Source organism: Actinomadura nitritigenes (assembly GCF_017573545.1).
In the GTDB taxonomy this organism is placed as follows: Bacteria; Actinomycetota; Actinomycetes; order Streptosporangiales; family Streptosporangiaceae; genus Spirillospora; species Spirillospora nitritigenes.
Genome location: NZ_JAGEOK010000057.1, coordinates 1 through 40,533, shown reverse-complemented (window position 1 = coordinate 40,533; position 40,533 = coordinate 1). Strand labels below are relative to the sequence as shown.

35 protein-coding genes and 4 pseudogenes are annotated in these 40,533 nt (G+C 69.8%); 16 read left to right on the top strand and 23 right to left on the bottom strand.

Annotated elements, in window-relative coordinates; translation table 11 throughout:
- A pseudogene (locus tag J4557_RS46615) lies at nucleotides 1-117 on the top strand (IS5/IS1182 family transposase); the annotation flags it as partial.
- An 84-nt stretch (nucleotides 118-201) separates the two neighbouring features.
- Nucleotides 202-417 carry a hypothetical protein gene (locus J4557_RS46610; RefSeq protein ID WP_208273959.1) on the top strand — a complete coding sequence of 72 codons (216 nt, stop codon included), beginning with the start codon at nucleotides 202-204 and terminating at the stop codon, nucleotides 415-417.
- Nucleotides 418-443: 26 nt separating this feature from the next.
- On the opposite strand, the gene J4557_RS46605 is transcribed toward J4557_RS46610, so the two are convergent.
- The 3 genes and pseudogenes from J4557_RS46605 to J4557_RS52420 form a co-directional block, all read right to left on the bottom strand.
- The gene (locus J4557_RS46605) at nucleotides 444-1,466 is read right to left on the bottom strand and encodes a helix-turn-helix domain-containing protein (RefSeq protein WP_208273957.1); all 1,023 of its coding nucleotides are present in this window, start codon (nucleotides 1,464-1,466) and stop codon (nucleotides 444-446) included.
- A gap of 985 nt (nucleotides 1,467-2,451) precedes the next feature.
- The gene (locus tag J4557_RS46600; protein ID WP_307800602.1) at nucleotides 2,452-3,474 is read right to left on the bottom strand and encodes an alpha/beta fold hydrolase; all 1,023 of its coding nucleotides are present in this window, start codon (nucleotides 3,472-3,474) and stop codon (nucleotides 2,452-2,454) included.
- Between the two features lie 567 nt (nucleotides 3,475-4,041).
- A pseudogene (locus J4557_RS52420) lies at nucleotides 4,042-4,230 on the bottom strand (hypothetical protein); the annotation flags it as partial.
- 127 nt (nucleotides 4,231-4,357) lie between these two features.
- Between J4557_RS52420 and J4557_RS46590 the strand changes: the two are divergent.
- Complete coding sequence (locus J4557_RS46590; RefSeq protein WP_208273953.1) at nucleotides 4,358-5,524, top strand: sensor histidine kinase; 1,167 nt, start codon at nucleotides 4,358-4,360, stop codon at nucleotides 5,522-5,524.
- A gap of 521 nt (nucleotides 5,525-6,045) precedes the next feature.
- Here J4557_RS46590 and J4557_RS46585 read toward each other — a convergent pair.
- Nucleotides 6,046-6,783, bottom strand: coding sequence for a TetR/AcrR family transcriptional regulator (locus tag J4557_RS46585; protein WP_208273951.1), 738 nt, complete (start codon nucleotides 6,781-6,783; stop codon nucleotides 6,046-6,048).
- Between the two features lie 132 nt (nucleotides 6,784-6,915).
- Here J4557_RS46585 and J4557_RS46580 point away from each other — a divergent pair, with 132 nt between their 5' ends.
- The 4 genes from J4557_RS46580 to J4557_RS46565 are packed head-to-tail and all read left to right on the top strand — an operon-like array spanning nucleotide 6,916 to nucleotide 12,380.
- Nucleotides 6,916-8,040 carry a VOC family protein gene (locus tag J4557_RS46580; protein WP_208273949.1) on the top strand — a complete coding sequence of 375 codons (1,125 nt, stop codon included), beginning with the start codon at nucleotides 6,916-6,918 and terminating at the stop codon, nucleotides 8,038-8,040.
- On the top strand, nucleotides 8,037-9,593 hold the full coding sequence (gene mhpA, locus J4557_RS46575) for a bifunctional 3-(3-hydroxy-phenyl)propionate/3-hydroxycinnamic acid hydroxylase MhpA (protein ID WP_208273946.1): 1,557 nt from the start codon (nucleotides 8,037-8,039) through the stop codon (nucleotides 9,591-9,593). Before J4557_RS46580 ends, mhpA begins: the two co-directional genes overlap by 4 nt.
- A gap of 28 nt (nucleotides 9,594-9,621) precedes the next feature.
- On the top strand, nucleotides 9,622-10,464 hold the full coding sequence (locus tag J4557_RS46570) for a fumarylacetoacetate hydrolase family protein (RefSeq protein WP_208273944.1): 843 nt from the start codon (nucleotides 9,622-9,624) through the stop codon (nucleotides 10,462-10,464).
- Nucleotides 10,465-10,493: 29 nt separating this feature from the next.
- Nucleotides 10,494-12,380, top strand: a complete 1,887-nt coding sequence (locus J4557_RS46565; protein WP_208273942.1) for an acyl-CoA synthetase — start codon at nucleotides 10,494-10,496, stop codon at nucleotides 12,378-12,380.
- A gap of 48 nt (nucleotides 12,381-12,428) precedes the next feature.
- On the opposite strand, the gene J4557_RS46560 is transcribed toward J4557_RS46565, so the two are convergent.
- Nucleotides 12,429-13,859, bottom strand: a complete 1,431-nt coding sequence (locus tag J4557_RS46560) for a S41 family peptidase (RefSeq protein WP_208273940.1) — start codon at nucleotides 13,857-13,859, stop codon at nucleotides 12,429-12,431.
- Between the two features lie 390 nt (nucleotides 13,860-14,249).
- The gene (locus J4557_RS46555; RefSeq protein ID WP_243777439.1) at nucleotides 14,250-15,593 is read right to left on the bottom strand and encodes a PP2C family protein-serine/threonine phosphatase; all 1,344 of its coding nucleotides are present in this window, start codon (nucleotides 15,591-15,593) and stop codon (nucleotides 14,250-14,252) included.
- A gap of 74 nt (nucleotides 15,594-15,667) precedes the next feature.
- Between J4557_RS46555 and J4557_RS46550 the strand changes: the two genes are divergently transcribed.
- Nucleotides 15,668-15,931 carry a hypothetical protein gene (locus J4557_RS46550; protein WP_208273938.1) on the top strand — a complete coding sequence of 88 codons (264 nt, stop codon included), beginning with the start codon at nucleotides 15,668-15,670 and terminating at the stop codon, nucleotides 15,929-15,931.
- Between the two features lie 80 nt (nucleotides 15,932-16,011).
- On the opposite strand, the gene J4557_RS46545 is transcribed toward J4557_RS46550, so the two are convergent.
- From J4557_RS46545 to J4557_RS46535, 3 genes are read right to left on the bottom strand one after another with little or no spacing between them, the layout of a single operon-like run.
- Nucleotides 16,012-16,851, bottom strand: coding sequence for a pyridoxamine 5'-phosphate oxidase family protein (locus tag J4557_RS46545; protein ID WP_208273936.1), 840 nt, complete (start codon nucleotides 16,849-16,851; stop codon nucleotides 16,012-16,014).
- Entirely contained in the window at nucleotides 16,835-17,557 is a 723-nt protein-coding gene (locus tag J4557_RS46540) for an IS3 family transposase (RefSeq protein ID WP_208273934.1), read from the bottom strand. Before J4557_RS46540 ends, J4557_RS46545 begins: the two co-directional genes overlap by 17 nt.
- A gap of 8 nt (nucleotides 17,558-17,565) precedes the next feature.
- The gene (locus tag J4557_RS46535; RefSeq protein WP_208273932.1) at nucleotides 17,566-18,735 is read right to left on the bottom strand and encodes an FAD-dependent monooxygenase; all 1,170 of its coding nucleotides are present in this window, start codon (nucleotides 18,733-18,735) and stop codon (nucleotides 17,566-17,568) included.
- A 70-nt stretch (nucleotides 18,736-18,805) separates the two neighbouring features.
- On the opposite strand from J4557_RS46535, the gene J4557_RS46530 reads away from it, so the two are divergent.
- Nucleotides 18,806-19,369: a TetR/AcrR family transcriptional regulator gene (locus tag J4557_RS46530; protein WP_208273930.1), complete on the top strand. Its 564-nt coding sequence runs from the start codon at nucleotides 18,806-18,808 to the stop codon at nucleotides 19,367-19,369.
- Between the two features lie 538 nt (nucleotides 19,370-19,907).
- Here J4557_RS46530 and J4557_RS46525 read toward each other — a convergent pair.
- A complete protein-coding gene (locus J4557_RS46525; RefSeq protein ID WP_208273928.1) occupies nucleotides 19,908-20,072 on the bottom strand; it encodes a hypothetical protein in 165 nt (54 codons plus the stop codon).
- A gap of 446 nt (nucleotides 20,073-20,518) precedes the next feature.
- Here J4557_RS46525 and J4557_RS46520 point away from each other — a divergent pair, with 446 nt between their 5' ends.
- Nucleotides 20,519-22,048, top strand: a complete 1,530-nt coding sequence (locus tag J4557_RS46520; protein WP_208273926.1) for a serine/threonine-protein kinase — start codon at nucleotides 20,519-20,521, stop codon at nucleotides 22,046-22,048.
- Nucleotides 22,049-22,577: 529 nt separating this feature from the next.
- Here the strand turns inward: J4557_RS46520 and J4557_RS50505 are convergent.
- Both J4557_RS50505 and J4557_RS46510 read right to left on the bottom strand, forming a co-directional pair.
- Nucleotides 22,578-22,688: an alcohol dehydrogenase catalytic domain-containing protein gene (locus J4557_RS50505; RefSeq protein ID WP_243777438.1), complete on the bottom strand. Its 111-nt coding sequence runs from the start codon at nucleotides 22,686-22,688 to the stop codon at nucleotides 22,578-22,580.
- 176 nt (nucleotides 22,689-22,864) lie between these two features.
- Nucleotides 22,865-23,332 (bottom strand): MarR family winged helix-turn-helix transcriptional regulator, encoded by a 468-nt coding sequence (locus J4557_RS46510; protein ID WP_208273923.1) that lies wholly within the window; start codon nucleotides 23,330-23,332, stop codon nucleotides 22,865-22,867.
- A gap of 159 nt (nucleotides 23,333-23,491) precedes the next feature.
- On the opposite strand from J4557_RS46510, the gene J4557_RS46505 reads away from it, so the two are divergent.
- The gene (locus tag J4557_RS46505; protein WP_208273920.1) at nucleotides 23,492-24,706 is read left to right on the top strand and encodes an MFS transporter; all 1,215 of its coding nucleotides are present in this window, start codon (nucleotides 23,492-23,494) and stop codon (nucleotides 24,704-24,706) included.
- A gap of 645 nt (nucleotides 24,707-25,351) precedes the next feature.
- On the opposite strand, the gene J4557_RS46500 is transcribed toward J4557_RS46505, so the two are convergent.
- From J4557_RS46500 to J4557_RS52050, 3 genes are all read right to left on the bottom strand, one after another.
- Nucleotides 25,352-26,638, bottom strand: a complete 1,287-nt coding sequence (locus J4557_RS46500; protein WP_208273913.1) for a DUF2716 domain-containing protein — start codon at nucleotides 26,636-26,638, stop codon at nucleotides 25,352-25,354.
- A 225-nt stretch (nucleotides 26,639-26,863) separates the two neighbouring features.
- A complete protein-coding gene (locus J4557_RS46495) occupies nucleotides 26,864-27,055 on the bottom strand; it encodes a hypothetical protein (protein WP_208273911.1) in 192 nt (63 codons plus the stop codon).
- Nucleotides 27,056-27,106: 51 nt separating this feature from the next.
- Nucleotides 27,107-27,424, bottom strand: a complete 318-nt coding sequence (locus J4557_RS52050) for a recombinase family protein (RefSeq protein WP_307800601.1) — start codon at nucleotides 27,422-27,424, stop codon at nucleotides 27,107-27,109.
- 288 nt (nucleotides 27,425-27,712) lie between these two features.
- Between J4557_RS52050 and J4557_RS46485 the strand changes: the two genes are divergently transcribed.
- The gene (locus tag J4557_RS46485) at nucleotides 27,713-28,522 is read left to right on the top strand and encodes a transposase family protein (protein ID WP_208273961.1); all 810 of its coding nucleotides are present in this window, start codon (nucleotides 27,713-27,715) and stop codon (nucleotides 28,520-28,522) included.
- A 90-nt stretch (nucleotides 28,523-28,612) separates the two neighbouring features.
- Here J4557_RS46485 and J4557_RS46480 read toward each other — a convergent pair whose 3' ends face one another.
- Nucleotides 28,613-29,509 carry an SDR family oxidoreductase gene (locus tag J4557_RS46480; RefSeq protein WP_208273907.1) on the bottom strand — a complete coding sequence of 299 codons (897 nt, stop codon included), beginning with the start codon at nucleotides 29,507-29,509 and terminating at the stop codon, nucleotides 28,613-28,615.
- Between the two features lie 143 nt (nucleotides 29,510-29,652).
- Here J4557_RS46480 and J4557_RS46475 point away from each other — a divergent pair, with 143 nt between their 5' ends.
- On the top strand, nucleotides 29,653-30,228 hold the full coding sequence (locus J4557_RS46475) for a TetR/AcrR family transcriptional regulator (protein WP_208273905.1): 576 nt from the start codon (nucleotides 29,653-29,655) through the stop codon (nucleotides 30,226-30,228).
- 263 nt (nucleotides 30,229-30,491) lie between these two features.
- On the opposite strand, the gene J4557_RS46470 is transcribed toward J4557_RS46475, so the two are convergent.
- The 4 genes and pseudogenes from J4557_RS46470 to J4557_RS46455 form a co-directional block, all read right to left on the bottom strand.
- The gene (locus J4557_RS46470) at nucleotides 30,492-31,748 is read right to left on the bottom strand and encodes a cation:proton antiporter domain-containing protein (RefSeq protein ID WP_208273903.1); all 1,257 of its coding nucleotides are present in this window, start codon (nucleotides 31,746-31,748) and stop codon (nucleotides 30,492-30,494) included.
- A 353-nt stretch (nucleotides 31,749-32,101) separates the two neighbouring features.
- Nucleotides 32,102-32,316: pseudogene (locus J4557_RS46465) on the bottom strand (IS5/IS1182 family transposase); the annotation flags it as partial.
- Between the two features lie 285 nt (nucleotides 32,317-32,601).
- Nucleotides 32,602-32,775 (bottom strand): annotated as a pseudogene (locus J4557_RS52415) (DUF4158 domain-containing protein); the annotation flags it as partial.
- 572 nt (nucleotides 32,776-33,347) lie between these two features.
- On the bottom strand, nucleotides 33,348-33,815 hold the full coding sequence (locus J4557_RS46455) for a MarR family winged helix-turn-helix transcriptional regulator (RefSeq protein ID WP_208273899.1): 468 nt from the start codon (nucleotides 33,813-33,815) through the stop codon (nucleotides 33,348-33,350).
- 109 nt (nucleotides 33,816-33,924) lie between these two features.
- On the opposite strand from J4557_RS46455, the gene J4557_RS46450 reads away from it, so the two are divergent.
- Nucleotides 33,925-35,082 carry a GDSL-type esterase/lipase family protein gene (locus J4557_RS46450; RefSeq protein ID WP_208273898.1) on the top strand — a complete coding sequence of 386 codons (1,158 nt, stop codon included), beginning with the start codon at nucleotides 33,925-33,927 and terminating at the stop codon, nucleotides 35,080-35,082.
- A 359-nt stretch (nucleotides 35,083-35,441) separates the two neighbouring features.
- On the opposite strand, the gene J4557_RS46445 is transcribed toward J4557_RS46450, so the two are convergent.
- The gene (locus J4557_RS46445; RefSeq protein ID WP_208273897.1) at nucleotides 35,442-36,731 is read right to left on the bottom strand and encodes an FAD-dependent monooxygenase; all 1,290 of its coding nucleotides are present in this window, start codon (nucleotides 36,729-36,731) and stop codon (nucleotides 35,442-35,444) included.
- A 181-nt stretch (nucleotides 36,732-36,912) separates the two neighbouring features.
- Entirely contained in the window at nucleotides 36,913-37,095 is a 183-nt protein-coding gene (locus J4557_RS46440; protein ID WP_208273895.1) for a type 1 glutamine amidotransferase family protein, read from the bottom strand.
- Nucleotides 37,096-37,209: 114 nt separating this feature from the next.
- On the opposite strand from J4557_RS46440, the gene J4557_RS46435 reads away from it, so the two are divergent.
- On the top strand, nucleotides 37,210-37,923 hold the full coding sequence (locus tag J4557_RS46435; protein ID WP_208273894.1) for a class I SAM-dependent methyltransferase: 714 nt from the start codon (nucleotides 37,210-37,212) through the stop codon (nucleotides 37,921-37,923).
- Nucleotides 37,924-38,145: 222 nt separating this feature from the next.
- Here the strand turns inward: J4557_RS46435 and J4557_RS46430 are convergent, their stop codons facing one another.
- Nucleotides 38,146-39,099 carry an alpha/beta hydrolase gene (locus J4557_RS46430; RefSeq protein ID WP_208273893.1) on the bottom strand — a complete coding sequence of 318 codons (954 nt, stop codon included), beginning with the start codon at nucleotides 39,097-39,099 and terminating at the stop codon, nucleotides 38,146-38,148.
- A 574-nt stretch (nucleotides 39,100-39,673) separates the two neighbouring features.
- Between J4557_RS46430 and J4557_RS46425 the strand changes: the two genes are divergently transcribed.
- Entirely contained in the window at nucleotides 39,674-40,336 is a 663-nt protein-coding gene (locus J4557_RS46425) for a TetR/AcrR family transcriptional regulator (RefSeq protein WP_208273892.1), read from the top strand.
- Nucleotides 40,337-40,533: the final 197 nt, after the last annotated feature.

The following is a 40,533-nucleotide window of genomic DNA, read 5'->3' as shown; positions in this document are numbered from 1 at the left end:
AACGCCCAGCTCAAGTCATGGCGAATCCTGCGGAAGCTGCGCTGCTGCCCCCACCGCGCCGGCCGCCTCGCCAAAGCCATCCACACCCTGCAACTCCGCGAGACCGCATCACACTGAAAAAGGCTCACTGCACTCTGGGGGCATCGCGTCCTTAAGGACGCCATCGATATCGATTTTCCGAGGCAATTCTTCACTCCCCCCTTGGAGGATATGATGACCTCTCATTCATGGTCGGGAATCCGCGAGGGTCTGGACATGCAGTTTCTTGCTTGGACCATCATCTGGATGACGACGGGCTTCATCGGCAGCGGTCTTCCCGGCGAGGACGAATCCCGTCTCCGCCTGGATCAACCTGCCGTTGCCCGGTACTTTCGCACCCAACTGCACGAGTTGCTCGATGCCCGTATTCACGCCTGAAACTCGCCGTGACGTCCGAAGGTGTTTCACAGTGTTCCGTCGCATCGAGGGACGCGCGAGCCACTGGTCTCCGACCCTGCCGTGTCGCGCCACTCGCGCGGTGAGAGGCCGTACGCGGCCCGGAAGACGCGGCCGAAGCTGGACGGGTCTCGGAACCCCCAGCGCTGCGCCACCGACGCGATCCTCACCAGGCGCGCCCCAGGCCGACCGAGCTCGTTGCGGACTGCTTCCAAACGCTGGGTGCGGATCCAGTCGGCGAGTGAGATGTCGCCCTCGGCCAGGACGTTGTAGAGGTGGCGTGTGGAGATGTGGTGCGCGACGGCGATCTGCGTCGCGTTGAGTTCCGGGTCGCCCAGGTTGGCTCTCGCGTATTCCAGGATCCGCAGCCGCAGTGTGGCCCGCATCGATTCCTTGGTGATGGCGGATGCTCCGACCTGGGTGGCGATCAGGGCGCGGATCAGTTCGATGCCCGGTTGACCGACTGCCTCGGATCCGGGCTGGGAGAAGAAGCCCGGACGCGAGACGATGTGCTGGAAGTAGGTCGAGGCCAAGCCGGCCAATGGAAGTCCCGGGGTCAGCCTGACGGCCCGCACCTGTCGGAGCAGGTCGCGCGGCAGCGCCAGGTTCTCCATCGGAATCCGGATCCTGTATTGCCTGACTCCCTTGAGATCGGCCAGCAGGAACGGGGCGGTCGAGTCGTAGAGAACGAGCTCGCCAGGCCGCAGCACGGTTTCCTTGCCGTCCTGAACGACCAGACTGGATCCGGTCATCTGCAGCCCGAGAAAGACACTGGGTATCAGGTCGTCGCGGGCCAGACGCGCGGTGCGCTCCACTGCGGTCGTACTTGATCGAATCGAGGTGAACCGTAGCGGCCCGGCGTCGGTGACGGCTGCGCGGAACACGGCACCCGAGGGCGGAATGGTGAGTGTCACCGGGACGATCTCGGTGGTGACGATCTCGCGCAACGCCTCAGCGCGATCGGCGGGGGCAATCGGACGGGAATCAAAGGTACGCGTCACGGCGTGGACACCTCCGACATCGGCCAGCATGCTCCGTCCACGCAGGGCGTGCTGCGGCCACAGTACTCCCCGAGGCACTCGGTGCGGGAGTGGTACAGCCACTCTTCGCTGCCCGGACGGCACCGATCGGCGGTGGTGCTCAGGGTATGCACGGTCGTCTACAGCCTGTGCAAGACCTCCTGTGCGGTACTTCCGATCACTCCACAGGACCTTGGTTTCGGACCGGGGTGGTCGTCAGTCACGGATGGCCGCTGAACGCGGACATCTGGAACTTCCAACTCAAGCTCGTCACTGACCACGGCTACCGGGGTACCGCGCACGGCCGCCGCGGTGCGAGCGGTCCAGCCAGACCTGGGCCGGCAACGACATGGACCACCTATGCCGACGATCTCGCCGCTCTGAATCGAGCACCTCGACCGCACCGACGCAGATCCTCACCGGTCACTCCACCGGTGGCGGCGAGGTCGACCGTCATCCCGGCCGACACGGCACCCCCCGCGTCTCCAGAGCGGTGCTGCGAGGAGCGGTTACAGCGCACCTGCTCGCCACCGCTCGCAGGCGTTCGTGATGCGTTCTGGGCCATGTGCATGACCGTTGGGCTCGTCAACGCGTGTGACGCGTCAAAGCCCTCTCCGAGAGGACGCCCTCAAGGTTCACGCCGGCGCCCTGCACGGGCTCGTCGGACGCTTCGGGCAGGACTTCAACGCAGAACTTCTCGCCTTCATCGAGAACTGACTCACCGAGTGGGCGGACACACGACGGTGAGCGTGACCCAGATCGCGGTACTGGTGGCGAACAGGGCGAGGATGGACGTGGCCGCGGCGTGGTGCGCGTCGGCTCCGACGATCGTCCTCGTGTCCGCCGCGCCGTTGGGACAGGGCGGGACGGCTGTCGGCGGCTCGGTTGCGGATGGGTGCAAGCTCGGCTGGTTACCGTCTACCTCGGATCGACGCCGGAGACTCCCCTCGCGGTCGCTCTGCGCCGGGCGACTGGGTCACCCGGCGCAGAGGTGCGGTCAGCTGTGAACTGCCGCGCGCCGGATGAGGCCGGTGACGGCACTCGGGTTCGACACCATCGACAGGTGCGGGGCCTTGACCTTGACCACGTGGGCGCCCGCCCGGGCGGCCATGATCTCCTGCTCGGCCGGCGGGATCACCCGGTCTCCCGTGCCGATGAGGCTCCAGGACGGGATCGTCTGCCAGGCCGGCACGCCGGGCGACGCTTCGGTGAGCACGCTGTACGCGAGCGGCCGCTGGCCTGCGGCGAGCACCGCCGCCTTCCTGGTGGGCACACCACCGGCGAAGTAGCCCGGGAACAGTGACGGCTTGACGTAGAGATCGACGGCGGCCACCTTGCCGTCAGCGTCCTGTAGCGGGACGGTGTTGAACACCGTCGAGGGGTCGGCGACGGCCAGGACCGATCCGGGCTTGGCCGTGGTCAGTCCTAGGACCGTGTCGTTGCGCTGCGGGATGAAGGCATCGATGTAGACGAGCTCCTTGACGTTGGGGTTGCCGGTGGCCGCGTTTGTGATGACCATGCCGCCGTAGGAGTGCCCGACCAGCACGATCGGCCCGGGGATGGTCGCGAGGTAGTCCTTGACGGACCGGGAGTCATCGGCCACACCGCGCAGCGGATTCGGCGCGACGTCGACGGTGAACCCCTTCGCCTGGAGCTTCTGGGTGACCGCCGCCCAGCTGGAGCCGTCCGCCCAGGCACCGTGGACGAGCACGATCGTGGGCTTGAGCGCGGTGGGCCGGTGTGACGGCTGGGCGCTGCTGGCCGCGCCGGCGAGCGTGAGGACAAGTGCGCCGGCCGCGGTCGCTACGGCGACCGCCCAACTCGATTTGGCAATCTTCGACATGACATTCCTTCGTTCGGAGTCGATCCGCGCAGCGGGACCGCCGGCGGCCTCGATCTGGGAGGTGCGAGACCTGGATGCGGGCGGGCTACTTTGGGCCCCTGTAGAGCGGTGATCTGCGGGTTGGATGGTGGTACCGAGATCGACGTTAAGGCGCTGCAAGGCGACCAGAGCCGCCACAGAGGAAGTCCTGCACAAGCTGCAGATACGCGTGCACAATCTGAGCAGTACCGGCTCGGACAAGGCCGGCCCGGAGCCCGTGCGATGCGCAGGTGGCTGTGTGATCGACGACCCCAACGCCGTGATCGACCGGGTCTTCGACCACGCCCAGGCACGCGACCCCGTTCAGGCCCGGCCCTGTCGTGCTGGTCGACGGCGCCCACCACCGGATCGACCTCATCCACCCCCAGGCCACCCGCAGCTCGCTCGGACGACGATGGTCACGGGGGCTTGGTGAGCGGCGGCCTTCCGCAGGGTGCGCCAGCCCTTGAGTGCGGCGGCGGCCTGCTCGCCGGGCGCGCAAACCCTGGCGTGGCGCCGGTTGAACAGCTTTCAGCGCTTGCTGAGCCGGTGACGCCTTCGGCGCTTGCCGGGCGCCCCGATCGGGCCGCCACGCCGACGTGAACAACAGCGATCTTCGGCTGCACAATGCCGGGACGTACGGCTCGGCGGCTGACGAACCCGGGCGTGCTCGGTCGCCTCGAACGTCTGGCGTGCTTCCTGGATCGCTTCTGCTGTGCTCTTTCCGGCCAGGAGTTGGCGGAGGACGTAGGGGATGCCGCCGTTTCGGCAGTAGTCGACTTCTCGTGGGGTGTCCAACCGGGTTCTGGCAAGGAACATCGTGCCGTTCGCCGTGACCGTGGCGGTCGGTAGGACGGCGCGGACGCCCAAGAGGGAGGGTCCTTTGGCGGCCCAGTCGCGGGAGGATCCGGTGCCACGGTCGCTTCAGCGCGATCGGGAAGGCAGCGGGCCGTCGACCACATTCGTGGCATGCGGTGGTGGCCCGGGGGATTACGCCCAAAGGCCAATGCCGCAGGTCGTGGCCGCTGGCTACGATCGGCGCATGCCAGCAACGTCGCGTCCACGGACGCCGCAACGTCACGTTGCGGTCATCGGAGAGGGCCCGGCGTGGCTTGCTGCCACCGCCTTCCCGGTGCTCTTGGCCGTCGCCCTGCTCAATGGCGGAGGCCCGGATGGTCTGAGCCTCCTCATTCCCGCCATCCTGTTTCTGCTCCCGGCCAGCCTGCTGCCGCACCGGCCGCTGGCAGGCACGGCGTTCATGCTCACCGCCTGGCTCACCGCCTGGGCGGTCGAGGACAACGCACCGTTCTCATGGCAGTTGGGCTATCTGATGATGCTGGCGAACGCTCTGGCGATCGGCTTCATCACCGCCACCCGTCCCCGGCGCACCTCGATCGTGGCGGTCGTCATGACGCTCTGCGCGCAGTTGCTGGTCGTGGCCTTCTACTTGAACGAATCGCCCGCCCTGGTGCGGACGGTGATGTTCACGGTGCTGATCGCCGGGGCGGCATGGATGGCGGGCAACACAGTCCATGAACGCCGCGCGCACGCCGAGGCCATAGAAGAACAGAGGACCGCCCGAGCCGTCACGGCAGAGCGGCTCCGGATCGCCCGCGAACTGCACGACATGGTCGCGCACAGCATCGGCATCATCGCCATCCAGGCCGGCGTCGGCGGCCGCGTCATCGACAGCCAGCCGGCGGAGGCCCGCAACGCGCTGTCGGCCATCGAGGCCACCAGCCGGGACACCCTGGCGGGCCTGCGGCGGATGCTCGGCACGCTGCGCCGTACCGACCCCGAGGCGGCTCCGCTTGATCCGGCGCCGGGCCTGGCCGACCTTGAACACCTGGCCACGACGACCGCACACGCCGGTGTACGCGTCGACCTGCAGTGGACAGGACACCGGCGTCCGCTGCCCGCGGAGTTCGAACTATCGGCGTTCCGCATCGTCCAGGAAGCGATCACCAACGTAGTGCGGCACGCCGGCACCGACCACTGCCGCGTCACCATCGACCATCGCGACGACGAAGTAGCGATCGAAGTCATCGACGACGGGCGCGGCCGGCAAGCGGAAGGAACCGGGTACGGAATCGCCGGAATGCGCGAACGGGTCGCAATCCTGCACGGCCGCTTCAGCGCGGGACCTCGTCCCGAGGGCGGCTTCCGCGTGACGGCGCGACTCCCGCTGCCAGAACAGGTGCCCGCATAGGAGGCAGCACCCAAAGCACGTCAGAAGTGAGGCAAAGGTCGCTGCCGTCCCAGGAACCGACTCCAAAGGCGGTGCCACAATAAGCATCCGCCCGCCTGACGCCGGCGGCGACGATCTGCCACCGGTACGGGTCGTCCTACGCCTCAGAACGGTCGAGCCCAAGAGAATTGGTTTCCACCAGTCGCGCTTGCCCTCGCGGTAGGTGCCGCTGGCGGCCTTGACGACCGGGCCCTCGATGCTCTGGGCAGGCAGGACCTTGAACCACAGCCGGTCCTCGCCGACGTCGCGCGGCTGCAGGCACAGTACGACGCGGGACGTGCCCGGCAGCCCGGGCGGCTACCTGGACGAGCCCAAGAGGGAAGGGTTCCGCGCGATCGCGCGCGTTGACGAGCACGGTGGCGTGCATCTTTGGTCACGTCGGCAGCGGCGCCTCAACGGAACGAGCAATCCCGGTCCTTGAGCACACGGATGAATCGGCCGATGCGCGATGGGCCGAGCCGGGGACGCCGTCGGCCGCAAGGTCATCGGTTGTCGTCCTTCTCGGTCCTGCCGGTGCCGGCAGGCGGTGCTTCGGGGACGGGCCGGGCGTTCCTCTTGGCGACCGCGGTCGTCGTGGCGGGGTGGACGAGGGCCGGCAGCGGGCGGTGGCCGATGTCGGCGGCTTCGGCGGGCGGGACCCCGAACGTGCGGAGCAGGTCTTCGGTGATCTGGTCGACGGTCTCGGCGTCGTCGCGGTCGGGGTGGTCGTGGAGGAAGTGGGCGAGGGAGACCGCGGTGCCCCCGACGACGACCATGGTCAGGTCGAGGTCCCGGACGGCGGGGAAGCGGCCGGCCCGCATCGCCGCCGCGATGTCGCGGCGGGCGCGCGGGGCCAGGCCTCTGGTAGAGGAGGCGAGGGCCAGGCCGCTGTTCAGCAGTACCTTGCTCAGCTCCGGGTCGAGGCGGTGCAGGCGGCCGGTCAGCCGGAACGCCTGCGCGAAGACGTCGGCGGGATCCTCCAGGGGCGAGGTGAGCTCGTCGAGGAGGGCCCCGAGGCGGTCGAGAACGTCCTCGAGCGCGGCGTCGAACAGCTGCTCCCGGCTTTCGAAGTGGTTGTAGAACGAGCCGAGTCCGACGTCGGCGGCCTGGGTGATCTCCAGGATCGGGACGTTCGAGGCGCCCTGGGCGATGAAGGACTGGGCGGCACGGATGAGCGCGCCTCGGGTCCGCGCCTTGCGGCGGTCCAGCCGGTTGGGCGTCGTCCGGCTGCGATCGGCCATCCCCGTCCCCTCCTCCTCTGCGTGCTCTTTCCAGTCTAAGTGCCGTCTTCACAACTGAACGAATCGTCAACTTCGCCCGACTTGATGCTAACGTCGCTACTGACGTTTTCGTCAAGTAGTTGGGAGGGCGTGGTGAAGGACGCGCACACCGGTCTGCACAGCGAGCAGGGGGCGCTGGCGGGCGAGCATCCCGGCCGGGCCATCTCGCCGGTCGTGAAGGTGCACGACCTGGCGTGGCTGGAGTTCGAGAAGCCGGACCTGGACCGCGCCGAGTTGTTCGCGCGGGCGTTCGGGTTCGCCGTCGCGCTGCGCACCGCCGGCGAGCTGCACCTGAGGGGCACCAGGGCGGGCGCACCCTGCGTCCTGATCCGCCAGGGCTCCAGGTCGCGTTTCCTGGGGCCCGCGTTCCGCGCGGCCGACCGGGCCGACCTGACGCGTCTGGCGGACGCGGCCGGCGGCGCGGTGACCGACCTGCCCGACCATCTCGGCGGGCAGACCGTGGACCTGACGGATCCGAGCGGCCTGCGGGTCCGGGTCGTCGCGGGCACGCACGACCTTGCGGCGCTGACGTCCCCTGCTCCGCTGGTCCACAACTTCGGGGACGAGGCACCGCGGATCAACGCCGCCCAGCGTCCGCCCCGGGCTCCGGCGACGGTGCAGCGGGCCGGCCACGTAGTGCTGCAGACCACCCGTTTCCGACGCACGCTCGACTGGTACCTGGAGCACCTCGGCCTGATCGTCAGCGACTTCCTCTACTACGCCGGACAGCGGGAGCGGGGGCCGGTCATGGCGTTCATCCGCTGCGACCGCGGCCGCACTCCGACCGACCACCACACGCTCGCGATGGCGCTCGGGCCGTCCGACCGGTACGTGCACTCCGCGTACCAGGTCGCCGACCTGGACGTCCTCGCGGCGGGCGGCGAGTACCTGCTCGACCGCGGCTACCGGCGCTCGTGGGGAATCGGCAGGCACATCCAGGGCAGCCAGATCTTCGACTACTGGCGCGACCCGGACGGCTTCCTGGTCGAGCACTTCACGGACGGGGACCTGTTCGACTCCGCCCTGGAGCCTGGCTGGGCTCCGATGACCGCGTCCGGGCTGGCCCAGTGGGGGCCGCCCGCCACCAAGGACTTCCTGGGGGTCAAGCCCGGTCGGCAGTCCATCACCGAGTTGCGCGCGATCGCGGGCGCGCTCCGCGAGGACAACGAGTTCGACCTGCACCGCCTGCGCGGTCTGCTGAAGGTCGCCGCGTCATGAGCGCCGTCGCGCCGCGCGCGGTCGCCGGCACCGCCCCCGTGATGATCATCGGGGCGGGCCCGACCGGGTCGTGCGCCGCGATCCTGCTGGCCCGGTACGGCGTTTCCTGCGTCGTCCTCGACCGGTGGGAGACGGTCTATCCGCAGCCGCGCGCCGTCCACCTCGACGACGAGGTCCACCGGATCCTCGGCCGTCTCGGCGTGGCCGAGGAGTTCGCCGCGATCTCCCGGCCGGCGCTCGGCCTCCGGCTCCTGGACGGCGACCTGCGGGTGCTGGCGGAGTTCGAGCGGAGCGCCGCGACCGGACGGCACGGGTGCCCCGAGGCGAACATGTTCGACCAGCCGGAACTGGAGCGGATACTGCGCGCGCGGATGGCCGAGCAGCCCGAGATCACCTTTCTGGGCGGGGTCGAGGTCACCGGCGTGCATCAGGACGACGTCGGCGTGCACGTCGAGTACACCGAGCCGGGCTCCGGGTCCACCGTGACCCGCCGCGCCCGGTACGTGCTGGGGTGCGACGGCGCGAACAGCCTCGTCCGCCGATCCATCGGCGCGGTCATGCGCGACCTGAACTTCGACCAGCGATGGCTGGTGGTCGACGTCGCCACCGATGCGGATCTCGGGCAGTGGGAGGGCGTCCACCAGGTCTGCGATCCGGAGCGCGCGGCCACCTACATGCGGATCGGGCGGAGCCGCTACCGGTGGGAGTTCCGGCTGCTGCCCGGAGAGACCGCCGCCGATTTCCAGGCCCAGGCCCGCCTCCGGCCGCTCCTCTCCCCCTGGACCGCGGGCGTCCCGGACGACGCGCTGGAACTGGTGCGCGTCGCCGAGTACACCTTCCGGGCGCAGATCGCCGACCGGTGGCGGGACCGCCGGGTCCTCCTGCTCGGCGACGCCGCCCATCTCACCCCGCCCTTCATCGGCCAGGGCATGGGGGCCGGTCTCCGCGACGCCGCTAACCTCGCCTGGAAGCTCGCCGCGGTCTGGCACGGGACGCTCCCCGAAGCCGTCCTGGACACCTACGAGACCGAGCGCGAACCGCACGCCCGCACCATGATCCGCCGCGCCAAGCTCATCGGCGTCGCGATGACCCAGGGCGGACGGACCGGCTCCCTCCTACGGCGCCTGATCGCCCCGCGCCTGCACCGGATCCCCGGCACGACCCACCGCATCCTGGACAGCCGGTCGCCCGCGCTGCGCCGCTCCCGCCTGGTGCTCAGGTCGTGGCAGGACCGGCGCCTGCCCGGAACCCTCTGCCCCAACGCCGCCCTCCCCGACGGCAGCCGCTTCGACCAGGCCGCCGGGGACCGCTTCACGATCGTCAGCGGCATCGCCCCGTCCCCGGTGCAGCGCGCGGAGATCGAGCGCCGCCGCGGAGTCGTCGTCATCGCCGAACCAGGGGGCGACCTGGACCGGTGGCTCCGCGACGGCCGGGCCGCGGCGGCCGTGGTCCGCCCGGACGGCACCGTCCTGCGAACCGGCCGGGACCTGGAGCGGCTCTGCTCGGCCTTGCCCGGTCACGGTCGTGCCGCCTCATCCACCCCGGCTCCCTGACCACCACCGACATCCCAAGGAGACGACCATGCGCATCGCCAATCTCGCCGGACGGGCCGTCCTGCTCACCGAGAGCGGAGCCCTCGACGTGCACGAGGCCAGCGGCGGCGCCCTGGGGCCCGAGCCCCAGGCGCTGTTCGACCGGTGGGACCAGGCCCGTCCCGTCCTGGCGACGCTGACCGGCGAAGCCCTCCCGTACGCCGAGGAGGACCTGCGCGCCCCGGTGCCCCGGCCGGGGCAGATCTTCGCGATCGGCGTCAACTACCGCGACCACGCCGACGAGGCGGACCTCCAGGCGGCCTCGACGGACGCGCCCCCGGTCACCTTCACCAAGTTCGCCGCCAGCCTCACCGGCCCCGCCGCCCGGGTGGACCTGCCCGAAGGCTGGGTCGACTGGGAGGTGGAGCTCGTCGTGGTGATCGGACGAGGCGGCCACCGCGTCGACCCCGCCGCCGCATGGGACCACGTGGCGGGACTGACCGTCGGCCAGGACCTGTCCGAGCGCCTCACCCAGTGGGCGGGCCCGGCCCCCCAGCAGTTCTCGCTGGGCAAGTCCTACCCGGGCTTCTCGCCGACAGGGCCCGCCGTGGTCACCCTCGACGAGGTCCCCGACCCCGCCGACCTGCGCATCGGCTGCACCCTCAACGGCGAGACCATGCAGGACTCCCGCACCGCCGAGATGATCTTCGACGTCCCCGCCCTGGTCGCCCGGCTGTCGGCGATCACGCCCCTGCTTCCGGGCGACCTCATCTTCACCGGCACGCCCGCCGGCATCGGCGCCACCCGCACCCCGCCCCGCTTCCTCGCGCCCGGCGACGAGCTCGTCAGCACCATCGAGCACCTCGGCGCCCTGCGCACCACCTTCTCCTGAGCCGCTCCCCCACCCGCGAGGAGACACCGATGCAGCCCGCACCGCACACCCAGGGCGAACGCCCTCTCGTCCTGCTCCCCGAGGACGTCCCCGCCATCGAGGCCGTCCCGCTGTCCGAACGGGACCTGCCCGGCAGCACCTACGAACTGCTGCGCCGCTCGGCGGCCGCCCACCCCGACCGGCCCGCGCTGTACCTGCTCGGCGAAGACGGCCTGCCGTGGCGGGAGGCGACCTGCTGGACGTACGGGACGCTGATGCAACGGGTGCACCAGGCCGCCAACGCCTACCTGGCGCTCGGCCTGCCCGAAGGCGGCACCGTCGCGCTGATGCTGCCCAACCTCGGCGCCACCTACGCGGCGCTGCTGGGCGCACAGGCCGTCGGCATCGCCAACCCCGTCAACCCGATGCTCGCCGACGACCACCTGGTGGAGATCCTCTCGCTGACCGGCGCCCGCCTCCTGCTGGCCCCCGGTCCCGGCCTCGCCCCGGACCTGTGGGCCAAGGCGCAGCGGATCGCCCCCCGGCTGCCCGGCCTCCGCGCCCTCCTGGCGGTCGGATCACCGCCCGACCCGCAGCACGGGCCGGCCCTCGAAGAAGCCGACTTCGGCGCGCTCACCCGGGAGCAGCCGGCCGACCGGCTGCTCACCGCACGCCATCCCGGCCCGCAGGATCTGGCCGCCTACTTCCACACCGGCGGAACGACCGGCGTGCCCAAGGTCGCGCCGCACACCCACGCCATGGAGGCGTACATGGCCTGGGCGCTGGGCTGCTCCGGCGCCTACCTCGACGACGCCGTCGGCCTGTCCGGCCTGCCGCTGTTCCACGTCAACGCACTCCACGTGACGGGGCTCGGCCCGTTCCTGCACGGCCGCCCCGTCGTCTCGCTCGGCCCCCTCGGCTACCGGGACAGGACACTGATGGCCGACTTCTGGCGGATCATCGAGCACTACAGGGTGACCAGCTTCTCCGGCGTCCCCACCGTCTACGCCTCGCTGCCGCCGATCCCCGACGGCGTCGACATCTCCAGCCTGCGCGCAGGAGCCGTCGGCGCCGCTCCCCTGCCCGGCAAGGTCCGCACCGCCTTCGAAGGCACCGCGAAGGTCCCGCTCATGGAGGGCTACGGCCTCACCGAGGCGACCTGCGCGACCGCGACGACGCCCGCCTTCGCCCCCAGACCCGGATCGGTCGGCCTGCGCCTCCCCTACCAGCACGTCAAGGCCGTCACCGTCGACGCCGACGAGCGGCCGCTCGCCGACACCCCGCCCGGACGGACCGGCGTCCTGGCCATCAAGGGCCCCAGCGTCTTCCCCGGCTACCTGCGGCCGGGCCCGGACGGCCCCTCCCCCGACCCCGACGGCAAGATCGTCGACGGCTGGCTCCTCACCGGGGACCTGGGCAGGGTCGACGCCGACGGCTACGTCTACCTGACCGGCCGCGCCAAGGACCTCATCATCCGCGGCGGCCACAACATCGACCCCTCCCTCGTCGAGGAATCGCTGCTCGCCCACCCCGAGGTGAGCGCCGCCGCCGTCATCGGCGCCCCCGACCCGCACTCCGGCGAAGTCCCCGTCGCCTACCTCGTCCTGGCCGAAGGCGCCCAGGTCAGCGAGGAGGACCTGCTGGCCTGGGCCCGCACCCGCGCGCCCGAACCGGCCGCCGCACCCAAGGCGGTGCACGTGCTGGACGCCCTGCCGGCCACCGCCGTCGGCAAGATCTACAAGCCCGCCCTGGTCCAGGACGCCGTGCGGCGCCTCGTCCTGGCCGAACTCTCCCGGGCCGGGCTGGCCGGCCAGGTGCGGGTCGACCTGCACGACGGACGCCCCCACGCACACGTCCGCCTGGCCGGCGACGAGGGCCGCGACCGCCTGGCGAGCGAACTCGACCGCCACTCCTTCACCCACGAGATCACCCCATGAGCGCCGGCGGCCCTGTGCATGCCGCCGGAGGTCGATCCGGCGGAGAACTCAGGGGTTGATGAGCGACACTGCCTGTTCCATGGCCGGGTCCTTGCCCGTGGAGACGTCGGTCGCGGTCAGCGGGCGCTGGTGGTCCGGGGGCACGCCGATGGTGTCGATGATCTCGCCGTCGGCGCCATAGGCGTGCTGGGACGGGAGGACGAGCATGCTGGTGTTGTCGTTGAGCAGGTAGCCGTAGGACGGCCCCGAGGAGGCGCCTGCCGTGCGCGTGCCCACCAGCTTGCCCAGCTTGAGGTCTTTGACGGCCATGGCGAACAGGTCGCAGGCGGAGGCGCAGTTGCCGTCGGTGAGCGTGACCATGGGCAGGTGCAGCAGCGGCGTGTTGTCGTCGACGGGCTGAGGGTCGCACTTGCCGTCGGCGTCGCAGAAGTTGACGTAGGTGGTGTTGTGCACGAAGGCGCCCAGCAGCGTGGCGGCCTCGGCTCCGATACCGCCGCGGTTCCCTCGCAGGTCGATGATGACGCCGGTGAGCTTGGCCTTGGCCTGCAGGTCGGTGATGGCCTTGAGCGCTTCCCGGGCGACGCCCGGATAGAACTGGTCGAAACGGATCTGCGCGATGCTGCCGCCCACCAGCTTCGCCGACACCTGCGGCGTCGACGCGGGCAGCGTGCCGGGCGTGACGGTGACGGTCCGGGTGCGGCCGGTGGAGGGGCGGAGCACCCTGAGGTGGACCGGGTCCTTCTTCGGGTACGACACGTGCAGGTAGCCCATGACTCCGGCGTTGAAGGTGTCATTGCTGAAGGGCGGCACGCCGTTGACGGCCTGGATGATGTCACCGGGCTTGAGTCCTGCCGCGGCGGCGGGGGACTTCGCCGTGACGGCCTTGATGAACAGCGGCGCAGTGTAGCGGGACGTGTCGCCGCGCGGGTCGTCCTGGTTCAGGGTCAAGCCCAGGCCCCACGGCCGGGTGGCAACCGCCGGCTGATAGCGGGCGTGGTTGTCGTGCAGGGCGGCCAGCATGCCCTTGATCGCCGCGGCCGCCAGTGCCGAGCGCACCGGCTCCTTGTCCGACGCGGCGGTCAGCACCGAGCTCAGCCGGGCGCCGAAGGCCGTCCAGTCCTTGTCCCGGTCGCCCGTGAGCGCCGGCATGACGGCGTCCGGCTTGTCGATGCCGCGCTTGACCATCTCGGTGACCACGGCATTGAACGCGTACTGGAGCAGCTCCCGGTCGTCGAGCTTGGCGCCGCTGTCGTAGTTGTCGATGATGCAGTAGTACGCCTGCTGCACGGTGCTGATCGAGGTGGGCGCCGGTTCCGGAGGCGTGGTCGCGGGGCCGGTCTGCTTCGCGCACGATGCGGGCGTGGCAGCCGTGCGCGCGGCCAGGTGTGGGCTGGCGGACGCGGTCACGCTCGCCCCCACCACGCCGGCGGTCACTCCCGCGCCTACCGCCGCGAGCAAGATCCGCTTGGTTGTTCTCATGTCATGCTCCTGTGTGCTCGCATCAGATGGAGGCGGTGCCGGTCCTGACCGGGCACAACCGGAGACTTTTTAACGGTCGGCTTGTTTCCTCGCTGTTAGCAGTGCCGGTGACCAAACCGCACCTGCGGCGATGTAGGACGAACTGCCGGCCCACGGTAGGAGACCGCCCATTGCGCCCGCGAAAGCATCACCGTCCGCGCCGCCTACCTGAACGGCCGATCCATCGCGGCGCTGGCCCGTGAGCACGGCGACAGCCGGGGCGCCGCCCGCGATACACCGTCAACTCCTCGCACGCTGCCAGCCCCTCGACGGCAGCGCCCCGGCACCCCTTCGTCCCCGGCACGACGCAAGGCCCGGTCGGCTCGCGGCGAGGTCCTTCGTGTCCGGGCTTTATGGCCCGGTTGGGGTGCGCAGGGCGAGGATGGCCACGTCGTCGTGGCCGTCGCTGGGCTCGTGGTCGACCAGGGTGCGGCACAACTCCTCCAGCGGCGCGGCGGTGTGGGCGGCGGCGAGGTGGGCCAGGGCGTCCAGGCCGGTGGTGATGGGGTGGTCGCGGTGTTCGACCAGTCCGTCGGTGTACAGGATGACGGTGTCACCAGGGGTGAGCGGGTGGGTGTGGTCGGGGCGAGGGTGGCGGGTGTCCACGCCGAGCGGGACGCCGGGTTCGGCGTGCAGGTAGCGGGCACCGCCGCCGCGGCTGAGGACGAGTGGGGGCAGGTGCCCGGCGCTGGACCAGCGCAGCGTCCAACCCCCGTTCTCGGGTTCGATGCGGGCCAGGCAGGCCGTGGTGACCGAGGCGTCGGTGATGGCGTGCAGGGTGTGGTCCAGGGCGGTCAGCACCGCGCTGGGCGGGGTGCGCCGGTCCCACAGGAGGGCACGCAGCATGTTGCGGGTCTGGGCCATCGCGGCGGCGGCCTGCAGGTCGTGCCCGACCACGTCGCCGATCATCGCGGCGCACGCCCCGTCGGGGAGCCGGAGGGCGTCGTACCAGTCGCCGCCCAGGTGGTGGCCCGCGATGGCGGGCCGGTACTGCGCGGCGGCGGTGAAGGGCGCCAGGTCGGGCAGGCGGGGCAGCAGCAGCCGCTGGAACTGCTCGGCGCCCGAGCGGACCTGTTCGTACAGGCGGGCGTTCTCGATCGCGACACCGGCAGCGCCGGCCAGCGCGACCACGATGGCCTGGTCGTGTTCGTCGAACGGGCAGCCGTCGCGCCGGTCGGACAGGTACAGGTTGCCGTAGATGGTGCCGCGGACGCTGATCGCCACCCCCAGCAGCGTCTTCATCGGCGGATGCCCCTCAGGGAACCCGACCGACTCGGGATGGTGCGGCAGGTCCTCGACGCGCAGCGGGTCGGGTTTGCTGATCAGGTGGCCCAGCACGCCCCGGCCGTGCGGGAACTCCACCCCGGCCAGGTCGGCGACCTCCTCGTCCGTCAGCCCCAGTGGGATGAACTCCACCAGCCCGGTGTGGTCCTCGTTGAGGACGCCCATCGCGCCGTAGCGGGCGCCGACCAGCTCCATCGCGGTGCTGACGATCCGTCGCAGCACTACCGGAAGATCCAGCTCCCGGCTGATGGCGAGCACGGCGTCCAGAAGGGCCCGCATCCGGTCCTGTGCCCGGGCCAGATGCTGCACCTGCTCGGCGATGTCTTCCAGGTCCTCGTCCGGCGGCAGCCTGGGCAGCTCCACCCCGCCACGGGACGGCCGCTGCTCGCCCTCGTCCTGGTCGTTGGCCATACAGGCTCTCCTGTCCACCATCGCCCAGCGTATTCTCCCTGCTCGGGCACCGGTTCGAGCCGTTAAGCGGCGGGTTGGGGATCTTCTTCCTCGGCGCCGCGGTGGACGTCACGGCGAACGATGAGCCGGTCGATCGCGGCTCGGGAGCACGCCGGGATGTCGGAGCCGGACGGGGGCAGGCATTCGCACCCGGCCGGGATGGCTGGCACGTCGGCCGCGTCGGCGACGCCGTGCCCGGCGCGTCATTCCAGCCGGCCACCGGCCGCGCCGCAGCGGCGTTCCAGGTGGCCACCGCGGCCTCGCCCCCACAACAGGGGGCGACGGAGCAGCCGTTCTGACGGCTGGCGGCTTAGGTGATGATGCGGGCGTGGGGCGGCGCCTGGCACCTGCCCAGCACTATCGGCCGGGGGCGGGGGCGCTAGGGACTGACCTCAGCGACACGCCGGGAGGTCGGGAGCTGGACGGGGAGGGGCGGGCCGGTGACGGCTGCCGCCAGGTGGAAGACGACGACTCTCCCTGTGTCCGGCGCGGTCTGGGCCTGTCCGGCGTGGTGCGGCTGGTTCCAGAGGACCTCGGCGGTGCCAGTGAGCTGGAGCGTGGTGCCGGTGGTGAAGTCGCCGAACAGCAGGGCCGCGGCGGGGTCGAGGGCAAGGTTGCCGAAGCTGTTGAAGAGGTTGTTCCCGGGGTAGTCGGGCCACGTCAGGCTGGTGCCGGTGTGGTCGACGTGGACGAACCCCGGCGGGCCGCCGCGGTGGGAGGCGTCGTTGCCTCGGGTGGCGTGCGAGGTGCCGAGCACGAAGGTGTCTGCGCTGGTGATGAGTGCCCGGTCGGCCGCCGTCAGCTCGGCTCGCTCCTCTGGGGCCGCCGGCGTCTCGGGTCTGCCGTCTGCGACGGGCACGAGCGCGCGGGGCGGAATGTATTGCGGGCAGTTGCCGTACGCCTCGCTGACCTCGATGTCGAGCGAGCTGGATGAGGCGGCGAGGAGGCGCCCGTTGATCCGGACACGGCGGCGGATTCCGTACTCGATCACCAGCAGCCCCGCCGGCCGGTCCGCAGGCAGCCCGTGGAGCGGGTCACCGGCAGCGGGCGCGGCATGGACGCGCAGTCGGGTGGGACTCAGCACCTCAAGGAAGCCCGGGTCGCCGCCCAGCGGAGCGACCCACAGTCTGCCCTTTCGGTCACGGGCGCTGAGGACGGCGTAGGTGCGGCCGGCGAGGAAGCGGCTCAGCCCACCGCTGATGTCAGGGGTGTCCAACATCCCTTCCAGCCGGTCGGCGAGCTGCCGGACGCCGGCTTGCCGCTGGACGTGCAGCTCGCCGGGGTGAAAGGACAGCCGCGGGTGTGGAGAAGCCTTCCTCCAGCGTGGCGAAGAAGCTTTCGGTCCGCGATGCTGCCCGTCGACGTTCGGATACCCGCTGACCTGCAGCGTTGACTGAACGACAGCGACGCATGTCGCGTCCCCTGAGCGCTGTGACGGTCAGCCCCGGGGCGGGCCGGCGGTTCCGAACCGCCACCTCCAGCGCATCAATGACCAGTTCGGTGCGCATGTGGTCGGCCATCGCCCAGCCCACGGCCTTCCGGGAGAACACATCCAGCACCACCGCCAGGTACAGCCCCTCACCCGTCGGCACGTAGGTGATGTCGGCGATCCAGACCTGGTCGAGTGCGGGAGCGGTGAAGGCGCGCTTGACCAGGTCGCCGGGTGGCACCAACGCCGGGTCACGCGGGGCGGTCCGCGCCCGCGGCGCCGGTGCACCCTCTTCAAGCTGCACGCTGCGCATCAGCCGGGCCATCCTCTTGCGGCCGACGCGCACGCCGAAGTCATCGCGTAGCTCGGCATGGACGCGTGGAGCACCGTAGGTGCAGCGCGATCGAGCGTGGGTCTTGGCGATGGTCTCGGTCAGCGCCTGATCCTGCGGATACGGCAGGCGCCTGTTTCCGCACTCAGCTTCCTGGCGGGCCATCACAGGCCTCAAGCGGCGCGGCGGTAGTCGGGCAGGGGTCGGGCGGTGCGGGTCTGGAGGCGGCGCTCGACCGCTCCGGCGATCTTCATCACCGACAGCCGGACGAGGGTGTCGCGGACGCACCGGCCGCCGTTGGTCTTCGGCACCATGAGACCCACGTTGGGGCCGATCTGCTGCTTCTTGTCGACCAGCGGCCGCTGGGCGGCGTCGTAGCGGGTGAAGGCGACCTGGTGGTCGCCGTTGGCGGCGGCCAGCTCGCCGGCCAGCCGGTATGCGCCGACGATGGCCAGTTCGGCGCCCGCGCCCGAGGCGGGGGACGCGCACCAGGCGGCGTCGCCTGCGAGGGCGACGCGGCCCTTGGACCAGGAGTCCATGTGGACCTGGCCGAGCGCGTCGAAGTAGAGGTCGGGGTCGGCAAGCGCGGAGTCGAGCAGGGCCTGGGTGGGAGCCCACGTCTGATCGGCGAAGGCCTCGCCGATCAGGCGGCGCTGCTCGGCGGTGTCGCGGTGGTCGTAGTCCAGCGGTCCGGAGCGGAAGATGAAGTACGCCTTGGCCTGGTCGTGGTTGCCCGACCGGTAGATCCCGGTCATCTTGCCGGGGGTGTTGAACATCGTCACCCAGCGGTCCTCGCCGAGCGCGGCGTCGGCGTTGCCGAAGGCGAAGTAGTGGTCCTTGTGCCGGATGAACCGCTCTTCCGGGCCGAACGCGAGCCGTCGCACGTTGGAGTGCATCCCGTCGGCACCGATGACCAGGTCGAAGCGGCGGGCGGGCGCGTGCTCGAAGGTGACCGCCACGCCGTCGTCGTCCTGCTCGATCGCGCTGATCGAGTCACCGAAGACGATCTCGGCGTCGGTGGCCTCGCGCAGCAGCGCGACCAGGTCGCCGCGCATGATCTCCACCGAGCCGGCGCCGCGGGTGTCGATTCGGGCGACGGCGCGGTCGGCGGCGTCGACGAACTTCATGCCGTGCACGTCGGCGGCCAGCTCCTGCACCTGGGGCATCAGGCCCATCCGCTCGATGACCGTGGCCGCGTCGTCGCGTATGTCCACGCCGTTGCCGCCGGTGCGCAGTTCGGGGGCGCGCTCGACGATGGTGGGCCGGAAGCCGTACCGGGCCAGCCAGTGGGCCAGGGTGAGGCCGGCGATGCTGGCTCCGGAGATCAGGATCCGCTCGTTCATGGGGGGCTCCTCTACACTGGACCGAATTGGAACGTAGGTTCCAGATGATTATGTGGAAGGGGTATTCCAGTTGTCAACACCCGCACGCCGAGCCGATGCCGTACGCAACCGGGACCTCGCCCTCGACGCCGCCATGGCGCTGCTCGCCGAGCCGGGGGCGTCCCTGACCGTGGGGGCCATCGCCGAGCGCGCCGGACTGGGCGCCGGCACCGTCGTCCGCGCCTTCGGCGGCAAGGACGCCCTGCTGGACGCCGCCGTCGCCCGCCTGCTCGAACCTGTCGTCCAACGCGCCCGCGACCTGATCGCCGACACCACGCCCTACCGGGCGCTGCGATCCTTCCTGCGCGAACTGATCGCCTTCCAGGCCGCCCACCACGCCATCAACGACCAGCTGACGGGCCTCGACCTGCCCCTCACCACCGCGCTGCGCGCCGACCTCGTCGGCGCCGTCGAGAAGATGCTCGACGGCGCCCGCCGCGACGGGCAGATCCGCACCGACCTCGACCTCCCGGCCACCAGCGCCCTCATCGGCGCCACCGCCCTGGCCGTAGCCCGGGCCGACCCCGGCCTCACCGACGCCTACCTCACCGTCTTCCTGGACGGCCTCTCCGCCTCGAACAACTCCACGATTTGAGCACCCACAGCACGGGCGCTACACACCGCACACCCGCACCCAACCCTTGCGTCCTGGAGCCACTTCTCACGCGGCGGTGCAGCGATGTCCAGGTCACCTGCCTGTTCACCGCGGCGCTCTACTCAGCCCGCACGTCCGGCTGGTGTCATTGCCTAGCCCGCGCTACCGCCGCCCCAAGGACTTCCTCTTACGCGCTGCCCGCACCCTCCGACACCTATCCGACTTAATCCGCGAGCGCCAGAAAAAGCTCCTGCCCGACTATCGGGAGACTCTGGAGAAATGGCCGCGGACTACACCGATGGCGTCACGGATCTCCTCGCTCCCCCTCGCCACCTATGCCCTGCCGGCGCTTGCCGGGGCATGTGGATCTCCCTCGATTGCCCCCTGATCCACTTCTTGAGGGCGTGGCTGGCGGCGGTCAGGTTGTCCTCGCCCATCTCGCCGGAGAGGCCGCCTGCCCGCGCTCGGTGCCGTGGGTGCGGCGCGCCTACCGCGAGGCCGTCCGCGACCTGCGCGGCAGCTGGTACGGCCGTCGGGATCAGGTCGGTTCGGGGGTTCGGACGATGATCTGGGTGTGCTGCTTGTCGGCGACCAACGGCACTTGGTCGTCTGGTGGAGGCCCGGCTGGGTGGACCTCGACCCCGGGGTGGGGGTGCAGCCAGTTGGCGAGGGTGTCGGCGGTGCGGTCGGGCAGAGCGTCCATGGGCTTGCCGGTGGTGATGTCAATCAGGATCGTGCCGTAGATTCTGCCGCGTCGCCGCTATGGGCGAGGACGCCCGAATCGTGACCCACTCGCCCGGCCGTCACGGAATGTGCGCCAGGGCCAGGTTTCACCCGTCGTCGACAGGCGCCTTCGCCTCCGCGACAGTGCTCTACTTCCGCCGGTACGAACTCGGGCGCGAGTTGCGTTGCCATTGGGGTCCTCGACCCGGACCGCGACCGGCAGAGCCACCCCGAGTTATAAAGGCAGGCCTCGGAGTCATCCGGAGACCTTTGCGTTGGGTCCGGAAACCCGCACCGCGCCATTGCCAGAGCCCGACCCGTCCACAGCCTCCGTGCCGGCGCTGGGGCGAACTGGACCCTCGTCACCGGGTCTGGTGGAATGTTCCGATTGCACGATCTATCCCTTCGGGCCGGGTGGAGGCATGAGTGCGGGATGGTCTGGAACTGGCCGACCGGTACCGGCTGGAGGAGCCGCTCGGCCGGGGCGGTATGGGAGAGGTGTGGCGGGGTGTCGATCTACGGTTGCGGCGCCCGGTCGCGGTCAAGATCTTGCCCCTGACGATGGCGGCGGACCCGGCCGCGGTGGCGAGGTTCCGCCGGGAGGCCGAGATCGCCGCGACGCTGAATCATCCGGGCATCACCACGGTGTTCGACATCGACGAGCATCAATACGGTGACGAACGCCTGCTCTTCCTGGTGATGGAGCTGATGCAAGGCCGGGACCTGCAACGAACGCTGGGCGAACACCCTGACGGGATGCCCATCGAACGAGTGACGGACCTCGCCGTTCAGGTCCTCGACGCGATGTCCGCCGCGCACGAACGAGGCATCGTGCATCGGGACCTCAAGCCTGCCAATCTGTTCCTGCTGAAGGGCGAGCGGGTGAAGGTCTGCGACTTCGGGATCGCCCGCCTCGCCGACGCCACAAAGATCACGGCCACCGGCGGGTCCGCCGGCACCCCCATGTACATGGCACCCGAGCAGATCCAGGGCCGCACCGTCGACCAGCGGACGGACCTGTACGCCTTCGGCTGCGTCCTGTACGAGATGCTCACCGGTGCTCCCTGGGTGGACACCGGCGCCAGCCTGGCCGCGATCCTCTACCAGCATCTGGAGAAGATCCCCGCTCCACCGCGATCCCTGCGTGCGGACATCCCGGACCATCTCAACGCGCTCGTGCTCGAACTGCTCGCCAAACGGCCCGAGGATCGCCCACACGACGCGACCGCGGTCATCACGCGTCTCAATGGGGCCACCGCGGAAACTCCCCAGGCACAAGGCCCGGAAACGGTTCCGGTCCCACCGCCGCTGGCCCCGGAAACGATGCCGGCCACTGCGTCGCCAGGCCCGGGATCGCCGCTCGCCCCACCGCTGCCCTCCGTCCGTACGGTCGCTGTGATCCTGGCCGTCCTTGCCGTATGCGGCCTGGGCCTCTACGCCCTCTCCAAATTCGGGTCCGGCACCAAAGAGAACGGATCCAGCAGCGATGTGACCCCTTCCGGACAGACCCTCAAACTTCGAGACCTGGCATTCGTCCTTCATCAGACCGGGACCACCGGCCCCGTGGACCGTATAGCACTGGCGGTCAACACCATCGAGCAGCTTCCCGTCACCGACTTCGAGCCGAAGGACAGGCCGAAGTTCCATGCGTCGTACTGCATCCGTTTCTCGGTGACGAACAGGGGCGAGCGCACAATGTCCGTCGGCGACGTCACCGATGTCGCCAGCCATATCTCAGGCGTACTCCCTAGTGGAGCCTCCGCCAAGGATTGGGCGAGCATCCCCCTTGCCGGCTATCCCAATGCGTGCCCGCGGCCCAGCTCCTCGCTGGCGCCGCACAGTGCTCAGACCGAAAGCGAGTTGGTTTTCTCCGACTCGACAGTCGTCGCGGCTCGTTGGCGAACGTTCGGGGGCGCGGGGGGATCGCCGAACGAATACACGATCTCCTGGAAGTGAAGACGAACTGAAGAGTGGGCCCTGAGGAACGGTGGAGGCCGCGACCTCGACGCCGAGCACCCCAGCAACTCACCGTGCACCCGCCGATAGTCCCAGCCCGGGTTCTCCCCCACCAAAGGCAGTACCAGCAGCCGGATGAAGCGAACGGTCGGTGGGCGGCCCGGCCGCGCGGGGCTGGAGCGAGCGGCGTGCCGGCCCGCGACCAGGTTCCGATGCCAGCGCAGCACCGTAGCTGGCCGCACCAGCAAACACATCCGCCGCAGCGCGCCGGAAGGCAACCGGTGAAGCAGCACCGCGAGCAGCGCCCCTTCCGCCGCAGTGAACCGCACTCGCTTTCCGGCAAGCTGGCGCTCCAGGACGGCGATCCGCTGCAGCACCAAGATCCTTATCCTGATCGGTCATCGCAAGCAGACGCAGCCCCGGATGCGGGCGCGCGAAGGGGGACCTTGTCAGAGCCGCCGGATCGCCGTGGCCTCGAATTCCACCGTCACGCTCGGGCTGATCACGATCTTGGTGACGGCGTTCCAGTTCACGCCACAGTCATTGCGTCACCGGGGGCGAACTCGGTGACGTCGAGACCTACTTGCTCGACGACGCCGGCCACATCCCAGCCGGGAATCAGCGGGAAGCCGGTCTTCATGATGACGTTGAGCGTCCCTCGGCGAGCTTCCAGCCGACCGGGTTGCCCCCGGCCGCCTTCACGCGGACGAGAACGTCGCCGGGTGCCACCTTCGGGTCCGTAGGCTCTGTCCGTTCCAGGTCTTCAGGACGACCTAACGGCGCAGTGCCACGGCTTTCACGGACGGATGCGTTCCTTCAGGCGGTGGCGACCGGGGTCGGCAGCGATCGCAGGGCCTGGACCAGTGGTTCGAGCCTGGCGTCCTGGGCTGCCTCCGCGAGTGCTTCGCTCAGGGCCGTGTCGTGGGCGGGGCGGGCCGCCTCGAGCAGCTCCATACCAGCGTCGGTGACGTTGGTGTAGATCCCCCGACGGTCGGTGGGGCACAGGTAACGGGACAGCAGTCCGCGGTCCTCGAGGCGGGTGACCAGGCGGGTGGTCGCGCTCTGGCTGAGGACGACGGCGTCGGCGACCTGTTTCATCTGCAGGTGTCCTCCCTCTCCGTCGTGCTGTCGGCTGAGCACGTCGAGCAGCGAGTACTCACGGGCGCTCAGGCCGTGATCGGTCTCCAGTACGCGTTCGAGGTGCGCCTCGATCTTGCCGTGCAGCAGGGAGAGGGCGCACCAGCCCTGTGCCAGAGCGGAGAGCGCTGGGTCGGTGGCGGTCACGAGACTCCCTTCCTCGGCGGACCTGCCCTGCGCCATCAACACTTGCGCGCGATGACATAACCAGTCTACATCATCCCTCGTTTGCATGTAGCCCGCGTATGCAACTATTGTCAGCGCCCGTAATCACCTCGCGCAATTGCCTGGAAGGGACCTCTCCCCATGCCTCTCGCGCTCCTGGCCCTGGCCATCGGGGCCTTCGGGATCGGCACCACCGAATTCGTGATCATGGGTGTGCTGCCCCAGGTCGCGAACGGCTTCGGCGTCAGCATCCCCACCGCCGGCTGGCTGGTGTCCGGCTACGCCCTCGGCGTCGTCGTCGGTGCCCCGCTGCTCACCGTGCTCGGCACCAAGGTGTCCCGCAGGAAGATGCTCATGTTCCTGATGGGCCTGTTCGTCGTGGGCAATGCCCTCTCGGCCATCGCGCCCAGCTTCGGCGTCATGCTGATCGGCCGGATCATCGCCTCGCTCGCCCACGGCGCGTTCTTCGGCATCGGATCCGTGGTCGCCGCCGACCTGGTGGCTCCCGAGAAGAAGGCCTCCGCCATCTCGCTGATGTTCATGGGCCTGACGGTGGCCAACATCGTCGGCGTCCCCGGCGGCACCTACATCGGACAGGTGGCCGGCTGGCGCGTCACCTTCACCATCGTCGCCGCCCTCGGCATCATCGGCCTCCTCGGCGTCGCCAAACTCGTCCCCGAGCAGGGCAGGCCCGAGACCGGAACCATCCGCACCGAATTCGCCGCCTTCAAGAACGTGCAGGTATGGCTCGCCACGGCGATGACCGTCCTCGGCTACGGCGGCGTCTTCGCGGCGATCACCTACATCACACCGATGATGACCCGGGTGGCCGGCTACCCCGAGGGCGCTGTGACCTGGCTGCTCGTCCTGTTCGGCATCGGCATGTTCCTCGGCAACCTGCTCGGCGGCAGGTTCGCCGACCGGGCCCTGATGCCGATGCTCTTCACCACCCTGGCGGCCCTGGCCGCCGTGCTGCTGTTGTTCACCGCGACCGCCCACGACAAGGTCCTCGCCGCGATCACCGTCACCCTGATCGGCGCGCTCGGTTTCGCCACGGTGCCGCCGCTGCAGAAGCGGGTCCTCGACCAGGCCTCGGCCGCCCCGACCCTGGCCTCCGCCGTCAACATCGGCGCCTTCAACCTCGGCAACGCACTGGCCGCCTGGCTCGGCGGCGTGGTGATCTCGGCAGGGCTCGGCTACACCGCGCCGAACTGGGTCGGCGCCCTGCTCTCCGCCAGCGCCCTGCTCCTGTCCTTCCTCGCCGCGTTCCTCGACCGCCGCACACGCCCGGCCACCGGCAGGACCGTGGCCGGCTCCGCGCAGACGCAACGGACCAACACCCTGACCGGCCACTGACCCCGGCCAGAACAGGCGAGGCCGGATACACGAACTACCCGAACCTCATGGGCAAAGAGGGCAGACCCGCCATGACCACTCCCGGCCCCAGCCCCGCCGCCCGTATACCGCGCTCCCTCTGAACACCCCGACCGCCGACCTCGTCGACCTGGTCAAGTCCGACGGCCCGCGCCACAGCCTGGCCACCGCCCTCGACCGCCCGCTGCTGTTCATCGACGGCGACGGCCTGCGCGTCCCCCGCGACGGCCGCCTCATCGGGGCCATCGGCGGCGGAGCCCCCGACCAAGACAACGGCTTCGCCACCACCGCACTCGCCACCCTCGCCTGAGGGCCCCGCACCCAGCACGACCCGAACCACCACAACTCACCGCATCACACGCTCCCGCACGAGGACCTTACGAATACAGCTCCATCCCCACCGTCACACTCAACAACGGCGTCGAGATCCTCCGGCTCGGCTTCGGCGTCTTCCAGGTCCCGACGCCGAGGCGGCCACGGCCGTCACGGCCGCCCTCGGGGCCGGCTACCGCTCCGTGGACACCGCCGCGGTCTACGGCAACGAAGCGTGAGTCGGCAAGGCCCTGACCACCTCCGGCATCACCCGCGACGAGCTGTTCATCACCACGGGCTATTGCCCGCTGGAACCTAGGCCGGGTGGGAGGTAGGCGAACCGAAAGTCCAGGTCCCACCGCCGAGTAGACGGTCTAGGTCGTCCGCGACCTGGGCAAGGAGGTCTTCTCCGAAGACGACGAGGGTTTGTTCCGCGTAGTGGCCGAACGTGCCCAGGCGGGCGTCCGCCGTGACGAGGAACTGAAACTCGTCGTCGGCGATGGCGCTTCCCGGCCAGGACGGCTGTCCGGGGCCGCCGACGCGGTGCGGGTCGAACTCCCATCCGTTGAGGTAGGGCCGGTACTGGTACACCCATTCGCCGGTTCGGACGCAGGCGCGCAGACCGCGTTCGATGACGCTTTCGGCGGCCGCGATCACCGGGTCGTTGCGACCGCCCAGCAGGCCGTAGAACCAGCGGCGCGAGTCGACTGGCGCGCGATAGCGTCCTCTGCCGCTGTCATAGTCGAAGCGGACGCGGGCCTCGCAGCGGCGTGCGATCTGTCCGTCCTCGTCGTTGTAGAGCGAGTGCCTTGCGGGCGGGGTCGCCGCGACTTCACCAGGCAGGGTCCAGTGGTGGGATCGTACGGTCGTGACCTCACGGAATCCGGTGACAAGCAGAACGTCACGCACCTGCCCGTCGGCATCGGCGACCAGGAACTGCTTGGGCGACGGCCGGAACCGCCACAGCGGTAGCTGAGCCAGGAGTTCGGGGCGGGCTGCGGTCAGCCCTCCGATGACGGCGTAGGCGGTGTCAGGGACGTTCTCCACCCAGCAGGCTGCGAGGACCGTTCCGCGGTGGGTCAGCACACCGACCTCGACGTCCCAGTACGGGATGGAGCGCATTGCGTGCCAGGTCGCCAAGGGGACCCGGTGGGGGCCGGTTCGGGCCGCAAGGTCGAGTGCCTGCTGCGCCCGCGGTTCATCCCATCGGACCGATCCGGCCTCCCACACCGGCTCCGGCTCGGGGAAGTCGAGTTCGGCGACCTCACCGACCAAGACACTGCGCTCCCAACCTGCGGCGAAGCCGGCCGCGTCGAGCGCGATGCTCAGGTGCGACGCCGCTGCGTCGTGGTGGAACACACGCCACTCCACAGGTTCCGCACGCGCGGCTGCGGATGCCTGTACCTGCCGGACAAGCCGTGTGACCGAAGCCGAGTCCTCCGCCTCCAGTGGACGGTGGTCGACGACGCAGTGGGTGCCGTAGTGCGTAAGGTTCAGCGGGCCGATCCGCTCTACGACGGTGCCAAGCCGCGGAAACATTCGAACGTGACCCCGCAGCGTGCCGTCGTGCTCCGCCAGGAGATGCCCCACATCCAGCGCCACGCTGGCATCCAAGCAAGGCGATGCCCGAGACACCACCGCTTAATGCCTGGCTCTCGGGTTTGTCCGACGGCAGGAAGGGCGACAGCGCGGCACGCTGACCACCAGCCGCAACCCCGAGATCACGCCGACCGACCTGGAGGCACAGCCCACCTCAAGCGGCCGTTGGTGGTGCTCCTGCGACCTGGAGCAGGCTGGCTGAGGCCTTGAGCTCCGCCGCTCCGTCACTCACTTCCCCAGTGCGGCCGGGTTGTTCTGCCTGGCGGCCGCCAGCGCCCCGTAGACGGTGGACGGGCCGATCTTCGGCCTACGAGCGGCCTCGGTCACCGACACGCTCTCGTCCACCAGGCGGTGGAGGATGTCCAGCTCGGCCGGGCCCAGCACGTGGGGCCGGCCGATGCGCCGCCTTCCCGGCAGCATCCGGCCCTCGGCCTCGCGACACTTGGCCGCGGTGATGCCCTCCGCCTGACGCTAGGCCCGCAGCTCGAGCGCGTACTCGGCGGCCGCCGCGAGGACCGCGAACATGAACCGGCCCTCCTTGCTGTCCAGGTCGTAGTTCTCGGTCAGGCTGATCACCTTCACACCGCGCTCGCGCAGTTCGGTCACGATAGTCAGCACGTGCCCGGCCGAGCGGCCCCACCGATCGAACTGCCAGAACTTCGAGCTGGAGCCGGGGGTTCTGATGTGGACACCCGCGTGTAGGCGAAGACCCGGCCGCCGCCTCGGCCGGGCGCCCGGCCGATGGGTCCTCGGGCGGCAGTCCCTTCGGCGGCCGCTTCGCCATCCCACTCTCCAAGGCGTCTGGAAACGTCTACTGTCCTGGACACCCCAGCGACCTGCCGCGATGCCGTCCGGAAAACCCCGCCCAAAAAGGCCGCTCCCGCAAACCCAGCGACACCCGCCCCGCTCTCCCGAGCCAGTGACGTTTTCTCAGCGAAATGATCTACGCGAAGAAGTGTGAACCACCCCATGCATGAGCAGGTCGGACGTTCCGTGCCCGACTGTGAAGAGACGTAAAGCCTCTGGTAGGACAGGTCTCACCACAAGATCATGTCCGTAACCACCACAGGCTTCACGTTGGTCACCTATGTTGCCACGCTCGATGTCCCGCGCCACGTCGTGGACTACCTCTCTCGCCTGCTGGCCGCGCACCGGCGGCGGATCGGCACTCCACGCGGCAGCCGCGCGCCCGGCCCGTTCCGCCAGGCCGTGCTGGTGCTGCGTTGGTTCCATGAGCGCGGCTGCGTGCACTGCCTGGCCCGCGACGCTGGCGTCTCCCAGGCCACCGGCTACCGCTACCTGCACGAAGGCATCGACGTCCTCGCCGCCCAGGCCCCGGACCTGCACGAGGTCCTGGACCACTGCCGACGCGAGGGCATGACCCACGTGATCCTCGACGGCATGCTGATCGAATCAAACCGCCTCGCCGGCGTCCGGGACAACGGCAACGACCTGTGGTTCAGCCAGAAACACAAGGCATTCGGCGGCAACGCGCAATTCCTGTCCGGCCCCGACGGCACCCCGCTGTGGGTCTCCGACGTCGAGCCCGGCTCCACGCCCGACATCACCGCCGCCCGCATCCACGCGCATCCCGCCCTCTGCAAGGCGGCGGCCGATGGCCTGCCCACCCTCGCGGACAAGGGCTACATCGGCGCCGGGATCGGCATTCTCGTCCCGGTGCGACGCCCGAAGGGTCGCTCCGAGCAGGCCCTGCACGTGGACACACGAACCACGAACAACCTGATCAGAAGCGTCCGAGCTCTTGGAGAACGCGCTGCCGCAGAGCTCAAGCAGCGCTGGCGAACTCTGCAGCACGTCACCGTCAGCCCCAGTCGGATCGGCGACATCGCCCGCGGTGCCCTCGTCCTCAACGGAATCTGGAAGTGATCAACGCTGACAGAACGTCAGTGGTGATCACTTCCAGCCTCATGGCCTGCGGGTCTGTGGCCCGACTGCGCCGCTTCGGCGCCGACGCGGTCACCGCGCCGAATACGCACCCGCTTCCAGGTCCTCGATGAGGGTTGGTCCGGCCGGGGCCCAGTCGAGCATTCTCCGGGTGATCTCGCTGGTCGCTGGGAAGTCCGCGCCGAAGAACCGGCCGATCCACCCGAAGTGGTCGCCGATGTCGTCCGGGTCGATCGAGCTGACCGGCAGGCCGAGTTCGCGCCCGAGCACCTCGGCGATCTCGCGGGTCGGCACGCCCTCTTCCGCAACCGCGTGCAGCAGGCTGCCGGCCGGCGCACGGTCCAGGCCAAGCGCAACCATGCGGGCCGCATCGGAACGGTGCACCGCCGCCCAGCGATTGGTGCCGTCGCCGGGATAACCGGAGACGCCCTTGCGCCGGGCAACGTCGGCGATGACCGCGATGAACCCGTGGTCGCCGGCGCCGTGCACCGTCGGCGCGAAGCGCAGGCTCACGGTGCGCACACCGCGGTCGACGAACTCGAGCGCCAGGTTCTCGCTGCCGCCACGGGGCGAGTCCGGGCCGTGGAAGGGTGAGGTGTCGTGCTCGGTGGCGGGCCGGCCCGAGGCAAGTCCGGCCACACCCGAGGCGAGCAGGAACGGCCGGCCGCTTCCGGCGAGCGTGTCCCCGATGGTCTGGACCGCGGCCCGCTCGGCCGCGGCCGTGGCGACCGGGTCCGACCAGTCATGCTTGTTGGCGAGGTGGATGACGGCGTCGGCCTCCTCGGCTCCGCCGTGGATGCTCCCGAGGTCGTCGAGGCCCCCGCGGCGCACGCGGGCCCCCTTCACCCTGAGGGCTGCGACGGAGGCATCGGACCTGGCCAGGCCGGTGACCTCGTGGCCCTCGGCGAGCAGTTCGTCGACCACGGCGGAGCCGATCCATCCGGTGGCTCCGGTAACGAAGACGCGCATAGGTGATCGGCCTCTCTCGACGCCCCGCCGCCGGGCGGAGCGCTTGGGTGTCCAGGATCGAAATCGACGTCAGCGACTGACGTCAGCAACGGACATCACCATACGCGTGAAGTCAGCAGCTGTCATCACCTACACTCCACGGCATGGCGCGTTGGGAACCCGGAACCGCTGACCGGCTGCAGAAGGCCGCGCTCGAACTGTTCGCCGCCCAGGGGTTCGAGCAGACGACCGCGACGCAGATCGCGCAGGCCGTCGGCCTGACCGAACGCACCTTCTTCCGCCACTTCGAGGACAAGCGCGAGGTCCTGTTCCGAGGACAGGACGCGCTCGTCGCGAAGTTCCTGGACGGTGTGCACGGCGCGCCGGCCGACGCGTCCCCGCTCGCGATCGCCGCGTGCGCCCTGCACAGCGCCGCCGAGTTCTTCCCTGACGAGCGACGCCCCCACTCCCGCATGCGCCAGAGCGTGATCGACCAGAACCCCGCACTGCAGGAACGCGAACGGAACAAGCTTGCCGACCTCGCCGCCGCACTCGCCGGAGCCCTGCGCGAGCGAGGCGTCGACGAGCCCGCCGCCACCCTGGCCGCGCACTCAGGCGTGACGGTGTTCGGCATCGCCTTCTCGCAGTGGCTGCACGAGAGTGAGCAGCGCTCCTTCGCCGACATCTGCATCGGCCTGCTCCGCGAGTTCCGGGCCCTGATGACGGACGCGGAGGCCTGAGGCGACCGAACCCGCGCCTACCCGGGTCGCCGCAAGCACGAAGGGCGCACGACCTCTTGCGTATTGGTTGAGAAAACCTCAGTCGCTACAGGTCGTTCCGATCCTCTCCGCGGGCCTGTCGGCCGGCGGGCGAGCGTGTAGTAGTCGAACAGCAGACTGAGGAAGGCGCGGCGTGGACTCGGCGGCAACGTCGCCTCATCCGGCATCTACAGCACTCTGGCCGCGGCGGGAGCCCCTCGCTTGGAACTCGAACAGCACCCCCATCAGGGCCGCCCTGTCACTTGCAATTCCGCGGACTCTCCGCCCTCGCGGATGGAGCCGGGGATCTTCACTGTGCCGCGGAACGTCAGCGACAGCAACGGATCGGTCATCAGGGTGGTGACGAGCATCATGACGATCATCAGTGAGTACAACTCGCCGTCGATAAGGTGCATTTGCAGGCCGATTCCTACGACGATCGGCCCTGTCAGCCCCCGCGTGTTCATCAGGGCTGCGATGGCCATTGAGGGCCGCGCGGACATGCCCTGGGTCCGCAGCCCCAGGTAGGTCCCGCCAAGCTTGCTCACCACCGCGACGAAAAGGATGGCGCCGAACTGCCAGAGGCTGGAGATCTTCAGGGACGTCAGGTTGATCTGCAGCCCCGCGACCACGAAGTACACCGGCAGCAGCACCGAGGTGAGCCGGGCGATGCCGTCGCTGATGTCGGCATGCAATGCGCCGCCGCTGGTGCGCGGCACGGCCATGCCGAACAGAAAGGAACCGAGAATGAAGTGCATGCCCATCGCCTCGGTGGCCGCACCGGACAGCAGCGCCCCTGCCAGAATCAGGGGAAAGGTCCACACCGCGGGGGCCCGCTGGCTCCGCTCCGCGCGGATGAGCCTGTGCAACGCGGGCCGGACGACGAGGAGCACACCGGCCCCGTAGAGGATGAACAAGGCTGTGCGCCACAACGTTGCTCCGCCACCGACCATGGCCTGGACGACGGCTAGCTCAGCCCAGGCCACCACGTCGACCAGGGCAGCGATCGCCAGCGCCAGTCCGCCCAGCTCCGTGGCGAACAACCCCCGGCTCTCGATGATCCTCGCGAGCACCGGGAAGGCCGTCACTGAGACGGCCAGACCGATGAACAGCACGAATGCGGTCGGCGACGCGCCTCGCACCGAATAACCGGACAGCAGGTAGAACCCCAGACCGATGCCCAGCGCGAGAGGGACGAGGTTGGCTCCGAGAAGTCCGCCGATGGCCAGCCGTCCCCTGCCTCGCAGCGCGCCCGCGTCTGCTTCGAGCCCGACGCCGAACATGAACAGAGCCAGACCGAGATTCGCGATCCCCGTAAGCGAGGACCGCACGTCAGCGGGGAACAGTGCGTCCGAGATCGCGCCGTCCATCAGCGTGGGCCCGAGCAGAATACCGGCGATAATCTCGCCTACTACGGCCGGCTGCCCCACACGCCCGGCCAGCGCGCCGAGCCCGCGCGCCACCACCAGGATCAACGTTACGTCCAGGAGGAACAGCTGCACTTGATGACTGGTCAAAGAGGGCTCCCCTTAATGGTCAAGCCACTTGATCCGAGTTGCTCCGCCCGGGCTGAATCGCCCGCAACACCTAATCGTCTTCGCATGCAGAGGCGCCATGGCTCCTGCGAGCCTACGTATGCACGTTCGATCAACTCTCTTTTGACGATAAGCCTAAAACGCACGATTTGTGAGAGTACGCGACTACCGCCCGGTCGCCTATAAGAGGTGGCCAAGTTCTTGCATAGTGAGATGGCTTGAGATCGAGACAATTGAGGCGGTCACCAAAGGAAGTCAAGCCAAGTCCAACAACATATCAACGTCACCATAGTCGCCCTTGACGCACTGAGCCTTTTCCAGCCTGCTCCGGCTTCCCGGAGTTGCAGTGTGTGGACGGCGTTGACGAGGCGGGTGCAGCGCAGCTTTCGCAGGACTCTCCATGACTTGAGCTGGGCATTCGCTCGTTCGCCGGTCCGCGGAGTTTGACGTGTGCGCGGTTGGCGTCCTTTTGCGGCTCGGCCTTCTCACGTCCCTTGTACGGCGCAGTATGTGCGCGCCCGCAGTCCTGGTAGGCCCTGTCGGCCACGAACGGGAGCGAGTACACGAGGCAGCCGCATCGCCGGCCATGGGGCTGGCGCGAGCAGCTCGGCGCCGCCGAGGAGCGCGTGCAGGCCTTCGAACGCGCCGCTGGAGCCGAGAATCTCAGTGGGGTCGTACGGCGTTCGGGCGGCTTATCCCCGACCTCGTGCTCAGCAGCGGTCGGTGAGACCGGTCCCGTGGCCTTCCCCTCCCCCGCCCGCACCACCACCTCCGGCACCGCCGACAGGTTCTCGGTCACGAACGCGCCCAGCATCCGCACCGCGCCCCACTGCACCGTGAACCCCAGCCGATTCGCCGGTGCCCGCTTCGACCGGGCGTGCGTCAAGGTGCGCTCATCCAACCGGAAGAACATCGCCAGCTCACCCGGCGACGGCTCCACCTCGAACCGCCCGTACCTGGCCGCCTGCTCATCAGACAAGAAATCCACTGGCATGCCCGGCAACGTCGGAGCCGTGACCAGGCCAAAGGAGCCGAGCGATCAAACCGAAGCGTAGGTCCAGCCGCTGCCGCTCCTGGACGTTCCGATACTCCTCACATGCCTACCGCCCTCGGGCGATGCGCCGTCTCAAACCGTTGCCCAGGCCGCAGAGATCTACCTGGCGGCCGAATGCGAGGCTCACATCCAGGCGCGGGTGCGGGTCGATTTGCCGGTGATGCCGCAGTTCGCCGGCATCGTAGGCCACAGACGTGACGTGCCTATCGATATGCCCTGCGATCCACCGGCGGCCGGCAGCCCGTGGCGTGGCGGCCGGCGTCGCCCTGGTGACGACCTCACCGTCGCGGGCCACGCCGCCGAACCCGATCAGCTCAAGCAGCCGGGCGCTGGAGTCGGGGCGAGCTTCAGCGGCTGGTGCAAGGGGTGGCGGCCGCCGCACCGGGGCGGCATGGTTCTACTCGGACGCTTCGATGATGACGTGGAGCTGCCCCCGGCGTCGATCGGAGTACGTGATCGTAACCGGGCGGCGATGCCAAACCGCCGGGGACGGACGGGGTCCTGCTCACTGCTCAGTCGGAGGTGTGGGTGGCCTCGGGGCGAGCGGCGTCGCGGATGATGCGCAGGCCGTCGACGACGGCGGTGAGTTGTTCGGGTGTGAGCAGGCCGGTGAACCAGCGGTCGATGACGGCGAGGTAGTCGGGCAGGACGGCGGCGAGCCGGTCGGCGCCGCTCGGGGTGAGGACCGTGAAGATGGTGCGACGGTCGTCGGGGCAGGGCGCCCGCTCGACCAGGCCGGCGCGGGCCAGGCGGTCCACCAGGCGGGTGATCCCGCTGGTGGACAGGGACGTCTGCGTAGCGAGGTCGCTCATCCGCAACCGCCGGCCGGGCGAGCGGCTGAGCCGCGTCAACGCGTTGAGGTCCAGCCCGGATATGCCGTGCTCCTTGAAGACGGGCTCCAGCTTGGTCAGCAGCCCCTCATGGGCCTCGAAGAGCAGTCCCATCGTCGTCAGGCGGGGATCGGCGAACAGGTCGTCCATGCCTCGACCCTACCGTCGATGCTTGATGCCGGGATAGTTGACATGGGGAATATTTTGCCCTCATGCTTGCTTCATCAATATTCCTCGCGTCAACTATTTGGAGGGCGTCATGAGCACGAGCACCGAGCCCACACCGGGCCGGACCTGGGTGGCCGGCTTCCGCACCGGCGTCATCAGCCCCTACGAGCAGATCAAGCTGAACGAGCCGCGCGGCTTCGCCGACCAGACCGTCCGCCAGGTGCTCCGGATGGCGGGCGGCGGCGAGGCGTTGCGCGTCCGGCTGAGCAACCGCTACGGGCGGGACCCGCTGACGATCGGCGCAGCACGAATCGCAGTGCGCAAGGCCGGCGACGAGATCGTCCCCGAGACCGACCTCGCCCTGCGGTTCTCGGGCGCGGCGCAGGTGACCGTCCCGGCGGGCGGCGAAGCCGTCAGCGACCCCGTCGACCTGCCCGTCACCGCGGGCACCGCCCTGGCGCTGAGCCTCTACCTGCCGCACGAGACCGGCCTGGCCACCTACTCGCACATGCCGATGCAGACGGCCTACGCCGCCGACGGCGACCTCACCGCCTCGCCTGGCCTGCCCGGCGCCGACCACGTCCAGGCCAGGTTCTACGTGACGGGCGTGGACGTCCTGGCCCCCGAGGGCACCGCGATCGCCGTCGCGTTCGGCGACTCCTGGTTCGAGGGCGTCGGCAGCACTCCCGACACCGACCACCGGTCCGTGGACTTCCTCAACGCGCGGCTGGACCGCGGCTGGGTCGTCAACGAAGGGATCGCCGGCAACCGGCTGCTCGTCGACGAGATCGGCGAGAACGCCCTCGCCCGGCTCGACCGCGACGCGCTGTCGGTGCCCGGGGCCACACACGTCCTGGTCCACTTCGGCATCAACGACCTCGGGCTGCCGGGCATGGCAGGCCAGCCGCCCGCGACGTCCGACGACCTGATCGACGGTTTCACCCGCCTCGCCGACCGCGTCCACACCGCCGGCCTGAAGATCCTCGCCGCCACGATCGGTCCCTTCGCCGGCGCCGTCTACCCCGGCGTCAGCACCCCGGAAGGGCTGGCGGCGCGGCGCCGCGTCAACGACTGGATCCGCACCACGGACCTCTTCGACTCGGTCTTCGACGTCGCCCGCGCCGTCGAGAACCCCGATGACCCCGACTTCATCCGCCCCGACCTCGACGGCGGCGACGGCATGCACCTCAACGACACCGGCGCCCGCCTTTTGGCCGAGTCCGTCGACCTCCGCACCCTCACCCTCTAACCCTCCAGCCGACGTCCCGGCACGGTGCCCCTCTCCCCCGCGAAAGGACCACGAGGATTGACAGTCGAGCCGCGGCAATTGCGGGGTGCCGCCGGGACTCCGCCTGAGTGCCAGCTTCATCTGCGGTGCGCGGCGTAGATCACCTGCGGAGTGCCAGAGTCGGCAGGGACAAGAACTGGTCGAGGGGCGCCCAGGTTCCAGCCGAAGTAGCCGCCCGGGTCGTTGATCGCCTTGCAAGCCATTGCCTCAACCAGCCGGTGCCCGGAGGGCCGGCATCAAGCGCCTCCCGGCGGCATGAGCGGAGGTCGTCCGGCAGTGTCCCACCGAAGCGTGGTCCCTCTCGGCACGTTATGTGACACCTACGGCCTGGCCGACGAGGCGATCGGCGATCCGGCCGGGGCTGCGGAGTCCGGCACCCCCGCATAGTCGGGCAGCTCGACGCCGTTGATCGCGCGCCCGACCAGTTCGGTGAACCATTCGCCGGTGAAATCGGGGCGCGGCTCGGCGTCCGGCCCGGGGACGTCGCGGGTACGGGCGTTCAACCGGCCGATCTCCTGGTTGGCCTCGACGAACGAGCGCATCCGCGCCTCGTAGCGGGCGAACCCCGCGTCGGGGTCCCAGCCGGCGGCGGCCAACTCTCCGGCCAGCACGTAGGCGCCGACCAGCGCCAGCCCGGTGCCCTGCCCCGACATCGGCGAGGAGCTGAACGCCGCGTCCCCGAGCAGCCCCACCCGTCCGCTCGACCAGCGGTCCATCACCACCTGGGCGACCTGGTCGAGGTAGAAGTCCGGGGTGTCGTCCAGGTGCGCGAGGATGTCCGGGGTCAACCAGCCCAGGCCCGCCATCCGCTCACGCAACAGGACCTTCTGGGCCGCGACGTCACGGTAGTCGACGTCGAAGTCGGCCGAGGCGAAGTAGAACATGGCCATCGCCCGGGTGGCGTCCTGGATGGGCCGCAGGAGGGCAGAGCGCCCGGACTCCTGGTCCTGGTACTCCAGCAGCCAGCGGTCCAGCCCGAATTCGTTGGGCACACTGTAGAAGGCCAGCACGTGTCCGAGGTGGCGCAGGAACCGCTCGTGCGGTCCGAAGACCATCGCCCGCAGCGGCGAGTGCAACCCGTCCGCCCCGACCACCAGGTCGAAACGCCGCCGGTCGCCGCCCGCGAAGACCACGTCGACCCCGTCCGCGTCCTGGGCGAGCTCCGCGATCCGGTCGCCGAAGACGTACTCGACGCCGTCGCGGGTGTCGTCGTAGAGCACCTGGGACAGGTCCCCGCGCAGGATCTCGATGTCCGCGATGAACCCGTCGCCACCGTCGTCCTCGACACCGAAGGTCTCCAGCACTCGCCCGTCCGCGTCCACGATGTGCGCGCCGGCGGTGTCGGTGCACGCCGCCCGCACCGCCGCCTCCAGCCCCATGCGCCCGATGACCTCCCTGGCCACCCCGCGCGCGTCCACCGCCTGCCCGCCGGGACGCAGCTCAGGAGCCCGCTCCACCACGGTCACCTCGGCTCCCCACCGGCGCAGCCAGTGGGCCAGCGCGGGGCCCGCGATGCTCGCCCCCGTCACCAACACCCTGGGACCGCCCACCCGCATCCTCTGCTCGCCAGTCCGGATGGTGTGCTCCTGCTTGGAATCGTCGACGCTCATCACTGCCTCCACGCGCTGCCTCCCGCGCTGGACGTTTCCAGCACAGGCCTACCGCTGTCGGTGTCCAGCCGTATCGACCACGGATCCGCACAGAATTCATCGGCACGACCGATATCGCGACCACGCTCCCGCAAACATCCTCAACTCGGCAGACCAGCGCATTCCGGAAAGCGGCCTTGGTTCAGGTGCCGGAGGCCACGTAGGCGACGAGATTCAGGTGAATGACCAGCTGCCGTGCCACGCGCAGCGCGACGTCCTGCCCGGGGTCGTCGGCGACCAGCGCGAGCGCCAGGTCCAGGCACGCGCTCAGCCCGGCGCCCGTCCACACGTCGCCGTCACGGATGAAGACCGGGTCGGGCGTCACCACGGCGATGGGTACTCAGCGGCGATCTGGTCGGCAATGGACCACTGCGTCGTAGCCAGCCCCCGAGCGCCCGGTTCGTGGCAGAGTGGCGGGATGCCTGGCGCTCGATACGGGATGGATGCACCCTACGGGTTCGGCTTCGTGGGCCTGGTCGTGCTGGGGTTCTGGGTGACCGGGCTGGTGATGGCGGTTACCGCCGATCTGGCCGCCGCGCTGCCCGCGCTGGTCTCCGGCACCCTGCTGGCGGGATGCCTGGCCCTGAGCCTGCACGCCACGCTTCGCGGCAAGTTCCTGGTCTGGCGGGACGTGCTGGACGAACTGGACCTGCGTGGCGACGAACGGCTGCTCGACCTCGGCTGCGGACGCGGCGCCGTCCTGTTGGCCGCCGCCCGGCGCCTCCCCCAGGGCCAGGCGGTCGGCGTGGACCTGTGGCGCGGACGGGACCAGTCCGGCAACACCCCGGCGGCGACCCTGCGCAACGCCCGCGCCGAAGGCGTCGCCGACCGCGTCCACGTGCAAGGAGGTGACCTGCGCAGACTCCCGTACGCGGACGCAAGCTTCGACCTGGTCGTGTCCAGCCTGACGGTGCACACCATCTTCGGCGCGGACGCCCGCGCCCGAGCGATCGCCGAGGCGTACCGGGTGCTGCGGCCAGGCGGCCGCCTGCTGATCGCCGACCTGGCGCGAACCCCTCGCGAGTACGCTGCGGCGCTGGCCCGACTGAACGCCCAGGACATCCGCGTGCGCGGCCTCGGCTGGCGCGCGTGGTGGGGCAGTCCGTGGGTCCCGACCCGCCTGCTCACCGCCCGCAAACCGGCCACCCCCTGAACACACCTACCGGCATGGTCCAGGCCGCTCCTCGCCCAGGAGCCGGAACATGTATGCGCTCCGCTTCGTGCCGGGGGGATCGGAAGTCTCCCCTGCGGCGGCCCCGAACACCCGGTCGCCCCTCCGCACCTGGCTAGAGCGGCACCGCGCCGTGCCGTTCCTTGGTAGGGACGCCGCCGGCGCAGGCGTGTTTGATCTACCGCGCCGATGGGTTCGTCTCGTTCACTCCGGTCGGTGGGCTGCGGTGCCTGCGGTGGTGTCGTCGGGATCGGCCGGTGGCCGGTCCAGGAGGTGGCGGCGCAGGAAGGACAGTTCGGCGGTGACGGCCTGCTCGTGTCCGCTCAGGAATGGCTGGTAGTGCCCGCCGGGCAACCGTACGAGTTCGCCGCGGGGGGCGCGGTCGGCCGCGGCGGCCGCCGGTGCGGCGAGGGCTGAGGTGTCCTGGTCGCAGACGAGGACGAGCAGGGGGCACTGGATTCGGGAGGCGCGGCGGCCTGGCCGGTAGAAGCCGAGCCACAGCGCGAAACGGGCGGCGGCGGCCTGCTGCCATTGCGGGTAGCGGTTGCCGGGGTTGAGCGCTTGGCCGGTGTCCTGGGCGTCGGGCGTGGTGAGGAACGCGACGCTGCCCGGCTCGCCGTTGAGGGGGACCAGCAGGGGCGGTCGGCCGAACAGGCCACCCAGGGCGTCGAGGACGCCCAGGCCGGTCAGCCGCAGCATCGCCAGCGGCGTCTGGTGGCGTGCGGCATTGCGCACGATGGCCTGGCAGTCGGCATTGGGCGTCTGCGCGATCGCTGCGGCGACCCGCCGGTCGCCTGCCGCGATGCGCAGGACGTGGCCGCCTGACAGCGAGAATCCCCAGAGCGCCAGCTTGCCCGGATCCACTCCCGGCAGCGTCGCCGCGAACCCGATCGCGGCTCGCCAGTCGGCGAGCTCGTCCCTGATCCGCACCACCTGGCGCGGCGCGCCCCCGCTGTCCCCCAGCCGTCGATGGTCGAAGGCCAGAACGGTGAACCCCGCGCCGGCGAACCGCTCGGCGAATGGATCGGTGCCGGGCTCCTTGGTCACCGCGAACCCGCCCGCCATGATCACGCAGCCGCCGTTGAAGCCCGGATAATGCCAGGCCGCACACTCGGTGTCGCCGCTGGAGAAACGAACCTTCTCTCGAACTACCGACATCCGCGTTCCGTCCTTCCCATGAATCGGATTTGTTATCGAGGTAGATGAATGGAGCGTCGCATGACGTTATCCACGACCTCCTATGGAGCACCGTGCTCGCCCGCGCCCGACATGCGCAAAAGCTCTTTCGGCACCCGGTTCAAACGGTCGGGCCGTGGCGTTCGGGCGATGGTGTGAGCTACGCGGTCGAGCGGACGGGGTCGTCGATGGGCGGCGCGACGGCGGTGTCGCGCATGTAGATCCTGGGTCGGATGAGCGCACCACGGACGAAGGTGGCCGCGAAGGTGCTGATCAACGCGACCCCGATCGCCGAGCCGATCCGCGCCGCCCGCGGCAATCACGCCGAGAACCAGCGAGCGGCGCCGGTGATGCGGGTCGGGATGGGCGCCGAACGCACCCACCGAGGATCTGACCGGCGGGGTCGGCCGCATCGGCGGGGTTCAGGTCGTCCGGAAGGCTCATAGGTGTGCTCCGGTTTCCGGTGGTCGAGTGGGCGCACCGATGGTGAGGCGCCCCTCATGTTCATCGACCGTAACACAACATGAGGGGCCCCTCACATAGGTATCCTCGGAGCATGCCGCCGACCGTTGAATCCCCTGGTGAGCCCGACCGGCCGCGGCGCCGCGACGCGCAGCGCAACCGTGAGCGCTTCATCGCCGCCGCGCAGGCCGCGTTCGCCGAGCACGGCGTCGACGCCTCCCTCGAACAGATCGCCCGCGACGTCGACCTGGCGATCGGGACGCTCTACCGGCACTTCCCGACCCGCATCGATCTGCTGATGGCCGTCTTCGAGCCGAAACTTCAGGAATTCGTCGCAACCGCCGAACGCGCCCTGGACATGGACGATCCGTGGGAAGGCTTCTGCGCATTTCTGGAATCGTTGTTCGGGATGCAGGCCGGCGACCGCGGCTTCAACGACCTGGTCTCGATGCGGTTCCCGGCCAGCGACCGCACCGAGGCGATGCACGAACGGCTGTACCGACTCATCGAGGCGAACCTGCGTCGCGCCCAGCGGCACGGCGAGGTGCGCCCGGACATCACCGAGGCCGACATCATCACCCTGGTCTGGGCCAACGGCCGTATTCTCGAAGCCACCAGCCACACCGCGCCGCACGCCTGGCGGCGCAACCTGCACCTTATGATCGACGCGTACCGGGCCCCGAACCGGCACGAGCTTCCAGAACCGCCACTGACCGGGGATCAACTCTACGCGGCCATGGTCCACCTGAGCGCTTAGGTCGTAACATCAGCCTACGAGGCGTCGCCAGCAGATAATGGCTGCGGCCTGGTTCATGAATGCTTCCTAAGAGCGTGTCTCATGTGGGGAGTTGTGTGAGCTTCTTGTAGCAGGTGATGGCTGCGGCGAGAACGAGGAAGGCGTTGAACAGGTGGCCGTGGCGTTCGTAGCGGACGGTCAGGCGCCGGTAGCCGAAA

Bases quoted from the DNA above. Each gene is read 5' to 3' on its own strand.
- J4557_RS46570 (WP_208273944.1), top strand. From the start codon at position 9,622: ATGCGCATCGCCAATCTCGCCGGACGGGCCGTCCTGCTCACCGAGAGC.
- J4557_RS46505 (WP_208273920.1), top strand. From the start codon at position 23,492: ATGCCTCTCGCGCTCCTGGCCCTGGCCATCGGGGCCTTCGGGATCGGC.
- J4557_RS46535 (WP_208273932.1), bottom strand. From the start codon at position 18,735: ATGAACGAGCGGATCCTGATCTCCGGAGCCAGCATCGCCGGCCTCACC.
- J4557_RS46495 (WP_208273911.1), bottom strand. From the start codon at position 27,055: ATGCTGCCGGGAAGGCGGCGCATCGGCCGGCCCCACGTGCTGGGCCCG.
- J4557_RS46455 (WP_208273899.1), bottom strand. From the start codon at position 33,815: ATGGACGACCTGTTCGCCGATCCCCGCCTGACGACGATGGGACTGCTC.
- J4557_RS46480 (WP_208273907.1), bottom strand. From the start codon at position 29,509: ATGCGCGTCTTCGTTACCGGAGCCACCGGATGGATCGGCTCCGCCGTG.
- J4557_RS46425 (WP_208273892.1), top strand. From the start codon at position 39,674: ATGCCGCCGACCGTTGAATCCCCTGGTGAGCCCGACCGGCCGCGGCGC.
- J4557_RS46555 (WP_243777439.1), bottom strand. From the start codon at position 15,593: ATGGCCAACGACCAGGACGAGGGCGAGCAGCGGCCGTCCCGTGGCGGG.
- J4557_RS50505 (WP_243777438.1), bottom strand. From the start codon at position 22,688: ATGAAGACCGGCTTCCCGCTGATTCCCGGCTGGGATGTGGCCGGCGTC.
- J4557_RS46435 (WP_208273894.1), top strand. From the start codon at position 37,210: ATGGATGCACCCTACGGGTTCGGCTTCGTGGGCCTGGTCGTGCTGGGG.
- J4557_RS46560 (WP_208273940.1), bottom strand. From the start codon at position 13,859: ATGAGAACAACCAAGCGGATCTTGCTCGCGGCGGTAGGCGCGGGAGTG.
- J4557_RS46545 (WP_208273936.1), bottom strand. From the start codon at position 16,851: ATGTTGGACACCCCTGACATCAGCGGTGGGCTGAGCCGCTTCCTCGCC.
- mhpA (WP_208273946.1), top strand. From the start codon at position 8,037: ATGAGCGCCGTCGCGCCGCGCGCGGTCGCCGGCACCGCCCCCGTGATG.
- J4557_RS46605 (WP_208273957.1), bottom strand. From the start codon at position 1,466: ATGCTGGCCGATGTCGGAGGTGTCCACGCCGTGACGCGTACCTTTGAT.
- J4557_RS46585 (WP_208273951.1), bottom strand. From the start codon at position 6,783: ATGGCCGATCGCAGCCGGACGACGCCCAACCGGCTGGACCGCCGCAAG.
- J4557_RS46565 (WP_208273942.1), top strand. From the start codon at position 10,494: ATGCAGCCCGCACCGCACACCCAGGGCGAACGCCCTCTCGTCCTGCTC.
- J4557_RS46450 (WP_208273898.1), top strand. From the start codon at position 33,925: ATGAGCACGAGCACCGAGCCCACACCGGGCCGGACCTGGGTGGCCGGC.
- J4557_RS46445 (WP_208273897.1), bottom strand. From the start codon at position 36,731: ATGAGCGTCGACGATTCCAAGCAGGAGCACACCATCCGGACTGGCGAG.
- J4557_RS46525 (WP_208273928.1), bottom strand. From the start codon at position 20,072: ATGGACGCTCTGCCCGACCGCACCGCCGACACCCTCGCCAACTGGCTG.
- J4557_RS46540 (WP_208273934.1), bottom strand. From the start codon at position 17,557: ATGGCCCGCCAGGAAGCTGAGTGCGGAAACAGGCGCCTGCCGTATCCG.
- J4557_RS46430 (WP_208273893.1), bottom strand. From the start codon at position 39,099: ATGTCGGTAGTTCGAGAGAAGGTTCGTTTCTCCAGCGGCGACACCGAG.
- J4557_RS46590 (WP_208273953.1), top strand. From the start codon at position 4,358: ATGCCAGCAACGTCGCGTCCACGGACGCCGCAACGTCACGTTGCGGTC.
- J4557_RS46475 (WP_208273905.1), top strand. From the start codon at position 29,653: ATGGCGCGTTGGGAACCCGGAACCGCTGACCGGCTGCAGAAGGCCGCG.